Origin of the sequence: Streptomyces sp. CA-251387, assembly GCF_050936625.1 — a bacterium.
Taxonomy (GTDB): Bacteria; Actinomycetota; Actinomycetes; order Streptomycetales; family Streptomycetaceae; genus Streptomyces.
Genome location: NZ_JBNJMJ010000001.1, coordinates 2,053,314 through 2,109,424, shown reverse-complemented (window position 1 = coordinate 2,109,424; position 56,111 = coordinate 2,053,314). Strand labels below are relative to the sequence as shown.

56 protein-coding genes and 1 riboswitch (2 of these 57 cut by a window edge) are annotated in these 56,111 nt (G+C 71.4%); of the genes, 25 read left to right on the top strand and 31 right to left on the bottom strand.

Annotation, left to right across the window (positions count from 1 at the left end; all coding sequences use genetic code 11):
- The 12 genes from cbiE to ACQEV2_RS09270 all read right to left on the bottom strand — a co-directional run.
- Positions 1-662, bottom strand: partial view of a precorrin-6y C5,15-methyltransferase (decarboxylating) subunit CbiE gene (gene cbiE / locus ACQEV2_RS09325; RefSeq protein ID WP_433038508.1) — the 5' portion only. The gene continues 592 nt to the left of window position 1, outside the view; 662 of the gene's 1,254 nt are visible here — the first part of the coding sequence; its start codon is at positions 660-662; its stop codon lies beyond the left edge, outside the window.
- Positions 659-1,477, bottom strand: coding sequence for a precorrin-4 C(11)-methyltransferase (cobM, locus tag ACQEV2_RS09320; protein WP_433038506.1), 819 nt, complete (start codon positions 1,475-1,477; stop codon positions 659-661). Before cobM ends, cbiE begins: the two co-directional genes overlap by 4 nt.
- A gap of 95 nt (positions 1,478-1,572) precedes the next feature.
- Complete coding sequence (gene cobI, locus ACQEV2_RS09315; RefSeq protein ID WP_433038504.1) at positions 1,573-2,319, bottom strand: precorrin-2 C(20)-methyltransferase; 747 nt, start codon at positions 2,317-2,319, stop codon at positions 1,573-1,575.
- Entirely contained in the window at positions 2,304-3,767 is a 1,464-nt protein-coding gene (locus tag ACQEV2_RS09310; RefSeq protein WP_433038502.1) for a cobyrinate a,c-diamide synthase, read from the bottom strand. The genes cobI and ACQEV2_RS09310 overlap by 16 nt, the downstream gene beginning before the upstream one ends.
- Entirely contained in the window at positions 3,761-4,360 is a 600-nt protein-coding gene (gene cobO, locus ACQEV2_RS09305; protein WP_433038500.1) for a cob(I)yrinic acid a,c-diamide adenosyltransferase, read from the bottom strand. The genes ACQEV2_RS09310 and cobO overlap by 7 nt, the downstream gene beginning before the upstream one ends.
- Entirely contained in the window at positions 4,360-6,357 is a 1,998-nt protein-coding gene (locus ACQEV2_RS09300) for a putative cobaltochelatase (RefSeq protein ID WP_433038498.1), read from the bottom strand. Before ACQEV2_RS09300 ends, cobO begins: the two co-directional genes overlap by 1 nt.
- Positions 6,354-10,010, bottom strand: coding sequence for a cobaltochelatase subunit CobN (gene cobN, locus ACQEV2_RS09295; RefSeq protein WP_433038496.1), 3,657 nt, complete (start codon positions 10,008-10,010; stop codon positions 6,354-6,356). Before cobN ends, ACQEV2_RS09300 begins: the two co-directional genes overlap by 4 nt.
- Complete coding sequence (locus ACQEV2_RS09290; protein ID WP_433038494.1) at positions 10,007-11,518, bottom strand: cobyric acid synthase; 1,512 nt, start codon at positions 11,516-11,518, stop codon at positions 10,007-10,009. Before ACQEV2_RS09290 ends, cobN begins: the two co-directional genes overlap by 4 nt.
- Positions 11,515-12,474, bottom strand: coding sequence for a cobalamin biosynthesis protein (locus ACQEV2_RS09285; RefSeq protein WP_433038492.1), 960 nt, complete (start codon positions 12,472-12,474; stop codon positions 11,515-11,517). The genes ACQEV2_RS09290 and ACQEV2_RS09285 overlap by 4 nt, the downstream gene beginning before the upstream one ends.
- A 102-nt stretch (positions 12,475-12,576) precedes the next feature.
- Positions 12,577-12,716: riboswitch (cobalamin riboswitch) on the bottom strand.
- A gap of 143 nt (positions 12,717-12,859) precedes the next feature.
- Positions 12,860-13,081 carry a hypothetical protein gene (locus ACQEV2_RS09280; protein WP_062142391.1) on the bottom strand — a complete coding sequence of 74 codons (222 nt, stop codon included), beginning with the start codon at positions 13,079-13,081 and terminating at the stop codon, positions 12,860-12,862.
- Between the two features lie 34 nt (positions 13,082-13,115).
- Complete coding sequence (locus ACQEV2_RS09275; RefSeq protein ID WP_433038490.1) at positions 13,116-14,351, bottom strand: anion permease; 1,236 nt, start codon at positions 14,349-14,351, stop codon at positions 13,116-13,118.
- A gap of 163 nt (positions 14,352-14,514) precedes the next feature.
- A complete protein-coding gene (locus ACQEV2_RS09270) occupies positions 14,515-15,276 on the bottom strand; it encodes a lysozyme (RefSeq protein ID WP_433038488.1) in 762 nt (253 codons plus the stop codon).
- A 230-nt stretch (positions 15,277-15,506) separates the two neighbouring features.
- Here ACQEV2_RS09270 and ACQEV2_RS09265 point away from each other — a divergent pair, with 230 nt between their 5' ends.
- The 3 genes from ACQEV2_RS09265 to ACQEV2_RS09255 all read left to right on the top strand — a co-directional run bounded on the left by ACQEV2_RS09265 (position 15,507) and on the right by ACQEV2_RS09255 (position 19,530).
- On the top strand, positions 15,507-16,259 hold the full coding sequence (locus tag ACQEV2_RS09265) for a class II aldolase/adducin family protein (RefSeq protein ID WP_433054300.1): 753 nt from the start codon (positions 15,507-15,509) through the stop codon (positions 16,257-16,259).
- 446 nt (positions 16,260-16,705) lie between these two features.
- Positions 16,706-17,827 (top strand): alpha/beta hydrolase, encoded by a 1,122-nt coding sequence (locus ACQEV2_RS09260; RefSeq protein ID WP_433038486.1) that lies wholly within the window; start codon positions 16,706-16,708, stop codon positions 17,825-17,827.
- Between the two features lie 293 nt (positions 17,828-18,120).
- Entirely contained in the window at positions 18,121-19,530 is a 1,410-nt protein-coding gene (locus tag ACQEV2_RS09255) for a hypothetical protein (protein WP_433038484.1), read from the top strand.
- A 13-nt stretch (positions 19,531-19,543) separates the two neighbouring features.
- On the opposite strand, the gene ACQEV2_RS09250 is transcribed toward ACQEV2_RS09255, so the two are convergent.
- The gene (locus ACQEV2_RS09250) at positions 19,544-19,957 is read right to left on the bottom strand and encodes a VOC family protein (protein ID WP_433038482.1); all 414 of its coding nucleotides are present in this window, start codon (positions 19,955-19,957) and stop codon (positions 19,544-19,546) included.
- A 394-nt stretch (positions 19,958-20,351) separates the two neighbouring features.
- Here ACQEV2_RS09250 and ACQEV2_RS09245 point away from each other — a divergent pair, with 394 nt between their 5' ends.
- From ACQEV2_RS09245 to ACQEV2_RS09230, 4 genes are all read left to right on the top strand, one after another.
- On the top strand, positions 20,352-21,116 hold the full coding sequence (locus ACQEV2_RS09245) for a hypothetical protein (protein ID WP_433038480.1): 765 nt from the start codon (positions 20,352-20,354) through the stop codon (positions 21,114-21,116).
- A 125-nt stretch (positions 21,117-21,241) separates the two neighbouring features.
- Positions 21,242-22,840: an ABC-F family ATP-binding cassette domain-containing protein gene (locus ACQEV2_RS09240; protein ID WP_433038478.1), complete on the top strand. Its 1,599-nt coding sequence runs from the start codon at positions 21,242-21,244 to the stop codon at positions 22,838-22,840.
- A gap of 335 nt (positions 22,841-23,175) precedes the next feature.
- A complete protein-coding gene (locus ACQEV2_RS09235; RefSeq protein ID WP_004002281.1) occupies positions 23,176-23,397 on the top strand; it encodes a helix-turn-helix domain-containing protein in 222 nt (73 codons plus the stop codon).
- Between the two features lie 132 nt (positions 23,398-23,529).
- Positions 23,530-24,333 (top strand): enoyl-CoA hydratase/isomerase family protein, encoded by an 804-nt coding sequence (locus ACQEV2_RS09230; protein ID WP_433038474.1) that lies wholly within the window; start codon positions 23,530-23,532, stop codon positions 24,331-24,333.
- A gap of 57 nt (positions 24,334-24,390) precedes the next feature.
- Here ACQEV2_RS09230 and ACQEV2_RS09225 read toward each other — a convergent pair whose 3' ends face one another.
- On the bottom strand, positions 24,391-25,113 hold the full coding sequence (locus tag ACQEV2_RS09225) for a nucleopolyhedrovirus P10 family protein (protein WP_433038472.1): 723 nt from the start codon (positions 25,111-25,113) through the stop codon (positions 24,391-24,393).
- A gap of 87 nt (positions 25,114-25,200) precedes the next feature.
- On the opposite strand from ACQEV2_RS09225, the gene ACQEV2_RS09220 reads away from it, so the two are divergent.
- From ACQEV2_RS09220 to amaP, 5 genes are all read left to right on the top strand, one after another.
- Positions 25,201-25,677 carry an Asp23/Gls24 family envelope stress response protein gene (locus ACQEV2_RS09220; protein WP_433038470.1) on the top strand — a complete coding sequence of 159 codons (477 nt, stop codon included), beginning with the start codon at positions 25,201-25,203 and terminating at the stop codon, positions 25,675-25,677.
- A gap of 69 nt (positions 25,678-25,746) precedes the next feature.
- On the top strand, positions 25,747-25,932 hold the full coding sequence (locus ACQEV2_RS09215; RefSeq protein WP_062709653.1) for a hypothetical protein: 186 nt from the start codon (positions 25,747-25,749) through the stop codon (positions 25,930-25,932).
- Complete coding sequence (locus ACQEV2_RS09210; RefSeq protein WP_433038467.1) at positions 25,929-26,312, top strand: Asp23/Gls24 family envelope stress response protein; 384 nt, start codon at positions 25,929-25,931, stop codon at positions 26,310-26,312. The genes ACQEV2_RS09215 and ACQEV2_RS09210 overlap by 4 nt, the downstream gene beginning before the upstream one ends.
- A complete protein-coding gene (locus ACQEV2_RS09205) occupies positions 26,309-26,989 on the top strand; it encodes a DUF6286 domain-containing protein (RefSeq protein ID WP_433038465.1) in 681 nt (226 codons plus the stop codon). Before ACQEV2_RS09210 ends, ACQEV2_RS09205 begins: the two co-directional genes overlap by 4 nt.
- Positions 26,986-27,573: an alkaline shock response membrane anchor protein AmaP gene (amaP, locus tag ACQEV2_RS09200; RefSeq protein ID WP_433038463.1), complete on the top strand. Its 588-nt coding sequence runs from the start codon at positions 26,986-26,988 to the stop codon at positions 27,571-27,573. Before ACQEV2_RS09205 ends, amaP begins: the two co-directional genes overlap by 4 nt.
- 8 nt (positions 27,574-27,581) lie before the next feature.
- Here the strand turns inward: amaP and ACQEV2_RS09195 are convergent, their stop codons facing one another.
- Genes ACQEV2_RS09195 through ACQEV2_RS09175 form a run of 5 tightly spaced genes read right to left on the bottom strand, consistent with a single transcriptional unit; the run spans position 27,582 to position 32,589 of the window.
- Positions 27,582-28,337 (bottom strand): SDR family oxidoreductase, encoded by a 756-nt coding sequence (locus ACQEV2_RS09195; RefSeq protein WP_433038461.1) that lies wholly within the window; start codon positions 28,335-28,337, stop codon positions 27,582-27,584.
- A gap of 5 nt (positions 28,338-28,342) precedes the next feature.
- Positions 28,343-30,130 (bottom strand): glycoside hydrolase family 15 protein, encoded by a 1,788-nt coding sequence (locus ACQEV2_RS09190; protein ID WP_433038459.1) that lies wholly within the window; start codon positions 30,128-30,130, stop codon positions 28,343-28,345.
- A 34-nt stretch (positions 30,131-30,164) separates the two neighbouring features.
- A complete protein-coding gene (locus ACQEV2_RS09185; protein ID WP_433038457.1) occupies positions 30,165-30,476 on the bottom strand; it encodes a hypothetical protein in 312 nt (103 codons plus the stop codon).
- Positions 30,473-31,042: a sigma-70 family RNA polymerase sigma factor gene (locus ACQEV2_RS09180; RefSeq protein WP_433054297.1), complete on the bottom strand. Its 570-nt coding sequence runs from the start codon at positions 31,040-31,042 to the stop codon at positions 30,473-30,475. The genes ACQEV2_RS09185 and ACQEV2_RS09180 overlap by 4 nt, the downstream gene beginning before the upstream one ends.
- A gap of 8 nt (positions 31,043-31,050) precedes the next feature.
- Positions 31,051-32,589 carry a sodium:solute symporter family protein gene (locus tag ACQEV2_RS09175; RefSeq protein WP_433038455.1) on the bottom strand — a complete coding sequence of 513 codons (1,539 nt, stop codon included), beginning with the start codon at positions 32,587-32,589 and terminating at the stop codon, positions 31,051-31,053.
- Between the two features lie 168 nt (positions 32,590-32,757).
- Between ACQEV2_RS09175 and ACQEV2_RS09170 the strand changes: the two genes are divergently transcribed.
- From ACQEV2_RS09170 to ACQEV2_RS09155, 4 genes are all read left to right on the top strand, one after another.
- Positions 32,758-32,988, top strand: coding sequence for a DUF3311 domain-containing protein (locus ACQEV2_RS09170; protein WP_433038453.1), 231 nt, complete (start codon positions 32,758-32,760; stop codon positions 32,986-32,988).
- A gap of 76 nt (positions 32,989-33,064) precedes the next feature.
- The gene (locus ACQEV2_RS09165; RefSeq protein ID WP_433038451.1) at positions 33,065-35,218 is read left to right on the top strand and encodes a carbon starvation CstA family protein; all 2,154 of its coding nucleotides are present in this window, start codon (positions 33,065-33,067) and stop codon (positions 35,216-35,218) included.
- Positions 35,215-35,403, top strand: coding sequence for a YbdD/YjiX family protein (locus ACQEV2_RS09160; RefSeq protein WP_433038448.1), 189 nt, complete (start codon positions 35,215-35,217; stop codon positions 35,401-35,403). The genes ACQEV2_RS09165 and ACQEV2_RS09160 overlap by 4 nt, the downstream gene beginning before the upstream one ends.
- A 45-nt stretch (positions 35,404-35,448) precedes the next feature.
- The gene (locus tag ACQEV2_RS09155) at positions 35,449-35,856 is read left to right on the top strand and encodes a hypothetical protein (protein WP_433038446.1); all 408 of its coding nucleotides are present in this window, start codon (positions 35,449-35,451) and stop codon (positions 35,854-35,856) included.
- A gap of 2 nt (positions 35,857-35,858) precedes the next feature.
- Here the strand turns inward: ACQEV2_RS09155 and ACQEV2_RS09150 are convergent, their stop codons facing one another.
- The 3 genes from ACQEV2_RS09150 to ACQEV2_RS09140 form a co-directional block, all read right to left on the bottom strand.
- Positions 35,859-36,647 (bottom strand): SURF1 family cytochrome oxidase biogenesis protein, encoded by a 789-nt coding sequence (locus ACQEV2_RS09150; RefSeq protein WP_433038444.1) that lies wholly within the window; start codon positions 36,645-36,647, stop codon positions 35,859-35,861.
- Between the two features lie 49 nt (positions 36,648-36,696).
- A complete protein-coding gene (locus tag ACQEV2_RS09145; protein ID WP_433038441.1) occupies positions 36,697-36,930 on the bottom strand; it encodes a hypothetical protein in 234 nt (77 codons plus the stop codon).
- A gap of 79 nt (positions 36,931-37,009) precedes the next feature.
- On the bottom strand, positions 37,010-38,020 hold the full coding sequence (locus ACQEV2_RS09140) for a DEDDh family exonuclease (RefSeq protein ID WP_433038438.1): 1,011 nt from the start codon (positions 38,018-38,020) through the stop codon (positions 37,010-37,012).
- 196 nt (positions 38,021-38,216) lie between these two features.
- Between ACQEV2_RS09140 and ACQEV2_RS09135 the strand changes: the two genes are divergently transcribed.
- Positions 38,217-38,927 carry a VIT1/CCC1 transporter family protein gene (locus ACQEV2_RS09135; RefSeq protein ID WP_433038436.1) on the top strand — a complete coding sequence of 237 codons (711 nt, stop codon included), beginning with the start codon at positions 38,217-38,219 and terminating at the stop codon, positions 38,925-38,927.
- Between the two features lie 169 nt (positions 38,928-39,096).
- Positions 39,097-40,140, top strand: coding sequence for a zinc-dependent alcohol dehydrogenase family protein (locus ACQEV2_RS09130; protein WP_433038434.1), 1,044 nt, complete (start codon positions 39,097-39,099; stop codon positions 40,138-40,140).
- A 34-nt stretch (positions 40,141-40,174) separates the two neighbouring features.
- Here the strand turns inward: ACQEV2_RS09130 and ACQEV2_RS09125 are convergent, their stop codons facing one another.
- From ACQEV2_RS09125 to ACQEV2_RS09115, 3 genes are all read right to left on the bottom strand, one after another.
- Positions 40,175-41,203 carry a CopD family protein gene (locus ACQEV2_RS09125; RefSeq protein ID WP_433038432.1) on the bottom strand — a complete coding sequence of 343 codons (1,029 nt, stop codon included), beginning with the start codon at positions 41,201-41,203 and terminating at the stop codon, positions 40,175-40,177.
- A gap of 113 nt (positions 41,204-41,316) precedes the next feature.
- Positions 41,317-42,684, bottom strand: a complete 1,368-nt coding sequence (locus ACQEV2_RS09120) for a CoA transferase (protein ID WP_433038430.1) — start codon at positions 42,682-42,684, stop codon at positions 41,317-41,319.
- Between the two features lie 72 nt (positions 42,685-42,756).
- Positions 42,757-44,289, bottom strand: coding sequence for a S8 family peptidase (locus tag ACQEV2_RS09115; protein ID WP_433038428.1), 1,533 nt, complete (start codon positions 44,287-44,289; stop codon positions 42,757-42,759).
- Positions 44,290-44,677: 388 nt separating this feature from the next.
- Here ACQEV2_RS09115 and ACQEV2_RS09110 point away from each other — a divergent pair, with 388 nt between their 5' ends.
- The 3 genes from ACQEV2_RS09110 (at position 44,678) to moaA (ending at position 47,798) form a co-directional block, all read left to right on the top strand.
- Positions 44,678-45,034 (top strand): DUF485 domain-containing protein, encoded by a 357-nt coding sequence (locus ACQEV2_RS09110; RefSeq protein WP_433038426.1) that lies wholly within the window; start codon positions 44,678-44,680, stop codon positions 45,032-45,034.
- Entirely contained in the window at positions 45,031-46,659 is a 1,629-nt protein-coding gene (locus tag ACQEV2_RS09105) for a solute symporter family protein (RefSeq protein ID WP_433038424.1), read from the top strand. The genes ACQEV2_RS09110 and ACQEV2_RS09105 overlap by 4 nt, the downstream gene beginning before the upstream one ends.
- A gap of 149 nt (positions 46,660-46,808) precedes the next feature.
- Complete coding sequence (gene moaA, locus ACQEV2_RS09100; RefSeq protein WP_433054294.1) at positions 46,809-47,798, top strand: GTP 3',8-cyclase MoaA; 990 nt, start codon at positions 46,809-46,811, stop codon at positions 47,796-47,798.
- Here the strand turns inward: moaA and ACQEV2_RS09095 are convergent.
- The gene (locus ACQEV2_RS09095) at positions 47,781-48,026 is read right to left on the bottom strand and encodes a hypothetical protein (RefSeq protein WP_433038422.1); all 246 of its coding nucleotides are present in this window, start codon (positions 48,024-48,026) and stop codon (positions 47,781-47,783) included. The two genes, moaA and ACQEV2_RS09095, sit on opposite strands and share 18 nt — an antisense overlap.
- Positions 48,027-48,250: 224 nt before the next feature.
- The gene (locus ACQEV2_RS09090) at positions 48,251-48,646 is read right to left on the bottom strand and encodes a DUF3099 domain-containing protein (protein WP_433038420.1); all 396 of its coding nucleotides are present in this window, start codon (positions 48,644-48,646) and stop codon (positions 48,251-48,253) included.
- A 244-nt stretch (positions 48,647-48,890) separates the two neighbouring features.
- Here ACQEV2_RS09090 and ACQEV2_RS09085 point away from each other — a divergent pair, with 244 nt between their 5' ends.
- Complete coding sequence (locus ACQEV2_RS09085; RefSeq protein WP_433038418.1) at positions 48,891-49,166, top strand: GlsB/YeaQ/YmgE family stress response membrane protein; 276 nt, start codon at positions 48,891-48,893, stop codon at positions 49,164-49,166.
- A 60-nt stretch (positions 49,167-49,226) separates the two neighbouring features.
- Here ACQEV2_RS09085 and tyrS read toward each other — a convergent pair whose 3' ends face one another.
- From tyrS to ACQEV2_RS09070, 3 genes are read right to left on the bottom strand one after another with little or no spacing between them, the layout of a single operon-like run.
- On the bottom strand, positions 49,227-50,495 hold the full coding sequence (tyrS, locus tag ACQEV2_RS09080; protein WP_433038416.1) for a tyrosine--tRNA ligase: 1,269 nt from the start codon (positions 50,493-50,495) through the stop codon (positions 49,227-49,229).
- A gap of 55 nt (positions 50,496-50,550) precedes the next feature.
- On the bottom strand, positions 50,551-51,945 hold the full coding sequence (locus ACQEV2_RS09075; RefSeq protein WP_433038414.1) for a metallopeptidase TldD-related protein: 1,395 nt from the start codon (positions 51,943-51,945) through the stop codon (positions 50,551-50,553).
- Positions 51,942-53,465 (bottom strand): TldD/PmbA family protein, encoded by a 1,524-nt coding sequence (locus tag ACQEV2_RS09070; RefSeq protein WP_433038412.1) that lies wholly within the window; start codon positions 53,463-53,465, stop codon positions 51,942-51,944. The genes ACQEV2_RS09075 and ACQEV2_RS09070 overlap by 4 nt, the downstream gene beginning before the upstream one ends.
- Before the next feature lie 240 nt (positions 53,466-53,705).
- On the opposite strand from ACQEV2_RS09070, the gene fabG reads away from it, so the two are divergent.
- The 3 genes from fabG to ACQEV2_RS09055 all read left to right on the top strand — a co-directional run bounded on the left by fabG (position 53,706) and on the right by ACQEV2_RS09055 (position 55,699).
- Positions 53,706-54,410, top strand: a complete 705-nt coding sequence (gene fabG, locus ACQEV2_RS09065; RefSeq protein WP_433038410.1) for a 3-oxoacyl-[acyl-carrier-protein] reductase — start codon at positions 53,706-53,708, stop codon at positions 54,408-54,410.
- 5 nt (positions 54,411-54,415) lie between these two features.
- Positions 54,416-55,186, top strand: a complete 771-nt coding sequence (fabI, locus tag ACQEV2_RS09060; protein WP_433038408.1) for an enoyl-ACP reductase FabI — start codon at positions 54,416-54,418, stop codon at positions 55,184-55,186.
- 162 nt (positions 55,187-55,348) lie between these two features.
- Positions 55,349-55,699 carry a hypothetical protein gene (locus ACQEV2_RS09055; protein WP_433038406.1) on the top strand — a complete coding sequence of 117 codons (351 nt, stop codon included), beginning with the start codon at positions 55,349-55,351 and terminating at the stop codon, positions 55,697-55,699.
- Here the strand turns inward: ACQEV2_RS09055 and ACQEV2_RS09050 are convergent.
- Positions 55,677-56,111, bottom strand: partial view of a FadR/GntR family transcriptional regulator gene (locus tag ACQEV2_RS09050; RefSeq protein ID WP_433038404.1) — the 3' portion only. 258 nt of this gene lie beyond the right edge of the window; 435 of the gene's 693 nt are visible here — the last part of the coding sequence; its start codon lies beyond the right edge, outside the window; its stop codon occupies positions 55,677-55,679. The genes ACQEV2_RS09055 and ACQEV2_RS09050 overlap by 23 nt on opposite strands.

The following is a 56,111-nucleotide window of genomic DNA, read 5'->3' as shown; positions in this document are numbered from 1 at the left end:
CGTACGTCCGGCCCTGCGAGCGTTCGTACCGGACCGAGCACCCGCGTCTCGTCCAGGCAGAGCACGACACTCACCGCCGTACCCCAGTCACGGGCCGCCGCCTCGACCGGGGTCAACCGCTCCACGCGCTCCCGCTCCGGATCGCCGAGCGCGGAGGCCACGACCAGCACCCGCCCGGTGTCCCGCAGGGCCGCCCCCAGTTCGGCCGGCCCGGCACCCGGCCCGGTCAGCACGGCGACCTTGGGGTGCGCCCGGCAGACGTTGACGGCCGTCCGGGGCTCCCGCCCGTGCGCGCTGACGACGACCGCGTCGTCCCAGGTCAGCCCGAGCCGCGCGAAGGCGGTGGCGACGGACGACACCCCCGGCCGCACATCCAGCCGCTCCGGCCCGAACCGCTCGGCGAGCGCCCGCACGATCCCGAAGAACCCGGGGTCGCCGGAGGCCAGCACCATCACCGGCCGATCCTTCGCAACGTACTCCTCGACCGTGTCGAGGGCGGGCGCGAGCGCCCCGAGCACGACCCGCTCCACCCCGTCGGGCAGCCGTACGGCCTCCAGATGCCGCCGCCCGCCGACGACCAGCTCGGCAGCGGCGAGGACATCCTCGGGAGGTGGCGCTCCCGTCCCCGTACCGACGACCGTGATCGGCCGGCCGGGGATCACGAACTCGCCCCTCGCTCGCGCAGCGCCCGGCGGGCCTGAGGGTCGGCCTTGCGGTACCCGTGGAAGTGACCGGGGTGGTACAGGTGCGAACGTGTGCCGTGCGCGTCGAGGGCCGGGCCGACCAGGAACAGGGTGTGCTTCCAGAGCTTGTGCTCCTTGACGGTCTCCTCCAGCGTGCCGATGGTGCACCGCACGATCAGCTCCTCCGGCCAGGTCGCCTGGTAGGCGACGACGACCGGCGTGGACGTCGGATATCCGCCCTCCAGCAACTCCAGCACGAGCTGCCCGCTACGGGCCGCGGACAGGAAGATCGCCATGGTGGTGCCGTGCTTGGCGAACTCCCGGACCTCCTCCCCGGGCGGCATCGGCGTCTTGCCACCGCCGAGCCGGGTGAGGACGACGGACTGGGCGACCTCGGGAATGGTCAGCTCGCGCTGCGCGAGCGCGGCGACCGCGGAGAAGGCGGACACCCCGGGCACGACCTCGGTCTCGATGCCGATCCCGGCACACCGGTCGAGCTGTTCCTGCGTACCGCCCCAGAGAGCGGGGTCACCGGAATGAATACGGGCGACCTTGAGTCCCTCGTCCCGGGCCCGCTCGTACACGGCGACGACGTCCTCCAGGGACATGGTCGCCGAGTCGAGGATCTCGGCGTCCTCGCGCGCATGCTGCAGGACCTCCGCCTGGACCAGGCTGGCCGCCCAGATCACGACGTCGGCCTCGGCGATGGCACGCGCGGCACGGAACGTCAGCAGATCGGCGGCGCCGGGGCCGGCACCGACGAAGGTCACCTTGCCGGTGGGGGCATCGGCCATGGGGAATCGGTCCTCTCCTACAGGGGGGCGGGGTCAGGGGGTTCAGGGGCCAGGGGGATGGGCGTCCGGGCGTTACTCAGGACCTCGTACAGGCGTCAGAGCTTGCCGCCCCGCCCGCCGTCGCGGCGCGCGGGGGCGATGAGCGTCGACAGATAGGGAAGGGGCGTGCCGTCGAGCTCGGCGGCCGGCCGGATCGACTCCTCCTCCAGCCCGAGCGCCGACCCCCACACCGCGTCCTTGAGCCGCCCGGTCTCCCGCAGCGCCTCGGCGACCTCCTGCGCCTGCCGGCCGAACTTGTAGGCGACGACGGTCCCGGGCCCGGCGAGAGCCTCCTTGAGCACGGTCGCCCCCGCGGTGACGGGCACGAGCGTGAGCGGCTCGGTCCCCTCGGTCAGCACGGCACCCGACCGTGCGGCGAGGTCCTGCATGGCGGTGATGCCGGGGACGGTCTCGACGACAGTGTCCGGCACCAATTCGCCGATGGTCTGCGCGAGATAGGTGAAGGTGGAGTACACATTGGGATCACCGATGGTCGCGAAGGCCACGGCGGCATGCCCGCGCAGCAGCTCGGCCACGCGCTCGCCCGCCGCGTCCCAGGCGGCCTCGCGCCGCCCCCGGTCGGTCCGCTCATTGAGGGCGAACACGACGCGTACGACCTTCTCCTCGGGCACGTAGTGCAGCACGGTGGCCTCGGCGCGCCCACGCTCACCCGTGTCCATCACGGGCACGACGACGACATCGGCGGCGCGCAGAGCGTTGACGCCCTTGACGGTCACCAGCTCCGGATCCCCGGGTCCGACCCCGACTCCGATCAACCTGCTGCTGCTCATGACGTCCGGCACCTCTCCACGAACCGACGGGCGACACCGGGCTGTGCGGCCCAGTGCGTGTGCAGATAACTCGCGTGCACGCCCTGCTGTACGAAACCTTCGACCCGCCGCCGCGGGCTGCGCATCCCCCAGGCCGGAGCGTCCCCCGAGCCCGGCTCGACGACCGTCCGATGAAACTCGTGCCCCCGCATCCGCGTCCCGGCCGCCGCGAGGGAACTGTCGCCGACGGCGACGGCGTCCCGATACCCGAGGGTGAGCCGCTCGCTCATCCGGGCGGTGGCATCGAGCACACCGCACATCGGCTGCCCGTCGAGCTCACGGCAGAGGTAGAGCAGCCCGGCGCACTCGGCGGCCACGGGAGCGCCACTCTCCGCGAGGGCGGCGACAGACTTGCGCAGAGGCTCATTGGCGGACAGCTCGGCGGCGTACACCTCGGGAAACCCGCCACCGATGACCAAGCCGCGTGTGCCGTCGGGGAGTTGTGCGTCCCGCAGCGGGTCGAAGGGGACGACTTCGGCACCGGCGGCGGTGAGCAGCTCGGCGTGCTCGGCGTAGGAGAAGGTGAAGGCAGGACCACCGGCGACGGCAACTCTCACACGCCGGTCGGCATTCTCAGCCCGCCCGGCGTTTGAGGACGAGGCCCCTTCAGGGCCGAAGCGGGGGTCTGGGGGCGCAGCCCCCAGGGTCGGGACGGGAAGGGGCGGCGGGGGCGAGGAAGCCACGACCTCAGCCGCATCCCAAGCCGCACAAGACAACGCACCCGCACTCCGCGCCAGCCCCAGCAACGCCTCCAGATCGCACCCGTCGGAGACCTGCGCGGCCATCGCCGCAACCGCATCCAACGCGGCAGCCCGCCGCTCGGCGACCGGCACCAAACCCAGGTGCCGCGACGGCGTATCGACCTGAGCCACTCGCCGCAACACCCCCAGCACAGGCACCCCGGCCGAGTCCAACGCCTCCCGCAGCAACTCCTCATGCCGATCCGACGCGACCTTGTTCAGAATCACGCCCCCGACCCGCACCTCCGGATCCCAGGACGCGAACCCGTGCACCAGCGCCGCAACAGACCGCGACTGCGACGACGCGTCGACGACCAGCACGACCGGCGCCCGCAGCACCTTCGCGACATGCGCGGTGGACGCCAGTTCACCCTCCCCCGCGGCCCCGTCGTACAGCCCCATGACCCCCTCGACGACGGCGATGTCACACCCCCGCGCCCCATGCAGGAACAACGGCCCGATCAACTCCGGCCCGCACAGGTACGCGTCGAGATTCCGCCCCACCCGCCCGGTGGCGAGCGAGTGATACCCGGGATCGATGTAGTCCGGCCCCACCTTGTGCGGAGACACGGCAAGCCCCCGCGCGGCGAACGCGGCCATCAACCCCGTGGCAACGGTGGTCTTGCCGCTGCCCGAGGAGGGCGCGGCAATGACCAGCCGAGGGACGGAAGAAGTCACCACTCGATGCCCCTCTGGCCCTTCTGGCCCACGTCCATCGGATGCTTCACCTTGGACATGTCGGTCACGAGGTCGGCGAAGTCGACGAGCTTCTCGGGCGCGTTTCGCCCGGTGATCACCACATGCTGGGTCCCCGGCCGGTTCCGCAGCACGTCGATCACCTCATTGGTGTCGACCCACCCCCAGTGCATCGGGTACGCGAACTCGTCGAGCACGTACAGCTTGTACGTCTCGGCGGCCAGGTCCCGCTTGACCTGCTCCCAGCCCTCCCGGGCCTTCTCCTCGTTGTCCATCTGCTGGTCGCGCTGCACCCAGGACCAGCCCTCACCCATCTTGTGCCAGTCGACGGGCCCGCCCTCCCCGGACGCCCCCAGCACCCGCAGCGCGTTCTCCTCGCCGACCTTCCACTTGGCCGACTTGACGAACTGGAACACCCCGATGGGCCACCCCTGGTTCCAGGCCCGCAGCGCAAGCCCGAACGCGGCGGTCGACTTGCCCTTGCCGATGCCCGTGTGCACCACGACCAGCGGCCGATTACGCCGCTGCCGGGTCGTCAGCCCGTCGTCCGGCACCACACTCGGCTGTCCCTGAGGCATTACGCGGCCCTCCTCTGTACGTCCTTCACCAGTCCGGCGATGGAGTCCGCCCGCAGCTCGTCGAGCGTCACCGCCGTACCGCCGAGCTCACCCGCGAGCTGCCCGGCGAGCCCCAGCCGCACCGGCCCCGACTCGCAGTCGACGACCACCGACGCGACCCCCTCGGCCGCGAACAGCCGCGCAGCCCGCCCCGCAAGAGCGACGGGCTCGGGCCCACCGGTGGCCCGCCCATCCGTCACCACGACCACCAGCGCCCGCCGCGCCGGATCCCGCAGCCGCTCCACCCGCAGCACGTCATGCGCCTTCAGCAACCCGGCGGCCAACGGCGTCCGCCCACCGGTCGGCAGCGACTCCAGCCGGGCCGCCGCCGCGTCCACCGAAGAGGTCGGCGGCAGCGCGACATCCGCGGCCGAGCCCCGGAACGTCACCAGCCCCACCTTGTCCCGCCGCTGATACGCATCCAGCAGCAGCGACAGCACAGCCCCCTTCACCGCACTCATCCGCTGCCGAGCCGCCATCGACCCCGAGGCGTCCACGACGAACAGCACGAGATTCCCCTCGCGCCCCTCCCGCGTCGCCTGCCGCAGATCGTCCCGGCGCACCACCAGCCCAGGCCCGGACCGCCCCCGCGCCCGCTGATGCGGCGCCGCGGCCTGCACGGTCGCCGCCAGATGCAGCTTCGTCAGCGCACCCTGGGGACGCCGGGCCCCGGTGGTGCGCCCGTGCTCGGTCCGGGCGCGCGAACGCCGACCGGCGGCACCCTCGCCGATGCCCGGCACGCTCAGCACCTTCGCACGGAAGGGCTCGGCGGCCCGCACGGCCTGCTGCTCACCCGACCCGGCCCCCGAAGGCTGCGGCTCGCCGCCCTCCCCGGCCTCGGGACGCGCGGCGGTGTCACCACCCTGCGGCCCGCCGTCGGACTCGGAAGGCGGCTGCCCGCCCCCACCCCCACCGGGCCCGTCCGGATCGGGGTCCTCGTCGCCCTCCCCGGAGAACTCCTCCAGCGTCTCGTCGAGCTTGTCCTCGTCGAGCCCCGGCGCATCGAAGGGATTACGCCGCCTGCGGTGCGGCAACGCGAGCAGCGCGGCCTGCCGCACATCCTCCGCGAGGACATCCGTCCGTCCGGCCCACGCGGCCAGCGCGGTGGCCGTCCGCGCCATCACGATGTCGGCCCGCATGCCGTCCACCTCGAAGGCGGCACAGGTCGCCGCGATCTGCCGCAGCGCCCCGTCACCCAGCCGCACCGACGGCAACAACTGCCGTGCCGCGATGATCCGTTGACGTACGGCAGCCTCCTCGTCGGCCCAGCGCGCGGCGAAGCCGGCCGGGTCGTCGTCGTAGGCGAGCCGCCGCCGGACGACCTCCACCCGCTGCTCCGGCTCCCGCGAGGCGGCCACCTCGACGGTCAGCCCGAACCGGTCGAGCAGCTGCGGCCGCAGCTCGCCCTCCTCGGGGTTCATGGTGCCGACGAGCAGAAATCGCGCCGCATGCCGGACCGAGACGCCCTCGCGCTCCACATACGACGCGCCCATCGCGGCCGCGTCGAGCAGCAGGTCGACCAGGTGGTCGTGGAGGAGGTTGACCTCGTCGACGTAGAGAATCCCGCGGTGGGCGTCGGCGAGCAGGCCGGGCTCGAAGGCCTTCACGCCCTCCGCCAGCGCCCGCTCGATGTCCAGGGCGCCCACCAGCCGGTCCTCGGAGGCACCGACGGGCAGCTCGACCATACGGGCGGGGCGTTCGACGCCGCCTCCGCTCTCGTGCGGCCCGTCCGGGCAGGACGGGTCCGGTGCGGCGGGGTCACAGGAGAAACGGCATCCGGGGACGACCGCGACCTGCGGCAGCAGCGCCGAAAGGGCGCGCACGGCCGTCGACTTCGCGGTGCCCTTCTCGCCGCGCACCAGCACACCGCCGACCGCCGGCGACACGGCGTTCAGCAGCAGCGCGAGCCGCAGGTCGTCCTGGCCGACAACGGCCGTAAAGGGGAAGGGGGTGGTCACTTGTCGTCGCCCTCCAAGTCGCCTTCCAGCTCCAGGTAGGTGGCGCGCAGCCGCTCCAGCGTGTCGGCGTCCGGCTCGGCCCACAGCCCGCGGTCGGCGGCCTCCAGGAGCCGCTCGGTGATGCCGCGCAGCGCCCACGGGTTGGACTTCTTCATGAAGTCCCGGTTCTCCGGGTCGAAGACGTACTCGGCGCTGAGCTTCTCGTACATCCAGTCGTCGACCACGCCCGCCGTGGCGTCGTAGCCGAACAGGTAGTCCACGGTCGCCGCCATCTCGAAGGCGCCCTTGTAGCCGTGCCGCCGCATGGCCGCCATCCAGCGCGGGTTGACCACGCGGGCGCGGAACACCCGGTGGGTCTCCTCGCCCAGCGTGCGCGTCTTCACCTGGTCGGGGGTGGCGCTGTCACCCACATACGCCTCGGGGTTGGCGCCCGTCAGGTGCCGCACCATGGCGACCATGCCGCCGTGGTACTGGAAGTAGTCGTCGGCGTCGACGAGGTCGTGCTCACGCGTGTCGACGTTCTTCGCGGCGACCGCGATCCGCTTGAACGCCGTCTCCATGTCCCCGCGCGCCGCCCGCCCTTCGAGCCCGCGCCCGTAGGCGTAGCCGCCCCAGACGGCGTACACCTCGGCCAGGTCGGCATCGCTTCGCCAGTTGCGGGCGTCGATCAGCGGCAGCAGACCGGCACCGTACGCGCCCGGCTTGGAGCCGAAGATACGGGCCGTGGCGCGGCGCCGGTCGCCGTGCTCGGCGGTGTCCTCGTCGGCGTGCGCCTTCACGAAGTTCCGGTCGGCGGGCTCGTCCAGCTCGGCGACCTTGCGGACGGCGTCGTCGATCAGGCCGACCACGTGCGGGAAGGCGTCCCGGAAGAAACCGGAGATGCGGACCGTGACGTCGATGCGCGGCCGTCCGAGCTCCTCCAGGCCGATGACCTCGAAGCCGGTCACCCGGCGCGAGGCGTCGTCCCACACCGGGCGGCAGCCGAGCAGCGCGAGGATCTCGGCGATGTCGTCGCCCTGGGTGCGCATCGCGGACGTGCCCCAGACCGTCAGGCCGACGGACTTCGGGTACTCGCCGGTGTCCTGGAGATACCGCTGCACCAGGGAGCCCGCGAGGGATTGCCCGACCTCCCAGCTCAGCCTGGACGGAATGGCCTTGGGGTCGACGGAGTAGAAGTTCCGGCCGGTCGGCAGGACGTTCACCAGGCCTCGGGTCGGTGAACCCGACGGTCCCGCCGGGACGTAGCCGCCGTCCAGCGCCCGCAGGATGTGCCCGATCTCGTCGGTGGTCCTGGCCAGGCGCGGCACGACCTCGTTGCAGGCGAACTCCAGCACGGCCACCGCGTCCGGGAGCTCGATGCCGAGGACGTCACGGACGAGGGCGGGCACCTGGGACGTCGCCCAGCCGCTCGCTTCCATGCCCTCCGCGATCCGCCGGCAGAGCTGCTCCAGCAGGTCGATGGCGTCGGCGGCCGTACGGGACGGGCCGTCGACGAGATCCGTCAGCTCGACCGGCACCTTCACCGGGGCACCCGGCTCCGCGAGCAGCTCCTTCTCGACCAGCCCGAAGTGGGCCGCGAGGCAGGCCCTGAGCCCCGGCAGCGCGTTCGCCTGTCCGCCCCACACCTGCGAGGCGCGCAGCACGGCGAGGACGAGGTTCACGCGCGGCTCGCCGACCGGGCCGCCGCCGAGGATGTGCAGGCCGTCGCGGATCTGCACGTCCTTGATCTCGCACAGATAGCCGTCGATGTGCATGACGAACTCGTCGAACTCTTCGTCGTCCGGCTGCTCGTCGACATGCAGGTCGTGGTGCAGCTCGGCCGCCTTGACCAGCGTCCAGATCTGGGCCCTGACCGCCGGCGCCTTCGTCGGGTCCAGGTCGGAGACCAGCGCGTACTCGTCGAGCAGCTGCTCCAGCTTGGCCAGGTCGCCGTAGGTGTCGGCGCGGGCCATCGGCGGCACCAGGTGGTCGACGACGGTGGCGTGGCCGCGGCGCTTGGCCTGAGTGCCCTCGCCGGGGTCGTTGACGATGAACGGGTAGATCAGCGGCAGGTCGCCGAGCACGGCGTCCGGAGCGCAGCCCCCGCTGAGCCCCAGTCCCTTGCCCGGCAGCCACTCCATGGTGCCGTGCTTGCCCATGTGGACGACGGCGTCCGCGCCGAACGAGTTCTCCAGCCACCTGTAGGCCGCCATGTAGTGGTGCGACGGCGGCATGTCCGGGTCGTGGTAGATCGCGATCGGGTTCTCACCGAAGCCGCGCGGCGGCTGGATCATGACGACGACGTTCCCGAACTGGAGCGACGCGAGGACGATGTCGTCCCCGTCGACGTACAGGGAGCCCGGCGGCTCGCCCCACGCCTCGGTCATCGCGTCCTTGAGCTCCGGGTCGAGCTTGTCGAACCAGGCCTGGTAGTCGGCCAGCGGCACGCGCGCGGGTGCCGAGGCCAGCTGCTCCTCGGTCAGCCACTCCACGTCGTGCCCGCCGGCCTCGATGAGCCGGTGGATCAACTCGTCGCCGTTGTCCGGGTATTCGGTGAGCGAGTATCCGGCGTCCCGGAGCGCGTCCAGCACCCGCACCGCCGACGCGGGCGTGTCCAGGCCGACCGCGTTGCCGACCCGCGAGTGCTTGGTCGGGTAGGCGGTGAAGACGAGGGCGAGCCTCTTGTCCGCGTTCGGCTTGTGCTTCAGCCGTGCGTGCCGTACGGCGATACCGGCGACGCGCGCGGCACGCTCGGGGTCGGCCACGTACACGGGAACGTCGTCCGGGCCCTGCTCCTTGAAGGAGAAGGGGACGGTGATGAGGCGGCCGTCGAACTCGGGGATCGCGACCTGCATCGCCGCGTCCATGGGGGAGAGGGCGGCGTCGGACTCGTCCCAGGCGGCTCGGGACGAGGTGAGGCAAAGGCCTTGCAGCACGGGGACATTGAGCTCGGCGAGGGCGCCGATGTCCCAGGCCTCCTCGTCGCCGCCCGCCGACGCCTGCGAGGCGTGCGTGCCGCCCGCCGCGAGGACGGTGGCGACGAGGGCGTCGGCCTTGCCGAGGACCTCGTACAGTCCCGCGTCCGCCCCGCGCAGCGAACCGCAGTACACGGGAAGGGCGTTGGCGCCGTGCGCCTCGATGGCGTCGCACAGGGTGTCCACGAAGGCGGTGTTGCCGCTCAGCTCATGGGCCCGGTAGAAGAGCACCCCGACGGTCGGCCGGCCGCTCACGAGCGGACGCTCGCCGTGGACGCCGTACTCGGGCATCTTCTGCGGCTCGACGAACCCCTCGCCCGTCAGCAGCACGGTGTCCGAGAGGAACCGCGCGAGTTCGGTGAGGTTGGCGGGCCCGCCCTCGACGAGGTACTTCAGCGCCTCGGCCACGACACCGGCCGGGACGGACGACTCGGCCATCAACTCGGCGTCGGGGACGGCCTCGCCGCCCAGCAGCACGGTCGGGACACCGGACGCCTTCAGCTTGGCGAGCCCGTCCTCCCAGGCCCGCTTGCCGCCCAGCAGCCGTACGACGGCGATGTCCGCGCCGTCGAGCAGCGCGGGCAGCTCGCCGTCGACGTCCACGCGCGTCGGGTTGCCGATCCGGTAGTCGGCACCGGAGGCGGCCCGGGCCGCCAGCAGATCCGTGTCGGCGGTCGACAACAACAACACAGTGCTCATGCGGGCGCTCCCGGTGGAATGAAAGGCAGTCCTTGCGGCGCGCCCGACTCGATGAGCCGCCAGAGCGCGTCGGTGTCCGCGTGCTGTTCGATCAGATCGCCGAGCCGGTCGAGCTGCTCCTCGCGCAGCGCGGCGAACGAGGTGTCGGCGGCCGGCACGAAGCGGCGGCCCGCGGCGGCCGCCACCTCCCGCAGAAAGGCCCGCCGGAAACCGTCCGACTCCAGCGAGCCGTGCCAGTGCGTGCCCCAGGTCTGGCCGACCCGGCAGCCGTCCAAGAAGGGCTCGCCGCCCGACATCTCGGCGACCCCGTGATGGATCTCGTACCCCTCGACCCGCTCGCCGAGAGCTTCCCCGGTCGGCCGGGTCAAGGTCTTCTCGCGGGCGAACCGCACCCGGAGGGGCAGGACCCCGAGGCCGTCGACATGTCCGCGCCGGCTCTCGACGTCGTCCTCGATGTGCTCGCCGAGCACCTGGAAGCCACCGCAGATACCGAGGACGGGCCGCTGCTCGGCGGCCCGGCGCACGAGGGCCTCGGCGAGCCCCCGCTCCCGCAGCCACTCCAGGGCGCGGACGGTTCCGCGGGTGCCGGGGATCACCACCAGGTCCGCGTCGGCGAGTTCCTCCGGCCGGTCCACGAACCGCACGACGACACCCGGCTCGGCGGCCAGGGCGTCGACGTCGGTGAAGTTGGACATCAGGGGGATCGCACAGACGGCGACCCGGAGTACGTCCTCCCCGACGGGCGGGGCGGTGTTCGACTCCCGGACCGTCCCCCGCAGCGAGACCCGCAGCCCGTCCTCCTCGTCGATACCGAGCCCGTGCCGGAAGGGCAGGACACCGTACGTCCGCCGCCCGGTGAGCCCGTGCAGCATGTCCAGCCCCGGCTCCAGAAGGCTGACATCCCCCCGGAACTTGTTGACGAGGAACCCGGCGACGAGCGCCTGGTCCTCGAGACTCAGGAGCGCGACGGTCCCGAAGAACGAGGCGAAGACGCCACCGCGGTCGATGTCACCGACGACCAGCACAGGCAACCCGGCATTCCGGGCGATCCCCATGTTCACGATGTCGGTGCGCCTGAGGTTGATCTCGGCGGGACTCCCCGCCCCCTCACAGATCACCGCGTCATACGTGCCCCGCAACTCGGCGAGACAGTCCAGCACGGTCCCCAGCAGCGCCTGCTGCCGCCCGCCGTGGTACCCGCGTGCGCTCAGCTCACCCACCGGCTTGCCGAGCAGCACGACTTGGCTGCTCTGCTCGCCACCGGGCTTGAGCAGCACGGGATTCATCAGCGCGGTCGGCTCGACGCGACAGGCCTGTGCCTGCATGGCCTGCGCCCGCCCGATCTCGGCGCCCTCGCGCGTGACGAACGAATTGAGGGACATGTTCTGCGCCTTGAAGGGCGCGACCTTGACGCCCTGCCGCACCAGCCACCGGCAGATCCCGGCGGTGACGACGCTCTTCCCGGCGTCGGAGGTGGTACCGGCGACGAGAAGCCCACCACCCGTCATGACGTACGTCCTCTCTTGGTGCGGCCTCGTTTCAGGAGCCGCGCGCCGGCGCACACGCCCAGCGCGAGCCAGCTCACGCGCTGCGAGAGCCGTACGGCACGCTCGATGTCCGTGACCCGAACGGGCCGCCCGGCGCCGCCGTTGAGCACGGGCCGGTGCTCGACCCGCCCGCCGTACGACAGCGTCCCGCCCAGCCGCACCCCGAGGGCCCCGGCGAACGAGGCCTCGACGGGCCCGGCGTTGGGGCTCGGGTGCTTCGCGGCATCGGCACGCCAGGCCCGTACGGCCGCCCGCGGGTCACCGCCCGCGACGGCGGCCAGCACGGCGGTCAGCCGCGCGCCCGGCCAGCCCGCCATGTCGTCGAGCCGGGCCGAGGCCCACCCGTAGCGCCGATAACGAGGCGACTTGTGCCCGACCATGGCGTCGAGGGTGTTCACGGCCCGGAACCCGACAAGGCCCGGCACACCGCCGACGGCCCCCCACACCAGTGCCCCCACCACCGCGTCGGAGGTGTTCTCGGCGACGGACTCGACGACGGCCCGGGCGATCCCGTCCGCATCCAGCGCCTGCGGATCCCGCCCGCACAGATGCGGCAGCCGCTCCCGGGCCCCCTCGACGTCCCCCGCCTCAAGGGCACGCCCGATGACCCGCGCCTCACGCGCGAGCGAGGTCCCGCCGACAACGACCCAGGTGGCGGCGGCAGTCAGCGCGACGGAGGCGGTACGGGACCGGCGTACGACGTGCTGCGCCGCGGCGCCGAGCGCCACCGCACTGCCCGCACACACGGCGGTGTGCAGCACGCCCCATCCGCGGTGATCCCGCCACAACACCTGCTCCACGGCCCCGGCGGCCCGCCCGAACGCGGCGACCGGATGCCCCCGGCGCGGGTCGCCGAGCAGCAGATCACCGAGAAGTCCGGCGGCGGCGCCGTACGCGAAGACGCGATCGGCACGCATCGGGGTCAGCCGACCGTCGGCTCAGACGAGGGTCCGACACTGCATCTCGATCGGCAGGCGAGCATCGCGTTATGTCCTCACTCAGGGTGTCCACGCCCTGGTTCGACGAGACCGGCGGTGAGAGTTCCTGGCTCCCGGGGCTATCTACCCCGGTGACAGTGGCGGGACCGCGCCGGATTCACACCGGCTTCCTCTCCTGCCGCCGTACATGGCTCCGGCAGTCCACCACGGGGCCCGAAGGGGCGTCAACTTGCTGTTGACCTGCGAAGGGAGAGTGTGCGAAGGCCCACACAGGCGTGAGGTGCGGGACGGTGTTCCGTCCCGCACCTCGAGTGCTCCGGCGCGCTCCCGCGCGCTGTGTGTCAGGCCACGACGGCCGTGTGTGTCAGGCCACGATCAGATAAATCCCGTACCCCACGGCCGCCGCACACGCCGCGAAGCACGCGTATGCGCCGGTGACCGCGAGCGCGGCCGAGCCGCCCTGGGCCGAGGCCTTCTCCTGGCGGGACAGGCCCGCGATGCCGAGGGTGAACAGGCCCACGAGGGCCACGGTGACCACGAGGCTGACGCCGAAGACGGAGCCGAGAGCCGCCCAGTCGATCTTCATACTGCTGTTTCCTTCGTTACCGGGTGGGCGGGGCTCAGACCGTGGTGGCCGACGAGGTCGCCGGTTCGGTCGCCGGGGCCGGGATCGTGGCCGTGAGGTCCTCGGTCACCGTGCCCGCCGGCGGCGGCGTCACGGCGGCCATGGCCGTGGTCACCACGCCGGCCGGCTCGTCGGTCTCGTTGACGTTCGTGTGGTCGACGACCTCACGGCGGGAGATCTTCCAGATCGCGGCGCTGGAGGTGACGAGGAAGATCGCGACGAGGGCCGTGCCCCAGGCACCGAAGCCCGTCACGTACTCGGCGAGCGCGCCGACCAGGGCGGCGGCCGGGAGCGTGAGGCCCCAGGCGACGAACATGCGGGTGGCCGTCGACCAGCGGACCACGCCGCCCTTGCGGCCGAGGCCCGCGCCCATCACCGAGCCGGAGACGGAGTGCGTGGTGGAGAGGGAGAAGCCGAGGTGGGAGGAGGCCAGGATGACCGTCGCGGCGCTGGTCTGGGCGGCGAAGCCCTGCTGCGGCTGGAGGTCGGTCAGGCCCTTGCCCATGGTGCGGATGATGCGCCAGCCGCCGAGGTAGGTGCCGAGCGCGATGGCGACGCCCGCAGAGAGGATGACCCACATGGGCGGGTCGGAGTCGGGGGCGAGGGTGCCGCCGGCGACCAGGGCGAGGGTGATGATGCCCATCGTCTTCTGCGCGTCGTTCGTACCGTGGGCCAGCGAGACCAGGCCGGCGGAGGCTATCTGGCCGGCGCGGTAGCCCTTCGCCGAGGCCTGGCCGTCGGCCTTCTTGCCGAGGGAGTACGTCAGGCGGGTTGCCAGCATCGCGGCGATGCCCGCGACCAGCGGGGCCGCGATCGCCGGGATGAGGACCTTGGTGACCAGCACGTCACCGTGGACCGCGCCCACGCCCGCCGAGGCGATGGTGGCGCCGATCAGACCGCCCATGAGGGCGTGCGAGGAGCTGGAGGGCAGGCCCACCAGCCAGGTCAGCAGATTCCAGAGGATCGCGCCGACCAACGCGGCGAAGATGACCTCGGGCCGGATGCCGGTCTCGTCGACGAGACCCTTGGAGATCGTGTTGGCGACCTCCACGGAGAGGAAGGCGCCTACAAGGTTCAGCACGGCGGACATGGCCACCGCGACCTTGGGCTTGAGCGCACCGGTCGAGATGGTCGTGGCCATCGCGTTGGCGGTGTCGTGGAAACCGTTCGTGAAATCGAACGCGAGTGCGGTTACCACCACAATCGCGAGGATCAGCGAGAAGTTTTCCATTTACCCAGGCAATCGTTCGAGGTCATTGGCTGGACGAACGTAGGTAACCCGAGTGAACGGAAGGTGAACTGGGGCAGGCCGCACGGTGTCCGGCAGGGAGGGTTTCTCCTATGAGCGGAGGCTCCGGTTCCGTCGGGCAGCGCGCGGCCCAGGCGCCGCACGGTCAGTAGCCGCGGGCGAACTTCCTCAGCTGACTCATGGACCCGTTGAAGAGATTCTGGTCACCCGGCAGGCTCCCGCCGCCGTTGTCGTACTGCCAGAAGGTCCAGAACTGCCATCCGGCCGGCAGCGTGCCCGCGCTCGATGAGTTGTAGCGGGCTGCCCACAGCGCGTGATTCGAGGCGAAGGCGCGGCTGGCGCCGGTGCAGGTGTTCCACCAGTGCGTGGTGGTGTAGATCACCGGGCGGCGACCGGTGAGCCGCTTCACCTCGTTGCTGAAGGACTGGATCCAGTTGACCATCTTGGCCTTGCTCAGCCCGTAGCACTTGTGCTTGCTGTACGGGTTGTACTCGATGTCGAGCGCGGGCGGCAGCGTCCAGCCGTCCGGCGTCCAGCCGCCGCCGTTGCGCACGAAGTGCTGCGCCTGCGTCCTGCCCGACGACTTGTTCGGCAGCGCGAAGTGGTACGCGCCGCGGACGAGGCCCGCGTTGCGGGAGCCGTTGTACTGCTGGCCGAAGTACGGGTTGCGGTAGGTGTGGGACTCGGTCGCCTTGACGTAGACGAACGTGGCGCCCTTCGCCTTCGCGCTCTGCCAGTTGACGTTCTTCTGGTGGGAAGAGACGTCGTGGCCCTTGGGCTTGCCTGCCGCCGCCGCCGGAATCTCGGCGAGTGCGGTTCCCCCGAAGGTGAGCGCCGCCACGGATGCCGCTATGAGGTGGGAGCGGTGGCGGGAGCGGTGATGGGACGGTTTGCGATCACGAGCCATATTTCCCCCGGAATGGCGACGTGCACGACAAATCCCCCAGAGATTACTGGAAGGCCACTGCATGCCGGTCGATCTCAGGCCAAGCACGGGAAGAGGGGGATGTATCCGGATATGCGTACTTCCGGACGCCGGTCTTCCGGCCTAAAGTGCCCCGGCTCATGGGCGACTTGAGGCCGTGTCGCGGTGGTGCCTGGCAGTATCGCCGCATGGCGGAGGACATGGTGGAGGACATGGCTGAGGAGCGGCGGGACCAGCGGGGTGTTCGGGGTGTGGGGGATGCGCGGGAGGGCGCACAGGAAGCGGGGGAGCCGTGGGGCAGGCGCGTGCGTCCCGAGGAGGCGGATGCCTGGGAGGCCCTTGTTGCGACGGCCCGCCGCACCGTCACCGACGGGCTGGTCGTCGGCACGTCCGGGAACGTCTCGGTGCGCGTCGGTGACACGGTGCTGGTCACGCCGTCGGGAGTGCCGTACGACCGCCTGACGCCGGAGGACGTGACGGGGGTCGGCCTCGACGGCCGGCAGGTGCTGGGCGTCCTGGTGCCGACGAGCGAGCTGCCGATGCACCTCGCCGTCTACCGCGCCACGGACGCCGGCGCCGTGGTCCACACCCACGCCGTCCATGCGACGGCGGTCTCGACCGTGGTCCCCGAGCTCCCGCTGATCCACTACATGGCCGCCGCCCTCGGCGGACCGGTCCGGGTTGCCCCGTATGCGACGTACGGCACCCGGGAGTTGGCCGAGAACATGCTCCAGGCCCTCACCGACCGCACCGCCTGCCTCCTCCAGAACCACGGCACGATCGCCTACGGCACGACCCTGGACCAGGCGTACGACCGCACGGCCCAGCTGGAGTGGATGTGCCGCCTGTGGCTGACGGCTTCGTCGGTACCAGGGCTCGCGCCGACGCTGCTGTCGGAGGGGCAGGTGGCGGAGGTGGGGGAGCGGTTGCGGGGGTATGGGCAGCGGGGTGCGTCCGGCGGTTGAGGCGGGTGCCGGCGGCGGTCTGTGCGGTTGAGGCGGGTGCCGGCGGCGGCCTGGTGCGGGTGGGGGTGCCGGCGGCGGCCTGCGGGTGGGGTGGGTTCTGGCGGCGGCCTGGTGAGGGTGGGGTGGGTTCTGGCGGCGGTCTGTACTGGTGGGGTGGGGTGCTGACGGCGGCCTGTGCGGGTGGGTGGGGTGCGCGGGGCGCCTGTGGGTGGGTTGCGGGTCGGGGCCGTGCCTCACTTTCGACGCCGGTCCGCATCATTCAGCCCGTCCGGCGTTTGAGGACGAGGCCCGTTCAGGGCCGAAGCGGGGTTCTGGGGGCCGCAGGCCCCCAGGGACGGGGTCGAGGGGCAGCGCCCCTGGAGGATGGGACGGGTAGGGGCGGCGGGGGCGAGACGCCCTGCGTCCTTCCACTGGCCGCTCCCCGCCCACGCCCGGACACTGGACCCGTGCGCACTGTCAAAGCGACGGCCGCTGCCGTCACCGTGGCTCTCGCCGCCGGCGCCGCGAGCGTCGCCGCCGGCCGCATCGCCAGTGGCGCCGCGCTGACGGCGCCCCCCGGCCGGCCCCTGCCCACCGAACCCCGGCTCACCGTGCACGCCACGGCCGCCGGCCAGATCGCGCTCACCCGCGACCTCGCCTCCCTGCGCCCCGGCACCTACGGCCTCGCCGGCGACGCCTCGCACGCGGTCGTCGGCCCCGTCCTCGCCACGGCGAACCACTCCGCCGACACCGTCGTACGCCGCCTGGAGCGCGTCACCCACGGCACCCTCCGGCCCGGCGACAGCGTCTGGCTCACCCCGAACGTGTACGTCGGCAACCCGAGCGCCGCCCTCGGCCTCGACCACGCCGACGTCGACATCCCCGGCGAACTCGGCGCCCTGCCCGCCTGGTTCGTCCCCGGCAGCCGGGACACCTGGGTCATCGCGGTGCACGGCCTCGGCACCACCCGCGAACACGCCATGAACGTCATGCGGTTCCTCAACGGCCGCCACTTCCCGGCCCTCGCCCTCGCCTACCGCGGCGACCTCGGCGCACCCCGCCCGCCGGACGGCCTGAACCACCTCGGCGAGACCGAGTGGCGCGACCTGGACGCCGCCATGCGCTACGCCGTGCGGTACGGAGCCAAGCAGTTCGTGCTGCTCGGCTGGTCCACCGGCGCGACGATGGCGCTACGTGCCGCCGCGCACTCCGGTCTGCGCGACCGTGTCTCCGGGCTCGTCCTGGACTCCCCGGTCCTCAGCTGGGAAACCACGCTGCGGGCCCTCGCCAGGGCCCGCCACACGCCGAGCGCGCTGCTGCCGCTCGCGGTCCGCGCGGCACAGGGCCGCACAGGCCTGGAGGCCGAACGCGGCAACGGAGCCCCCGACCGCCTCACGGTGCCGACCCTCATCTTCCACGGCCCCGACGACAGGGTGGCCCCCTGGACCCTCTCCCGCCGCCTGGCCGAGGCCCACCCCAACCTGGTGGCCCTCCACACGGTCCGGAACGCCCCCCACGCCGCCATGTGGAACGCCGACCCCGAGGCCTACGAGGAAGCCCTCCGCCGCTTCATGACACCCCTCATGTGACACCCGCTCCCGCCCGCACGCCGACCTCTCCCACGGCCCTCTCCGCACCTTCTCAGCGGCTCGTCCTCAGCGGCTCGTCACTGTCAGTCGCTCCGGACGCTCTCCTTACGCGCCGTTCCCCCGCCCTCGGCCCCCTCCCCTCCCGTACCGGTCCCACAGATTCCGTTTAACCCCGTACCACTGGCCTGTTATCGGTCCTTCGCCGCCCGCAGGACCCCGTGCGTTGGCCATCCCCGTAGCCCCTCGTGACATTCCGTTTGGGTTTTCGGACCGTCAACCGGAAGACTGCACCCGTGACGTCCCGTATCCCGCGCGACTCCAGGCTTCGACTCGTCCGCCCGCGACCCCTGGCCGCCGCCCCCCGAGCCGTGAACCAGCGGCGCCCCCGCCGCCCCGCACCGCGCCCCCCGGAGGGCACACCGGCGCAGGCCGAGCTGGCCAGAATGGCTCGCTCCGGTCTGGCCGCCGCGGCCCGCGTCGCCCACTGGGCCGACACCGCTCTGGGCCCCGGCCGTGACGGTGCCGGCTCCGACGGCAAGGGCACCCTCTCCGACGCGACCGCCGAACGCGCGGCCCAGGATCTCGGCCTGACCGTGGCTCAGGTCCGTGCCGACTGGGACACCGCCCGCCTCGCCGGCCTCGTCGAGGTGCACGGCGACAGCGCCCGCCCCGGCTGGCGGCTGCGCGCCTGGGACCGTGACGACAGCGCCGTCCTGCGCGGCTGGGTCGCCCTCTTCGACGCCTGGTCTCTCGCCCACCCGGAACCCGAGCAGCACGAGCACGCCGCCGCCGTGGCCGACGTCGTCTCGGCCATGCCCCAGGTGCTCTCCTTCCTGCAGCTGTCCGCCGGTCCGGTCCCCGTGGAGCAGCTCCTGGACCTGCTGGAGCAGCGGGTCACCGAACTGCGCACCGAGCGCTGCGAGATCCCCTATGGCCCGCGGCCCGAGCCGGTCGCCGACGCCGCACCGCCCGCGGACGACACGCCTCTCGCCCCCCTCCTCGACTGGGCCCTGCGCGCCCTCGCCTCCGTCGGCGCCCTCACCTACGGCGACGGACAGGCCACGCTCACCCCTCTCGGCAACTGGGCGGTCTGGGTCAAGCTGGAGCAGATCTGCGTCGCCGCCCAGAGCCCCGCCGGCAACATCGAGCAGGCGGCCGAGGACATGCTCCGCGGCTGCGCCCAGCTCCGGCCGAACGCCGCCCGCGACGAATACCGCGCCTGGCTCGCCGCCCGCCCCGTCGGCAGCGCCGTTACCGAACTCCTCGCCGCCGCGCGTGGTGAGGACGCCCTGCTGCGCGGCCTCGCCTTCGAGGCGCTGCGTGTCGTCGGCGCCCCCGCCGAGCCCGACGTCCGCGCCGTCGTCGACGAGCCGACGCTACGGCCGTACGCCCTGCTGTGGCTCGCCGAGCACGACGGCATCGACCCCGAGGACGCCCACGAGGTGCTCACCCGGGAAGAGGCCACCTGGCTGTGGGTCGACACCGCCGCCGCCGTCGCCGACCACGGCGAGGCCCCGATGCTCGTACGGCACCTGGAGTCCGCGCTCCAGCCGACCGTCCCCGCGCTCCTCGACGAAGTGCGCGCCGTCGGTCACCCCCGCACCGTGCAGGTCCTGGTCGCGCTCGCCGCCGCGCACCCCGACCCCGCCCTCGCCAAGGCCGTACGCCGCGCCGCCTTCCAGGTGCACACCGGGGGCAGCTGAGCCGGACCGGCGCTCAGCCCTGTATCGCGGGGGCGTAGGTGCCGAAGCTCCACACATTGCCCTCGACGTCCCGGGCCATGTAGTCCCGTGAGCCGTAGTCCTGGTCCGTCGGGGGCATCAGGATCTCGGCGCCGTGCTCCACGGCCCGCCGGTGGTGTGCGTCGACGTCGTCCACGACGACGTACACCCCGGTCGTGCCCGCGTCCTTCATCGCCGTGTCGAAGACGCCGCCGCGGCCCTTCGAACCGAGCATCACCGCGCCGTTGCCCTGCACGAGCTCGGCGTGCAGCACCGAGCCGTCCTCGCCTTCGAACACCGACAGCTCGGTGAACCCGAAGGCCTCCGTGAGCTGTTTGATCGCCGCCTTCGCGTCCACGTACAGCAGCGTCGGGTAGATACTCGGACGCCCACCGCTCGTGCCTGCCATGCCGATCACCCCTTCGTGATCCATCGCTGTCACTGCCGTCACATGCCGGAACATGCCGGAACACGCCTGGTTCCGACCCGCTGCCCAGTCTTGCAGCGACCACTGACAACGGCCCGCGAGCCGGGTGCCCGGCCGCCCGGCCGCAGAGCCGAACGGGGGAGAGGCCTCCGCCGACTCGCCGTGTCCCCACGCCATACCCCGCCACCCGCGCCGGGCATGGCTACGCTCTGCGCCTGATCCGCCGGAAGCAGTCGTCGGGAGAAGGCCGAGAGGGCTCCCCGAAGGTTCCCGAGGGGGCGTGGGTGGTTGTTCTGCCGGTCGAGGCGACGAAGCGATGACCCTCGAATCGGGCAGTCGCACGAGCACCGAACCGGGCAGTCGCACGAGCACGGCCGTGCCTTCCCGACCGGAGCACCTCCCGGAACCCGCCCCGGGCACCACCCCACGCCGCTTCCTCCACGTCCCCCGCCCCCTCCGCGCAGCCGCCCTGGTCCTCCTCCTCGCGGCCCCGCTCCTCACCGCCGCCCACCACGCCCGCCCCACGCCCTACGGCGACCACCTCACCGTCCACGCGCGCGTGCGGCACACCACCGCACAGCAGCCGACGACGACCCGGTTGCGCACGCGCGGAACGGCCGTCGAGGCCTATGCCCCCCGCACGGGGACGACCCGTTGGCGCTACACCCGGGAAGGCCGGCGCCCGCTGACCTCTCTCCGGCTCGCCCCGCTCCACGCGCGCGTGGAGGCGATCACGCTCTGGGACGACGGCATGGTCACCGACACCGACGGCCGTACCGTCCGCTGGCACCGCGCCCTGCCCGCGGCCCGCGACTGGCTTCCGGCCCACGGCGGCACCGGCGTCCTGCGCCCCCTCGGCCGCGGCATCCTCGCGGTCGTGACGCCCCGCCGCGTCTTGGCGTACCGAATCGCCGACGGCGACCTGCGCTGGGTGCTGCCGGCCCGTGAGGGCTGCGCCTTCGAGCCCGCACGTGCCGTACATCACGGCAGGGAGCTCCTCGTCGCCCAGCCCTGCCCCCGCGCGGCCTGGACCGCGCAGCTCATCGCCGTGGACGACCTGGGACGGATCGCCCCGCACCGCAGACCGCTCGGCAATGAGGTCCGCAAGGGGACGGCGGCGAGCCGGGGTCCGAACACGTGAACCCAGAAAAAGTGGTTGCACGGCCCCGTTAGACTGGCTTCCATGGCCATTCTCCTCGCGCATTAGACGGCGGGAACGTCCTCAGCCGCCCATCCCGCCACCTACCCCCGCCCTGGAGTCTGTCCGTGATCTCCGCCTCCGGTATCGAGCTGCGCGCCGGTGCGCGCGTCCTCATCGAGTCCGCGACCTTCCGCGTCGCCAAGGGTGACCGCATCGGCCTCGTCGGCCGCAACGGCGCCGGCAAGACGACCCTCACCAAGTGCCTCGCCGGCCAGGGCATCCCCGCCGCCGGCACCATCACCCGCTCCGGCGAGGTCGGCTACCTCCCGCAGGACCCCCGCACCGGCGACCTCGACGTCCTCGCCCGCGACCGCATCCTCTCCGCGCGCGGCCTGGACGTACTGATCCGCAAGATGCGCGAGAACGAACAGCGCATCGCCACCGGCAAGGGCGCCACCCGCGACAAGGCGATGAAGCAGTACGAGCGCCAGGAGACGGAGTTCCTCACCAAGGGCGGATACTCCGCCGAGGCCGAGGCCGCCACCATCGCCGCCGCGCTGAACCTGCCCGACCGTGTGCTGGGCCAGCCCCTGCACACGCTCTCCGGCGGTCAGCGCCGCCGTATCGAGCTCGCCCGCATCCTGTTCTCGGACGCGGACACCCTGCTGCTCGACGAGCCGACCAACCACCTCGACGCCGACTCGATCATCTGGCTGCGGGACTACCTGAAGACGTACCGCGGTGGGTTCATCGTGATCTCCCACGACGTCGACCTGGTCGACACGGTCGTCAACAAGGTGTTCTACCTGGACGCCAACCGCGCCGCGATCGACATCTACAACATGGGCTGGAAGCTCTACCAGCAGCAGCGCGAGGCCGACGAGAAGCGCCGCAAGCGCGAGCGGCAGAACGCCGAGAAGAAGGCCGCCGCGCTCAACGCGCAGGCCGACAAGATGCGCGCCAAGGCCACCAAGACCGTCGCCGCGCAGAACATGGCCCGGCGTGCCGAGCGACTGCTGTCGGGCCTCGAAGAGGTGCGCCAGTCCGACAAGGTCGCCAAGCTCCGCTTCCCGGAGCCGGCGCCCTGCGGCAAGACCCCGCTGACCGCCGAGGGCCTGTCGAAGTCGTACGGCTCCCTGGAGATCTTCACCGACGTCGACCTGGCCATCGACAAGGGGTCGAGGGTGGTCATCCTCGGGCTCAACGGCGCCGGAAAGACGACCCTGTTGAGGCTCCTCGCGGGCGTCGAGCAGCCGGACACGGGAGCGGTCATCCCCGGCCACGGGCTCAAGATCGGCTACTACGCCCAGGAGCACGAGACCCTGGACCCCGATCGGACGGTCCTGGAGAACATGCGCTCCGCGGCCCCCGACATGGACCTCGTCGAGGTCCGCAAGGTGCTCGGCTCGTTCCTGTTCTCCGGCGACGACGTCGACAAGCCGGCCGGCGTCCTCTCCGGCGGCGAGAAGACCCGCCTCGCGCTCGCCACCCTCGTAGTGTCGTCGGCGAACGTGCTGCTCCTCGACGAGCCCACCAACAACCTGGACCCGGCCAGCCGCGAGGAGATCCTCGGCGCGCTGCGCACCTACAAGGGCGCGGTCGTGCTCGTCACCCACGACGAGGGCGCCGTCGAGGCGCTGCAGCCGGAGCGGATCATTCTGCTGCCGGACGGTGTCGAGGACCTGTGGGGCTCCGACTACGCGGATCTCGTCGCCCTGGCGTGATCGAATGCGTGATCACCGGCGTATGGATCATTCGGCCCATTGGTGATCCATCATCTGTGTGAGATCTCCTCGTACCGAGGTGTGTACTACATCGATTTCGCGGCCGAGTCCTTTATCGACAAGGGCTCGGCCGTCGCGCGTCCCTGACCTGGCACTTCGCGAAAGAACCCGTTCGGCCGTACGGACGCCACCCGCCGGAATTACAGATTCCGCATGTGGGGATGCGCTCCTGTCGTCAAAACCTTGTCTCACGGACCTTGCCGAATGGGTGGCCATGAAGCTCCGGAGGGGTGATCATGAGGAGACCAGAGCGCACTTCCCATGAGGAGGCACGGGTGGCCGAGACTCTGAAGAAGGGCAGCCGGGTAACCGGCGCCGCGCGCGACAAGCTCGCGGCAGACCTGAAGAAGAAGTACGACTCCGGTGCGAGCATTCGGGCACTGGCCGAGGAAACCGGCCGCTCGTATGGTTTCGTACACCGGATGCTCAGCGAATCGGGCGTCACGCTTCGAGGGCGTGGCGGGGCGACGCGGGGCAAGAAGGCCGCATCGTCCTGAACCCGGGCGGCCCATCGGCTTCGATGGTGGCCACCCGGTCGGTCGGCTGACTGGCCGGGTGGTTACTGTGCAGTCACTTAGGGGGTGCCCTTCCGGGCATCCCATGATGACCGCACTCATCGGAGGCACCCCATGGCTTCGCCCGACCAGGAACTGGCTCCCCTGCTCGACAAGAACGGCGTACGGCTCACCGTCGACGGCGCGATCGCCACGGTGACGCTGAACAACCCGGCCAAGCGCAATGCACAGAGCCCCGCCATGTGGCGGACGCTCGCAGAGGCCGGGCGGGTCCTGCCGGGCAATGTGCGGGTGGTCGTGCTGCGCGGAGAGGGCAAGTCCTTCTCCGCCGGACTCGACCGGCAGATGTTCACGCCCGACGGGATCGAGGGCGAGCCCTCGTTCATCGAGCTCGCGCGCAGCAGCGACGGTGAACTCGACGCTGCCATCGCCGAGTTCCAGGAGGGTTTCACCTGGTGGCGGCGCAACGACATCGTGTCCATCGCCGCCGTACAGGGGCATGCCATCGGGGCGGGTTTCCAGCTCGCGCTCGCCTGTGACGTGCGCGTCGTCGCGGACGACGTGCAGTTCGCCATGCGTGAGACCAGCCTCGGGCTGGTGCCGGACCTGACGGGTACGCACCCGCTGGTCGGGCTGGTCGGATACGGCCGTGCGCTGGAGATCTGCGTGACGGGGCGGTTCGTGTCGGCCGAGGAGGCCGTCAGCAGCGGGCTGGCCAACCTCGCCGTGCCCGCCGAGCAACTTGACGACGCCGTACGGGATCTGGCGGGGGCGATCGTGTCCGCGCCACGGGACGCCGTGATCGAGACCAAGGCGCTGCTTCGTGGTGCCGTGGACCGTACGTACGACGAGCAGCGCGGCGCCGAGCGAGCCGCGCAGGCGCGGCGTCTGCGGGACCTGGCCGGCCTCGGCGAATGAGCCCTGCGCTGACGAGCCGTGTGCTGATGAGCCCTGCGCTGACGAGACAGGCGCCGATCAGCCGACGGCCGTGACCAGCACCGCCACCGTCGGGTGATCCGGCAGCGCCGCTCCCGCCTTCCTGCGGACCTCCCGGGCCACCTCCACGGCCCGGTGGTCCGCGCTCACCGCGATCTCCACGCGCGCGTGCCGATGCGGCAGAGCGGCCTCGTCCTGCCGTTCCTCGATGTGCACCGCCCGGGCCAACCCGCCCAGGGCGCCCGTCAGCCGGGTCACCCCCGGGACCGCCTGTGCCGCGGCGCAGACGCGCTCCTCGTCGGGGTTCCCGGGTGCCGCGGCCTGCGCCGGTTCCGGCTGCCGTACGGGGGCGGGTTCCACGTCGTCGTCGAGCAGGGCCGTCACCCGTAGGTCGACCTCGGTCACCGTCAGGCCGAGGCGTTCCGTCGCCGCGGCGGCCAGCAGTTCGCGCAGCCGGTCCGCCGTCGCCGGCAACGGCTCGGTCGCCGTCGCCGCGAAATCCGCCGTCACCCGCAGGGGGCCCGGCGGCAGGGCGCTGGGCGGCGGCGGTACGGCGGCCTCCTGCGCGTCCTCCGGATCGGTGAGGGCGATCCGGAGCGTGCCCAGCCGTACCCCGCGCATGTCCTCGGCCGCGCGCTTCAGAACCGCCTCGGCCGCCTTCTCGGAGATCCACGCGCCGTCGCGCGCGCCGCCCAGGGGCAGCAGTCTGCCGAGCCCGAGCTGATTTCGGACTGCTTGTGTCCACCGATCCGCCGTAGTCATTCCTCCAGCCTGCCGCATCCCTGGCGCGCGATCGCGTAACCGTGCTTACGGTGGTCGAAGGACGACAACCGCAAAGGATGTACGGCCATGACCGAGACGACGGATCAGAACCGGGGGACGGAGGGCGAGGCCCTCAGCACACGAAAGGCTCAGACGACCAGGCGCGGCGGGGGAGACCCCGGCGCCCGGGGGCGGACGACCATCGCGGACGGCGTCGTGGAGAAGATCGCCGGGATGGCCGCACGCGATGTGGACGGCGTGCACGCCATGGGCAGCGGACTGGCGCGGACCTTCGGGGCCGTGCGCGACCGGGTGCCGGGCGGCGCGAAGTCGGTGACGCGCGGGGTGAAGGCCGAGGTCGGCGAGGTGCAGGCCGCGCTCGACCTGGAGATCGTCGTCGAGTACGGCGTGTCGATCGCCGATGTGGCCCGGGACGTGCGCGAGAACGTGATCACCGCCGTCGAGCGGATGACAGGCCTCGAAGTGGTCGAGGTCAACATCGCGGTGAGTGATGTGAAGCTTCCGGAGGAAGAGGAAGAGGAACCGGAGCGCCGGATCCAGTGAGGCGCCGGCGACCGAACGACGCGAACGACGCAAAGGCCGGGGAGCTGTTGAGAAACTGAGGAGCGCACCATGAGCATGGCCGTGGTCGGCATGATCGCCGGCATGGCATTGGGCTTCGCCGGGTATTTCGGCGGATTCGGCGCCTTCCTGCTGGTGGCGGCCCTGGGCGCCGTCGGTTTCGTCGTCGGGCGGTTCCTGGAGGGGGAGTACGAGCTCGGTGACTTCTTCCGGCGCCGTGACGAACGGCGGCGGTGACGCCGGTGAGCACGGGGGCCGGTGAACTCGGCAGACCCCTACCGGTCGTCCCGCCGGGCGAGCGCGGGGCGACCCGGATCGCCGACCGGGTCGTCGCGAAGGTCGCCTCACAGGCCGCGCGCGAGGCGGTGGGCGAGCGGGCCGAGGACGCCGCCCGCCCGTACGCCAATGTCGTCGTCGCCCACGGCACCGCCCGGATCCGGGTCCACCTCGAACTCGAGTACCCCACCGACATCGGCGCCCGCTGCGCGACCGTGCGTCGGCATGTCGCCGAGCGGGTAGGCGCGTTGGTGGGCATGGCGGTGCCGGAGGTCGCCGTGCACGTGGAGCGGCTGCACCCGGCGCCCGGGCAGGGCGCGGCACAGGGGAGGACGCGATGAGCGAGTCCCAGGGTCCCGAGGGCACCACACAACGACTGCCGGTCATCGAGAAGGAGACCGGCCCCGACACCCTCGACCAGTCGGCGTCGGCGGCGGACTACGAGCCCCCGCCCGCACTCGACGCCGAGGACGGCGCGAACCGTCGCTTCTGGTCGGCACGCCGCATCCCGGCCGCGATCATGGCGCTCCTGCTCTTCGTCATCGCCGGCTTCTTCCTGTACGACATCGCCTCCGTGCGCGCCGACCGGCCCGCCATGCGCTGGCGCCGGGAACTGGCCCGCGGACTCGCCGAACGCCCCCTCGACGACACCTGGGTGCTCGTCGGCGCGGGTGTCGCCGCCGTCCTCGGGCTCTGGCTGCTGGTCCTGGCCACCACGCCCGGCCTGCGGTCGGTCCTGCCGATGCGGCGCACCCACCCCGACGTACGCGCCGGACTCCACCGCGAGCTGGCCGCCCTCGTCCTGCGTGACCGGGCCATGGAGGTCTCCGGCGTCCAGTCGGTCCGGGTACGGATGCGCCGGAAACGGGCCGACGTTCGCGCCGTCTCCCACTTCCGCGAACTGGACGACGTACGCGCCGACCTTGACGCCACGCTCGCCGGCGCGATCAAGGGCCTGGGCCTGACCCGCCCGCCCGCGCTGTCGGTGCGGGTACGACGGCCCGGACGGAAGGGGTGAGCGCCGTGCTCAGGGTGGTCAACCGGGTACTGATCGGGCTCGTCGGGCTGGTACTGCTCGTGATCGGCGGTTCCGTACTGGCCGTGGGCCTCGGCCTGGACCCCCCGTCCTGGTGGATCCACGACAGCCGGCACGACGTCCTGCTCAGCGACGCCGAGCGGACGCGCTGGCGGGACGACGGCTGGTGGTGGCCGACGGTCATCGCCGTACTCGCCGTCCTCGTCCTGCTCGCCCTGTGGTGGCTGACCGCGAATCTGCGCCGCCACCGCCTCACCGAGGTCCTCGTCGACACCGGCGACGGCGAGGGCGCACTGCTGCGGGGCCGGGCCCTGGAGACCGTCCTGGCGAACGAGGCGGCGACCCTGGAGGGCGTCCACCGCGCCCACGTCCACCTGCGGGGCAGGCGCAGCGCACCCGAGACCCGGGTACGGCTGCTGCTGGAGCCGCACGTGGATCCCGGGACAGCCCTGAACGACCTCACCGCACAGGCCCTCACCCACGCCCGCAATTCAGCGGGGTTGGCGGAATTGCCGACAGAGGTCCGCATGAAGGGCGTCAAGCACCGTGCGGAAAGGGTGACTTGACCGTCCTCTCAGAACCCGTGCCGCATCCCGCCGTCGACAGGCAACATGATTCCCGTCAAATAGGAAGCAGCCGGGGACAGGAGAAACACCGCCGCACGCCCGAACTCCTCCGGAGTCCCGTACCGCCGCAGCGGAATACGGGCCTCGTTCGCCGCCCGTGTCGCCTCCGGGTCGGCAGACATGCCGTCCAGCTCCCGCACCCGATCCGTGTCGATACGGGACGGAAGCAGCCCCACGACGCGAATCCCCCGCGGCCCCAGTTCATCCGCAAGGGACTTCGCGAACCCGGCGAGCCCGGGCCGCAAGCCATTGGAAATCGTCAGCCCGGGGATCGGCTCATGCACCGACCCCGACAGCACGAACCCGATGACCCCGCCCTCGTCGAGCTCCGTCGCTGCCGCCCGCGCGAGCCGGACCGCGCCCAGAAACACCGACTCGAACGCGGCCTGCCACTGCTCGTCCGTGTTGTCCGCGACGAACCCGGCAGGCGGCCCACCGACACTGACGAGAATGCCGTCGAACCGGCCGAACCGCTCACGGGCGATGGCGATCAGCCGCGCCGCCGCCTCCGGATCGGCGTTGTCGACGGCCACACCCACGGCATTCGACCCCAGCTCGGCCGCCGCGGCGACAGCCCGCTCGGTGTCCCTCCCGGTCAGGACGACCTTCGCCCCGTCGGCCACCAGCTCACGCGCCGCCGCGTTGCCCAGTCCGCGGGTCGCCCCCGTGACGACGTACACCCGGTCCTTCAGTCCAAGATCCATGGCCCCTATCCTGCCCCGTCGCCCCCGAACAGGGCGAGGGCGGTGTTCACCAGGCCGATGTGGCTGAAGGCCTGCGGGAAGTTGCCGAGCTGGCGGTCGGCCACCGGGTCGTACTCCTCGGACAGCAGACCCACGTCGTTGGCGAGACCCACCAGCCGGTCGAACAGCTCACGTGCCTCCTTGGTGCGCCCCGTCATGTGCAGCGCCTCCGCGAGCCAGAACGAGCAGGCCAGGAACGTGCCCTCGCCGCCCGGCAGTCCGTCGACGGTTGTCTCGTCGGTGCTGTAGCGGCGCAGGAAGCCGTCATGGCTGAGCTCGGCGCGGATCGCGTCGATGGTGCCGAGGACGCGCGGGTCGTCGTGCGGCAGGAAGCCCACACGCGGGATGAGCAGCAGCGCGGCGTCGAGTTCACGGGAGCCGTAGGACTGCGTGAAGGTGTTCCGCTCGGCGTCGTAGCCCTTCTCGCACACCTCGCGGTGCACCTCGTCGCGCAACTCCCGCCAGCCGTCGAGGTCGCCCTTCAGCTTCGGGTTCTTCTCCAGCGTGCGCACCGCCCGGTCCGCGGCCACCCACACCATCACCTTCGAGTGCACGAAATGACGGCGGCCGCCGCGCACCTCCCACAGCCCCTCGTCCGGCCGGCGCCACTGCGAGCGCAGCCACTCCATGAGGGAGGACTGGATCGCCCACATGTGCGGCTTGAGGGGCAGGCCCGCGTCCCGGGCCAGTGCCAGCGTGTCCATGACCTCCCCGTACACGTCCAACTGCAGCTGTTTCACGGCCTCGTTGCCGATGCGTACGGGAACGGAGCCGGCGAAGCCGGACAGCCACGGCACCTCGAACTCGGGCAGCCGCCGCTCGCCCGCCAGGCCGTACATGATCTGCAGGTCGGCCGGGTCACCCGCGACCGCGCGCACCAGCCAGTCGCGCCAGGCCTCGGCCTCCTCCCGGTAGCCCGCCGAGAGGCCCACGTTCAGCAGGAGGGTGGAGTCGCGCAGCCAGCAGTAGCGGTAGTCCCAGTTGCGGACACCGCCCAGTTCCTCGGGGAGCGAGGTGGTGGGGGCGGCGACGATGCCGCCGGTCGGCCGGTAGGTGAGGGCCTTGAGGGTGATCAGGGAGCGGACGACGGCGTCGCGGTGCGGGCCGTCGTAGTGGCAGCGTCCCGCCCACTTCCGCCAGTCGCGGACGCTGGTGCGCAGCGCCTTGTGCGGGTCGACGAGCGGTGGGCGCGGCTCGTGCGAGGGGTGCCAGGTGAGGACGAAGGCGACCTTCTCGCCCTTGTCGACCGTGAACTCCGAGTGCGTACCGAAGTCCTTGCCCCAGGTGTGCACTTCGGGTTCGCTGCGCAGCCAGGCCGAGTCCGGGCCGGCGACGGCCACCCGGTGCCCGTCGGTCCTGCGCACCCAGGGGACGACCGAGCCGTAGTCGAAGCGGAGCCGCAGGGTGCTGCGCACGGTGACCCGGCCGCGCAGGCCCTCCACGATGCGCACGAGGTCGGGGGCGCGGTCGCGTTGGGGCATCAGGTCGGTGACCCGGATCGCGCCCTCGTCGGTCTCCCACTCGGTGTCCAGCACCAGGGTGTCGCGGCGGTAGGCGCGGCGGGTGCAGGGGCCTTTCGCGTGCTTGGGGGCGATGCGCCAGTGGCCGTTGTCCTCGTCGCCGAGGAGCCTCGCGAAGCAGGCTCCCGAGTCGAAGCGGGGCAGGCACAGCCAGTCGACGGAGCCGTCCCTGCCGATCAGGGCGGCCGTCTGCTCGTCGCCGATGAGGGCGTAGTCCTCGATGCGGGGGTGCACGCGAGTGCGGGTTCCCCCAGGGCCGGTAGGCCAATCAGGGGTGGGGCCGGGGGAGTGACGCGCCCGCCGCGGACCCCGTGCCGGAGAAGATCACCCCGGGATCCGTCGGAGCCTGGTTGAGGACCCACAGGCCGATCAGCGTGGCCAGAGCGAACACGACCATGACGAGGACGGCGAGGACGAGCCGGCGCCGGCGTTCCCGGCGCAGCCATTCGCCGCGCGCCGTGCGATAGGCGTCGGGCGCCGCCTGCACCCCGTCGGCGAGCGCGGAGAGCGCCTCGCGCAGCTCCCGCTCCGTGCGGTCCGGACCGGTGCCACGCGACCCAGTCGCGTCTCGATGCGTCATCGCCGGGCCTCCATCGCCTGGGTCAGGGCGGCGAGGCCGCGCGCCGTATGGGTCTTGACGGATCCGCAGGAGATCCCCATCGCCGCGGCGATCTCGCCCTCCTTCAGTCCGAGCCAGTGCCGCAGCACCAGCGCCTCGCGCTGCCGGGCGGGCAGCTGCTGGAGCGCGTCGATCAGGACGCGCTGGTCGTCGCGGAGCAGGGCGGTGCTCTCGGCGGAGGCGACGAGCTCCTCCGCGGGCTTCTCCACGTGCTTACGGGCCACTTGGAGATGCCGTATCCGCATCCGCGTCAGATTGCAGACGGTGGAGCGCAGATACGCCTCCGCCGCCTCGGTGTCCCTCAGCCGCCGCCACTTCCGGTAGATCTGGTAGTAGGCCTCCGCGACGACGTTCTCCGGGTCGTCGGCACCCAGCAGGACGGCGAGGCGCAGCATCGAGGAGTAGTGCAGCTCGAACAGGCGGGCCAGTCCGGCCTCACGCTCCAGATCCGCCGGGTCGCTCACGGCGGGGGCGAGGGGCACGGCCGGTACGGGAGTCTCCGCTTGAGTCTCCGTTTCGCGTCTCAGGTGCTGTCTCACGGGTTGTTCGCTCCCGTCTCGTGGCGCCGCCTGACGCTCAGGCGTGACGGCAGGTCGGTGAGGTCGGCGCCGCGCGGGACGCCGAGGCGTTCGAGCACCGCGGTCCCGGCCACGGCGACGGTCAGGTTGAGGAGCAGAGCGGCGAGCCCGGCGTAGATCTCCGGCCCGGAGCCGAAGGACACGACCGACGAGAACCCCTCCCGTACGACCATGTAGGTCCCCGCCACCATGCCCACGCCCCAACCGGCGAGCAGCGCCCGCGGATGCAGCCGCCCGGTGAACAGCCCGACCGCGACGGCCGGGAAGATCTGCAGGATCCAGACCCCGCCGAGGAGCTGGAGGTTGATGGCGTCCTGGTCGCGCAGCCCGAACACGAACGCCACCGCGCCGACCTTCGCGGTGAGCGACACCGCCTTGGCGATGCGCACCTGCCGTTTGGGCGTGGCCGTCGGATGGACGTACTCGACGTACACATTGCGTACGAAGCTGGTGGCCGCCGCGATCGACATCACCGCCGCCGGCACCAGCGCCCCCACGGTGATCGCGCCGAACACCAGCCCGGCCAGCGGGCCCGGCATCAGCCGGTCGACCAGCATCGGTACGGCGGCCTCGGCGCCGCCCGCCGGGGCGCGCACGCCCGTCGCCAGGGCCGCGATGCCCAGGAAGCCGAAGAGGGCGAGCAGCCCGGTCCAGGCGGGCAGCGCCACGGACACCTTGCGCAGCGTCTGCGGTCCGTCGGCGGCGAAACCGGCGGTGAGGACGTGCGGGTACATCAGCAGCGCGAGCGCCGAGCCTAGGGCGAGGGTGGCGTAGGCGGGCTGCTGCTCGGGGGTGAGGAGCAGCGCCGGGCCGCCGAGGCGCTCGGCCGCACCGTCGAAGACCGCACCCGGGCCGCCGAGCCGCTCGAGCACCAGCCAGGTCACCGCGGTCAGCGAGACGAAGACGGCCACGGCCTTGAGTGCCGAGATGACGGTGGGGGCGCGCAGCCCGTGCCGGTAGGTGGCGACGGCAAGCCCCGCGAACAGCGCCACCATCACCAGATCACCGGCCGCACCCCGCGGATACACGCCCCCCGCCGCCAGCACCGCCCGTATGCCGAGCAGTTGCAGCGCGAGATACGGCATCGTCGCGAGGATCCCGGTCAGCGCGACCACCAGCGCCAGCGGCGGCGAGCCGTACCGGCCGCGCACGAAGTCGGCCGCCGTGACATAGCCGTGCGCGCGGGCCACCGTCCACAGGCGGCTCAGCAGCACGAAGGCGAGGGGGCAGACGATCACGGTGTACGGCACCGCGAAGAAGGCGGGGGCGCCGTTGCCGTAGGCCAGGCCCGGTATGGCGGCGAAGGTGTACGCGGTGAAGATCGTGCCGCCGAGCAGCAGCCAGGTCCACACCGGGCCGAGGCTGCGGTCGGCGAGCGCCCAGCCCTCCAGGGACGGCAGCCGGTCGGTCGGGCGCAGGCGCCGCGCGGTGACGGCCAGCAGCGACGCTCCGCCGATCACGGCGAGAAACGTCGCGGTCATGGCGCCATCGGCCATGGGTCACCGTCCTTGGTGTGCCTGTGCCCTCGCGGGAGAGTTGCGCGAGCGGCCGGGATGGAGGACAGAAAACCGGCGGGAAATTTCCTGGAAATTCGCTGTCAACCGGTCTCGGGGGGTGGGCAACTCTTGCACAGACCGACAGCGAGCGGGAGAGGAGCGCAGGTCATGGCACGGACCGGTCATCACCGGCTACGGCGCGTCGCGATCGCCGTACTGCTTCTCGCGCCCGCCGCAGGCCTGCTGTGGGTCCCCTGGTACGCCGGTGCCGAACCGCGGCTGGCCGGGACGCCGTTCTTCTACTGGTACCAGCTCGCCTGGGTGCCGGGGTGCGGCCTCTGCCTGCTCGCCGCGTACGCGCTGACGGACCGACATCGAGGTCGACATCGCGATCGCTGAGCCGTACTTCCCTTTCTGCTTCACCCCTGTTCTGCGTCACCCCTACTGTGCCCACCCGTTGAGGTCAGGAGCCGCCATGCCCACATCAGCCATGCCCGAATCCGGCCATGAGGCGCCGGAAACATCACGAATGTCGCCGAAGTCGGTCGCGATCTGGAGTGCCGTCGCCCTCGCCGGCGCCCTGGGCTGGGCCGTGCTCGCCCTGTCCCGGGGGGAGGAGATCTCGGCGGTCTGGCTGGTCGTCGCGGCCCTCGGTTCGTATGCGATCGCCTACCGCTTCTACTCGCGGTTCATCGCCCGTCGGGTCCTCCAGGTCGACGACACCCGCGCCACTCCGGCGGAACGGCTGGAGGACGGCGTCGACTACCACCCCACCGACAAGCGGGTGCTGTTCGGCCACCACTTCGCGGCGATCGCCGGCGCCGGCCCGCTGGTCGGTCCGGTGCTGGCCGCGCAGATGGGCTATCTGCCGGGCACGATCTGGATCATCGCGGGCGTGATCTTCGCCGGCGCGGTACAGGACATGATCGTCCTGTTCCTCTCCATGCGCCGGGACGGCAAGAGCCTGGGCCAGATGGCCCGCGACGAGATCGGCAAGGTGGGCGGTGCCGCAGCGCTGATCGGCGTCTTCGCCATCATGATCATCCTGCTGGCGGTCCTCGCGATGGTCGTCGTCAACGCGCTGGCGGAGTCCGCGTGGGGCACGTTCTCGGTCTCCATGACCATCCCCATCGCCCTCTTCATGGGCTTCTACCTGCGCTATCTGCGGCCCGGCCGGGTCGTGGAGACCAGCTTCATCGGGGTGGCCCTGCTGCTGCTCGCCATCCTCGGCGGCGGCTGGATCCAGGACTCCTCGCTCGCCGGGTACTTCGTCTGGAGCCCCGAGACCCTGGTCTTCTGCCTGGTCGGCTACGGCTTCTTCGCCTCCGTGCTGCCGGTATGGATGCTCCTCGCACCCCGTGACTACCTCTCGACCTTCATGAAGGTCGGCACCATCGCCCTGATGGCCGTCGGCGTGGTGATCGCCGCCCCGAATCTCAAGGCCGAGTCGGTGACCGACTTCGCCTCCACCGGCGCCGGACCGGTGTTCGCCGGCTCCCTCTTCCCCTTCCTCTTCATCACCATCGCCTGCGGCGCGCTGTCCGGCTTCCACGCCCTGGTCTCCTCCGGCACCACGCCCAAGCTGATCCAGAAGGAGTCCCAGGTCCGCCTCATCGGCTACGGCTCCATGCTCACGGAGTCCTTCGTCGCCGTCATGGCCCTGATCGCCGCGTGCGTCCTCGAACCCGGCCTGTTCTACGCCATGAACTCCCCGGCCGCGCTGCTCGGCCCGACCGTGGACACCGCCTCCGAAGCGGTGAAGAACCTCGGCTTCACCATCACCCCGGACCAGCTGACGGCCGCCGCCAAGGCGGTCGAGGAAGAGACGCTGGTGGGCCGCTCCGGCGGTGCGCCCACCCTCGCCGTGGGCATGTCGGAGATCTTCGCCGGGGTGTTCGGTGGCGCCGGGATGAAGGCCTTCTGGTACCACTTCGCGATCATGTTCGAGGCGCTGTTCATCCTCACCACGGTGGACGCCGGCACCCGCGTCGGCCGCTTCATGCTCCAGGACATGCTCGGCAACGTCTGGAAGCCGATCGGCCGCGTCACCTGGAAGCCGGGCATCTGGATCACCAGCGCCCTGGTCGTGGGCGCCTGGGGATACTTCCTCTACGCCGGTGTCACCGACCCCCTCGGCGGCATCAAGCAGCTGTTCCCGCTGTTCGGCATCGCCAACCAACTGCTCGCCGCCGTCGCCCTCGCCGTCACCACCACCGTGCTGATCAAGTCCGGCAAACTGCGCTGGGCATGGGTCACCGGCATCCCGCTGGCCTGGGACGTGGCGGTCACCTTCACGGCCGGCTGGCAGAAGATCTTCTCGGACAACCCGGCGATCGGCTTCTTCGCCCTGCGCGACAAGTACGCGCAGGCCATCGAGGACGGTCAGCTCCTCCCGGGCGCCACGAACATGGACGACATGCACACCATCGTGCTCAACAACACGGTCGACGGCGTGATCATGGCCGTCTTCCTCCTGCTGGTCCTCACGGTCCTGGTCAACTGCGCCGTGGTCTGCGTCCGCGCCGTCCGCGCCCCTCAGCCGCTGCCCACGACCGAGGCGCCGTACGTCGAGTCCCGCATCGACGTGCCGGAGCAGGCTGGTGAGCCGCTGGTGGGTGTCCGGTCGTGAACGTCCGACGGTGGGCCGGGGCGGTGCGCTGGTATCTGCGGGAAGTGACCGGAGAAGCGGAGTACGACCGCTACTGCGAGCGCCACCGACGTCACCACCCGCACGCCCCGCTCCCGACCCGGCGGGAGTACGAGGTACTGCGGACCCCGCACCGCGAGGAGCATCCGCAGAGCCGCTGCTGCTGACGCGGTCGACGTTCCGCCCAGAGGGCGGCTGCGGGTGGTTCGTGGTTGCTCGCGCAGTTCCCCGCGCACCTTGGGTACGCCCGTTGCACGTACCGATGGGGCGCGGGGGAACTGCGCGACCAGCCCCCGACCGCCCGCAGCCGCCCCCAAACAGAACCCCTACGGCGAGACCACAGGGACGCAGACGCCCTGGTCCTGCGCGCCTTCGTCCAGTCGGCCCGCGCCCCGGCCGAGGGGCACTCCGCGGTCCGCCGGGCCGAGCAGACGTGTCTGCGTGCCGCCGCGTCCTGCTCACCCTGGCATCGGGCGGCCTACCACCTGATGCTGCCGTACCTGTCGCCGCGCGGGCACGGCGCGGTCCCCGACATGATGGACTTCGCCTGGCAGGCCGCCTGCCAGACACCGCACGGATCCCCGATCGCCCTGCGGAAGAGCGGGGGCGGTAGCCCGTGACGCTACACCGCGGCCGGCGTCGTCTCCGTCTCCTCCGGTGCCGCCGCCCGGCCTCGTTCCCGGGCCTCGCGGCGGGCCAGGACGAACCAGCCGATCGGGACGCCCGCCGCGAACAGCCACCACTGGATGGCGTACGCGTAGTTCAGCGGAGCGTTCTCGTTGCCGGGCTTGCCGATCAGTTCCGGCGTGTCGCCCTTGGGCTCGGGGGCCGTCTGCACGATGTAACCGCCGAGCACCCGGGCATCGAGGCGCTGTGCCTCCTGCTCGCTGTCGATCAGCATGACCTGCCGGTCGGGGAGGCCCTTGAGGTCCTTGATGCCGCTCGCCTCTGTCGTCTCGTCCGGCATCAGCCGCCCGCTGACGGTGATCAGGCCGTTCGGCGGCGCGGGAACCTTGGGGAACGCCGACTGGGTGGGTCCGCCGGGAATCCAGCCGCGGTTGACCAGCAGCACCTTGCCGTCCGTCAGGACGAAGGGGGTCAGGACGTGGAAGCCGACTTCCTCGTCGTCGTTGACGCGCCGCCTCACGACGACTTCCCGGTCGGTGTCGAAGCGGCCCTCGGCGGTCACCGTGCGGTACCGCTCCTTGGAGGTGACCGTGTGTCCCGGGGCGGTCAGCTTCTCCACGGGCACCGACTTCGCGCCCAGCGCGTCGGCGACCAGCTGGTTGCGTGCGGAGCGCTCCTCGTAGCGGTGCATCTGCCAGATGCCCAGCCGGATCATCGTGGGGATGAGGAGGAGGGCGACCAGCGTGAGGATCACCCACTGCCGGGACAACAGGAAGCGGTACACCCCACGACCGTACAACTCGGTCGTGGGGTGATCTCAGGCGGGTACCGGCTCACACCTTGTCGACGATCCCCACCTTTCCCTCCTCGCGGGCGCAGTGGGCGCCGCAGAACCAGTGGCCCTCGACCTCGACGCCCTGCCCGATGATCTGGACGCGGCAGTGCTCGCAGATCGGTGCCATGCGGTGGATCGCACAGGAGAAGCAGTCGAAGACGTGCACCGCGCCCTGCGCGTGCACCTCGAAGCTCATGCCGTAGTCATTTCCGCATACTTCACATTTCGCCATGCGCCACAGGGTGAGCCGTCACCGCGGCCCGGGCGAGACGGCTCCGGGCGAGTCGCGCGGCAATCACCCGTCCGTACGGTCACGGCCCCGACGCGGGTTCCACGTCCCTGAGGAGTTGCCCGAACGCCGCCTCGTCCACCACCGGCGTCCCGTACTGCCGGGCCTTGACCACCTTCGAGGTGCCCGCGTCCGGGTCGTTCGTGACGAGCAGGCTGGTCAGCCGGGACAGGCTCGTCGACACATGCAGCCCGGCCTCGATCGCACGGTCCTCCAGCAGCTCGCGCTCGATCGACGTGTCTCCGGAGAAGGCGACCCGCATGCCTTGTTTGAGCCTTTTGCCATCTTCGTAGCGTCCGGGGTTGGGATAGGGGCACGCGGGCCTCTTCCGGGACGGGCGCCAACTGGTCGGCCGGTAGCTGCTGTAGCCGCCGTAGCCCCCGTTTCCGCCCGCCTGCTGTCCGATCCGGGGCGCGGCGCTGTCCCGCCACTCGGTCAGCGGCCGGCACTCCTGCAGCGGCAGCCGCACGCTGCCCGCGGCGGCGGCCCGCAGACTCGGCCGGAACGCCTCCGCCAGCACCCGCGCGTCGTCCAGCGCGTGGTGCGCGCGCTGCTGTACGACGCCGAAGTGCGCGGCCAGTGACTCCAGCTTGTGGTTGGGCAGCGGCAGGCCCAGCTCCTTGGACAGCGCGATGGTGCACAGCCGCTGCCGCACCGGGGCCTCGCGCTCCGCGCGCGCGTACTCCCGCGCGATCATCTGCCAGTCGAAGACGGCGTTGTGCGCGACGAGCACCCGGCCGTCCAGCCGGGCCGAGAACTCCTCGGCGACGTCCTGGAAGAGGGGGGCGCCCTCCAGTGCCTCGCTCGTCAGACCGTGGATCCAGACCGGTCCCGGGTCACGCTCCGGGTTGACCAGCGTGTACCAGTGGTCCTCGACCTCGCCGCGCGCGTCCAGCCGGTAGACGGCCGCGGAGATTATCCGGTCGTCCCTGGCCAGGCCGGTGGTCTCCACGTCAACGACCGCGTAGCCCTGCGGATACGCGGCCGGCCACGCCGTGGGGGAGGACGCTCCCGTCGTGAGGTCTTCGAGCATGGTCACTGAGGATACGGGCCGGGACTGACAGTCCTGACCGTCAGGTGCCTTGCTCCGTCCGCCCGTTCGGGCGCTCCGAACGCAAGGACGTCAACCGGTCGGCGTGCACGCGGGGTTGCTGTGCCCAGGTGAGCCGGATGCCTGACCGGGAGCGTCGGTACGTCCCTGATGTCCCCCGCGGTGCAATTCTCCGCATGTGACCGAAGCAACGCATGACGAGGCCCACGGCGGCGCCCTGGGCGAGCGGCTGAACTGGCTGCGGGCGGCCGTCCTCGGAGCGAACGACGGCATCGTGTCGACCGCGGGACTCGTCGTCGGCGTGGCCGGCGCCACGGACGATCGCGCGGCTCTGCTCACGGCCGGACTGGCCGGGCTGCTCGCCGGGTCGATGTCGATGGCGGCCGGGGAGTACGTCTCGGTGTCCACGCAGCGCGACTCGGAGAAGGCCGCGTTGGCCGTGGAGAAACGGGAGTTGCGGGAGCGGCCGGAGGAGGAGCTCGCGGAGCTGGCGGAGTTGCTGGAGCGACGCGGGCTGTCCCGGGACGTGGCCCTGGAGGCGGCGGCCCAGCTGACGGAACGGGACGCGTTGAAGGCGCACGCGCGCGTGGAGCTCGGTATCGACCCGGACGAGCTGACCAAACCGTGGCACGCGGCGTGGGCGAGCTTCCTGGCGTTCACGGCCGGTGCGCTGCTGCCGCTGCTCGCGATGGTGCTGCCCCCGGCGGACTGGCGGCTGGCGGTCACCGTCGCCTCCGTGCTGGCCGCCCTCGCCCTGACCGGCTGGAGCAGCGCCCGCCTGGGCGCCGCCGCCCCGGCTCGCGCGGTGCTGCGCAACGTCGCGGGCGGCGCGCTGGCCATGGGGATCACCTACGCGGCCGGGTCGCTGCTGGACGCGGCGGGGGTGTAGCGGCGGCCACCCGAGGGTGGGGGCCGATATTGCCGCGCGGTTCCCGCAGGTCACTGGCACACTCGGAGCCCTCGAAGCGCGCCGGGCGCCGACGGCGACGTACGGTGGGACGCGCGCTCGACCCACCCCCCGAGCGCACGTACGACCAAAGACGAGAAGGACCCTCGCCATGCGCGCCACCACCATCCACGCCCCCTTCGACATGCGCGTGGAGGACGTGCCCGATCCGGTGGTGCGGCAGCCCACCGACGCCGTGGTGCGGGTGCTGCGTGCCTGTATCTGCGGCAGCGACCTGTGGGCGTACCGCGGCGAGGCGGCCCGGCAGCCGGGTCAGCGCATCGGCCATGAGTTCCTCGGCGTGGTCGAGGAGACCGGATCCGAGGTGACCGGCGTGCGGCGGGGCGACCTCGTCGTCGCGCCCTTCATGTGGTCCGACGGTGTCTGCGACTACTGCCGCGAAGGCCTCACCACCTCCTGCGAGCACGGCGGCTTCTGGGGCTCCGTCGGCTCCGACGGCGGCCAGGGCGAGGCAGTGCGCGTCCCCTACGCCGACGGCACCCTCGTGCAGCTCCCCAAGGACGCCGCCTCCGACGACCACCTGCTGTCCGCCCTGCTGACCCTGTCCGACGTCATGGGCACCGGCCACCACGCCGCCCTCGGCGCGGGAGCACGCCCGGGCGCCACGGTCGCCGTCGTCGGGGACGGTGCCGTCGGGCTGTGCGCGGTGCTCGCCGCCAAGCGCCTCGGCGCCGAGCGCATCATCGCGCTGGGCCGCCACCAGGTCCGTACGGACATCGCGCGCCGCTTCGGCGCCACCGAGGTCGTCGCCGAGCGCGGGGACGCGGCCGTGGAGGCCGTGCGCGAACTCACGCGCGGACAGGGCGCACACGCCGTCGTCGAGGCCGTCGGCACCGAACAGTCCATGCGTACGGCGGTCGAGATCACCCGCGACGGCGGCACCATCGGCTGGGTCGGGGTACCGCACGGCAGCGGTACGGGACTCGACCTGAGCGTCATGTTCGACCGCAACATCGCGCTGCGCGGAGGAGTCGCACCGGTCCGCGCGTACATCCCCGAGCTGCTGCCCGACGTCCTCGACGGCACGATCGACCCGTCCCCCGTCTTCGACCTGACCGTCGGACTGAAGGACGTCCCCGCCGGCTACAAGGCGATGGACGAGCGCACCGCGCTCAAGGTCCTGGTCGCCGACTGAGGCCGTACGGAAGCCGGCTGCGGACGTAACGGGCTCACCAGCGGATCGGCACCGGCAGCGCCGTCAGCAGCCCCGACAGCGCGACCACCACTCCCAGGGCGACGACCTCCGCCCGCGCGGGGGAGCAGGCGGTCAGCGGGTCGGGTGCCCGGCGCAGCCGGATCCGCGCCCACAGGGCGAGCGCGGCCACGGCCGCCACCAGGATCACCTTGGCCAGCAGGGCGCGCCCGTACGCCGTCCCGGTCAGCTGCTCCAGGACCGTGTCCGACGGCATCCGGCGCAGTGAACTCCACACGCCCGTCGCGGTGATGGCGCCGAGGAGAACGGCCGCCACGCGCGCGTAGAGCCCCAGAAGGGCCGCGCCGGCCTCCCTGACGCCCCAGCCGCGCAGGGTCCGCAAGGCATACAGCAGTCCGCCGGCCCAGAGCGACGCGCAGGTCAGGTGAATCAGCGTCAACCCGGAGCCCAGCAGCGCACTGTGCTCGGTCGTCGGGTGCGCCCGCAGCGCCTCGGCGACCACGACCGCCGCCAGCGGCCAGACCTGGGTGGCGGGGCGGCGCGAGAGGGCGCACAGCCCGGCCACGGCGAAGGCGTTGACCTCCAGCAGCGCGAGCTTGCCGTCGCGCGAGTCGTAGAGGCCGCCGATGTCGAGGTCGGAGGGGCTGTGCGGCACGAGGTTGCCCGTGGACACGACCGAGGCGAGGCCGAGGGCCGCGACGAAACCGACGGCGGCCGCGTACGGTGCCCAACTGCGGGGGCCGGCCGGGGGAGCGCCGGGCACGGAACGGGCCAGCCGCTTCACGAACAGCTCGCCCGACGGGACGCACAGCGCCGCGAACAGCACCGCACGCAGCAGCGCGATCCCACCGGTGCCGGGCGCGGCGGCCTCCCCGGTGCCGTGCAGCGCGGCCGACGGCCCGAGCAGCGGGATCAGCGCCGCCAGCCCCACCAGGACGAGAACGGCGACGGCCCGGCCCACGCCGGGGCGGGGTCTGGGCCCACTCCCGTCGGACAGGGCAGGGGAGGGTTTCGTCAACGTCACCTCGTGATCTTCACAAAACATCTCAGAGCCGGGCAAGTACCGGAAAACAAGTGGGGTACGGCATTCCGCCCAGGGGTACGGCTCCGGTGGCGCCGGCGCTCAGGGGCACCGCGCGGAGTGCCGGCCTCCGCCGCTCAGACCCACCGCGCCGCATCCGCGCCCCAAACCCCCGGCGGCCGCGCCCAGTCGACGGGGCCGCCCGCGAAGGACACCGGCGACAGGGCGTACCGCAGTCGCCCCAGCGGGCTGTCCCGCTCGGTGAGCCAGGCGTCGGGTGCGTCGTAGACCAGGTTGCCTTCCGGGCCCGGCTCGATCCCGTTCAGCAGCCACTCGGCCGTGCGCGCCAGCGACAGCTGTACGCACCGGCCGTACCGCTGCTCCCGCTGCTCGGTCAGCGCCCGCAGCACGGCCGCCGCCAGCAGATACCCCGTCCCGTGGTCGAGGGCCTGCGCGGGCAGCGCCCCGGGCCGCTCCGGCGACCCCTCGATCGCGGCGATTCCGGTGGCGGCCTGCACGAGGCTGTCGAACCCGCGCCGCTCGCCCCACGGCCCGTACGAGCCCCACGCCGACAGCTGCGCCACGATCAGCCCGGGCCGCCGCTCGGCCAGCTCCTGCGCCGACAGCCCGAGCCGGTCCAGGGCGCCCGGCCGGTATCCGGTGACGACGACGTCCGCCGCCGCGAGCAGGTCCTCGAAGGTGTGTCGGTCGGCCACCAGGTCCAGCGTCGTCGACCGCTTCCCGAAGCCCGTGTCGGCGTGCTGGTCGGCCAGTTCCGGCAGCTGTGGCGCGTCCACGCGCAGGACGTCCGCGCCGAGCAGCGAGAGCGTGCGCGTGGCCACCGGTCCCGCGATGACCCGCGTCAGGTCCAGTACGCGTACTCCGGCGGCGGGCAGCAGGGGAGAACCGTCGAGAGGCGGGAGCGCACGCGCGCGTGCCGCGTCCAGCCGTTCGTGCTCGACGAGCGGCCGCCGGGCCACCTCGGCCGCCTGCTGGTCCGCCGCCCACTCCTCGGGCGTGCGCAGTGCCACGGCCAGCCCGCCGGCCGCGTACACGGCCTCCTCCACGTCGCGCGCGGACCGTTCGGCCAGGGCCGCCCCCACGGCGTCCGGATCCTCCTGCGCCCCACCCAGTGCGGCCAGCAGCCGGGCGCGGTGATGCGGATAGTTGGCATGCGTCCGCACCCAGCCGTCCGCCGTCCGCCAGAACCGCGACAGCGGCGCGAAGGTGACCGGTACGCGCCCGTCGACCAGCAGATGTCGTTCACTCACGAACGCCGTGGCGATCGCCCCGTCGTCCAGGCGTACCTCGGGCACCTGGGGGAGCCCGGCCCGCCGCGCCCCGAGCTCGGCGGCGGCCAGCGCGCACGCGCCCACGCACGCGCGTGCCAACTCCCGTACGGGAAGGCGCGCATGAAGCGCGCCCTCCCGCATCACGGTCGACACACGCGGAAGAAGGGCGGGATCGCCGCCCACCGCGGACCAGGCGGAGCTGATTCCAGTCATGACTGCACTATGCAGTGTTGACCGAGTCAACATCTTGACCGGAGTGTGCCCGCCGTCCATCCGGCCTGCCGGTCAGTCAACGGCATCCAGCGCGTCGACGATCCCGAACCCGTAGAAACCGTTGTACCGCTTGCCGCCCTCGCACACCGCGTCCTGCGTGCCGTCGCCGTCCTGGTCGTACGACTCGGGGCAGCCCGGGTTGTCCGCCTGTGCCTTCAGCAGCGCCTGCAGCTGGGCCGGAGACGCATACGGGTACTTCGACTTCAGCAGCGCGGCGACGCCGGCGGCGTGCGGGGAGGCCATCGAGGTGCCCTGCAGCCAGCCGTACTCGCCGTTCGGCATGGTGGACAGGATGCGGCCGTTCGCCGACGGGGTGTCCGTCGGGATCTGGAACTTCCGGTCGCCGCCCGGGGCCGCGACGTCGGCGACGCCGTAACCGTAGGACGAGTAGTACGACTTGACGTTCTTGACGCCCGTCGCGGTCACCGTCACCACGCCCGGCAGCTGGGTCGGCACGTCGAAGCACGTGTGCGGGTCGATCGTGCGGGGGACCGGCGTGGAGTCGTCGGGGCTGGTGTCGTCCACGATGGAGTCGGCGTCCATGTCGTGGTTGGAGTTGCCCGCCGAGGCCAGGTGCAGCGTGCCCTTCTTCTGGGCGTAGAGCTGGGCCCGGTTGACCGCGTCGACGATGGCCTTCTGGTCGGGGTCGTCCATGCAGTTGTACAGCCACGGGTCGACGTAGTAGCTGTTGTTCGTGATCTCCACGCCGTGGTCGGCGGCGAACACGAAGGCGCAGACGACGCTCTCGGGGTAGAAGAGGCCGTTGTTGGGGTCGCTCACCTTGATGCCGGCGACCTTCACACCGGGCGCGACACCCGCGACGCCGATGCCGTTGCGGGCCGCGGCTATCTCACCGGCGACGTGCGTGCCGTGGTAGTCCTCCGCGGTGTACGGCCGCCAGGCGCCCTCGCTGGTGTCCGCGACACCGCCGACGCAGTTCGCCGACTGGGACGCGGAGAAGTTCGGGGCCAGGTCCGGGTGGGTGTCGTCGACGCCGGTGTCGATGACGGCGACGGTGACCTTCGAGCTGCCCGGGTTGATCTTGGCGGCCTTGTCGGCGCCGATCACCCGCAGGTCCCACTGGTCGGCCTCGAGCGGCTCGCTGCCCTCGGTCGCGGCGGACGCCTTCGCGAGCTTCGTGCTCTGTGCGTGCGACAGCTTCTGCGCCGGGCCCTCGTCCGTCGTCCCGGCGGCGCTCAAGGGAGCCGTACGGGTGGCGCCCGCCGACTCGACACCGCGCACCGCGCGTATCTGAGCGCCGAAGGACGGGTTCGCCGAGTGGACGACGATCACGCCGATCTTCGCGTACGTGGCGACGACGGTGCCGCCGGCCGCGGCGGTCGCCTTCTTCACCGACTCGATCGTGCGGCGGTCCGTCTTGGTGTTGACGACATAGGCGAGGCTGGGAGCGTCCGCGGCCTGCGCGGCGGGCTCCGCGAGCGGTGCGGCCGAGGCCGCCGCAGGCAGGAAGCCGAGCGAGGCGGTCAGCGACAGAACGAGGGGTACGGCGACGCCGAGTCGGCGTCTGGACCGCAGATGAACCATGGGTTCTCCACATCATCCGGAACGGGAAACTGCCCGAGGCGTGGATGGGACGCGGGCAGGTACATGCCAGTGGTGCAGGAGCGAAGCTATCCCCGATCTTCCTGGCCAGCAATCACTGATCCGAGCGACTTCGGAAAGAAGCCCCCGGAGTTGAACCGGTCCTCGCGTGGCGCCGTGACCTTGGGAAGGAGGCGCGAGCAGGATCGAGCCCCCTGTCGGATCACGCGCAGTGGCCCTAACATCGCCACCCGGTCACGTGATCCACGTCACCGCGAGGAACAGAGCCGCCATGCCCGTACCCGATTCGTCCCCACTCCCTGATTCGTCCCCAACCCCCCATCCATCCCCGTCCACTGTCGCAACAGCGCCCGCAACGCGAGGAGACTCCGTGGCTACCGACGCACCGCCCCCCTCGAAAGAGCAACACAAACTCCCCTCTCCTGAGGAGTTCACCGAGGTGCAGCAGAGTGCGGAGTTCGGTGAACTGCGCCGCTCCTACCGCTCCTTCGCCTTTCCGCTGACCGTCGCCTTCATCGTCTGGTACCTGCTGTACGTCCTGCTCTCCAATTACGCGGGCGACTTCATGGGCACCAAGCTGTTCGGCAACATCAACGTCGCGTTCGTCTTCGGTATCGCCCAGTTCGTCACCACGTTCCTCATCGCCTGGTGGTACGCGCGGCACGCAGGCGCCAAGCTCGACCCCAAGGCCGAGGCCATCAAGACCCGTATGGAGGGCGGCGCATGAGCCCCGCGACGATCCAGGTCCAGCTCGCCGCCAATGAGGCCAGCGAGCACCGGCCGCTGATCATCACCCTGTTCGCGCTCTTCGTGGTCGCGACCCTTTTCATCACCGTCTGGGCGGGCCGGCAGACCAAGGACGCCGCCGACTTCTACGCGGGTGGCCGGTCGTTCAGCGCCTTCCAGAACGGCCTCGCCGTCTCCGGCGACTACATGTCCGCCGCGTCCTTCCTCGGCATCGCGGGCGCCATCGCCCTCTTCGGTTACGACGGTTTCCTGTACTCCATCGGCTTCCTGGTCGCCTGGCTGGTCGCCCTGCTCCTGGTGGCCGAGCCGCTCAGGAACTCCGGTCGCTACACGATGGGTGACGTCCTCGCGTACCGCATGCGCCAGCGCCCCGTGCGCACAGCGGCCGGCACCTCCACGATCGTCGTGTCGATCTTCTACCTGCTGGCCCAGATGGCCGGTGCCGGCGTCCTGGTCTCGCTGCTGCTCGGCATCACCTCCGACGCGGGCAAGATCCTCATCGTCGCCCTCGTCGGCGTCCTGATGATCGTGTACGTCTCCATCGGCGGCATGAAGGGCACCACCTGGGTCCAGATGGTCAAGGCCGTGCTGCTCATCGGCGGCACCATCCTGATCACCTTCCTGGTGCTGCTGAAGTTCAACTTCAACATCTCCGACCTGCTCGGCAAGGCCGCCGAGAACAGCGGCAAGGGCGCCGCCTTCCTGGAGCCCGGCCTCCAGTACGGCGCGACCGGCACCTCCAAGCTGGACTTCATCTCCCTCGGCATCGCCCTGGTCCTCGGCACCGCCGGCCTGCCGCACATCCTGATCCGCTTCTACACGGTGCCCAACGCCAAGGCCGCCCGTAAGTCCGTGAACTGGGCGATCGGCATCATCGGCGGCTTCTACCTGATGACCATCGCGCTCGGCTTCGGCGCCGCGGCGCTGATCTCCCAGGACGAGATCATCGCGTCCAACCCGTCCGGCAACACGGCGGCCCCGCTGCTCGCCCTGCACCTGGGCGGCGTCGACTCGGCCTGGGGCGCGATCCTGCTCGCGACCATCTCGGCGGTGGCCTTCGCGACGATCCTCGCGGTCGTGGCCGGCCTGACCCTGGCCTCGTCCTCGTCGTTCGCCCACGACATCTACGCGAACGTCATCAAGAAGGGCCAGGCCACGGAGAAGGAGGAGGTCAGGGCGGCCCGCCTCGCCACGATCGGCATCGGCGCCGTCTCCATCCTCCTCGGCGCCCTCGCCCGCGACCTCAACGTCGCCGGCCTGGTCGCCCTGGCCTTCGCGGTCGCGGCCTCCGCCAACCTGCCGACGATCCTCTACAGCCTGTTCTGGAAGCGGTTCACCACCCAGGGCGCGCTGTGGTCGATCTACGGCGGTCTCATCGTCGCCGTCGGCCTGGTGCTGTTCTCGCCCGTCGTCTCCGGCGACCCCAAGGCGATGTTCCCCGACGTCGACTTCGCCTGGTTCCCGCTGAAGAACCCGGGCATCATCTCCATCCCGTTCGGCTTCCTCATGGGCTGGCTCGGCACGGTCCTGTCCAAGGAGGAGCCCGACGCCGCCAAGTACGCGGAGCTGGAGGTCCGGTCCCTGACCGGCACCGGCGCCCACTGAGCACGCCCCCTGAGCGGCCGCGTCGTAGGTCTCTACGACGCGGCCGCGTCTTACGTCGTGGGATCGGGCTGGTGTCGCTGTCAGTGCCGTCACGTAGGCTCACAGGTGACGGAAGAAGATTCTGGTCCGTGACGAGGGAGGGGGCCCACGTGCTCATCGACACCTACGGCCGGGTGGCCACCGACCTGAGGGTCTCGCTGACCGACCGCTGCAACCTGCGGTGTACGTACTGCATGCCCGAGGAGGGCCTGCAGTGGCTGGCCAAGCCCGATCTGCTCACGGACGACGAGATCGTCCGCCTGATCGACATCGCCGTCACCTCCCTCGGCATCGAGGAGGTCCGCTTCACCGGCGGCGAGCCCCTGCTGCGCCCCGGCCTGGTCGGCATCGTCGAGCGCGTCGCCGCTCTCGACCCCCGCCCCCAGATGTCCCTGACGACGAACGGCATCGGCCTCAAGCGCACGGCGGCCGCCCTGAAGGCCGCGGGCCTGGACCGGGTCAACGTCTCCCTGGACACCCTCCGCCCGGACGTCTTCAAGACCCTCACCCGCCGCGACCGCCACAAGGACGTCATCGAGGGCCTGCACGCCGCCCGCGGCGCCGGCCTGACACCGGTCAAGGTCAACTCGGTCCTGATGCCGGGCCTCAACGACGACGAGGCCCCGGACCTGCTCGCCTGGGCGGTGGAGCACGACTACGAGCTGCGCTTCATCGAGCAGATGCCCTTGGACGCCCAGCACGGCTGGAAGCGCGACGGAATGATCACCGCCGGAGACATCCTGACCTCCCTGCGCACCCGCTTCGAGCTGACCGAGGAGGGCGCGGAGAAGCGCGGCTCGGCCCCCGCCGAGCGCTGGCTGGTCGACGGCGGCCCGCACGTGGTCGGTGTCATCGCCTCCGTCACCCGCCCGTTCTGCGCGGCCTGCGACCGCACCCGCCTGACGGCCGACGGCCAGGTCCGCACCTGCCTGTTCGCCACGGAGGAGACGGACCTGCGCGCGGCCCTGCGCTCGGGCGCCCCCGACGAGGAGATAGCCCGCATCTGGAAGCTGGCGATGTGGGGCAAGAAGGCGGGGGCGGGCCTCGACGACCCGTCGTTCGTGCAGCCGGACAGGCCGATGTCAGCGATCGGTGGCTGACGAGGGGTCTTCCCCTGAAGTGAGGTCTTCCCACTCCTTCAGCAGGACCACGTCCTTCAGAAACCCCCGCACCCCGAGGAACTGGGACAGATGCTCCCGGTGCTCCTCGCAGGCGAGCCACGTCTTACGCCGCTCCGGCGTATGAATCTTCGGGTTGTTCCACGCCAGCACCCACACGGCGTCGGCACGGCAGCCCTTGGCGGAGCAGATCGGCGTCTCGTCACTCACAGCTTCGTCTCACCAGTTCGCGCACAAAAAGGCGACGCCGAGCAGCCACGGGGGGAGCTGCCCGGCGTCGGTCCATCGCTCCGACGGGGGATGCGGAGCGTCCACGAAGTATGTCACGGGTAACCCGTCCCCCGGCACCGGAACAACACTATTGATCTGAGCTTTTCCTGAGCTTGGCGTGGACTCGACTTCCGGGGACTTCCGGAGGAAACCGCTCCGGAGGATCACACCCCGTCGCCCGGTTTGCTTTGTGCGCCCGGCGCGGAGTCACCCGCCACATCTTCCGGGACAGGTTCCGCGAAACCGTCGTTCGTCCGCGGCGGCGCGATCATCGGCCGCATCGGCGCCATCACGAACGTCGACGGCAGGGACGGCGCATTCTCCCGCCCCGCGTTGGCGATCACCACCGCGATGTACGGGAGGACCGCCCCGAGCACCAACGCCACGATCGCGACGTGCCGTTCGACGTTCCACAGCGAGGCCGCGAGGATCACCGACACCGTACGGACCGACATCGAGATGACGTACCGGCGCTGCCGGGCGCGCACATCGTCCTGGAGACCCGCCCGGGCCCCGGTGATCCGGAAGACCTCGGTGTGGCCCGCGTGCAGCTTCCGCATCACATTCCACCATCCGCCCGCATCGGACTCTCCCCCTGCCCGTACCCGTCCGCCCCCGTCGGGAGCCCGGGCCAGGACACCTCCCACGGTACGCCTCGCCTGCGCCGCCTACGAGACCGGGGCCCCTACCACCTGGGGGAACGCTCTCAGCCGTAACGCGTACAGCCATACCCGGCATGCGGCGTAAGGCGCCTGGACCGACACTGGCCTTAGTGCTCACGTCGAGCCGTACGAGGAGGCCACCATGGGCTGGTTGTGGGCGATCATCGTGGGACTCGTGCTCGGCCTGATCGCCAAGGCCGTCATCCCGGGGAAGCAGCACATCCCTCTGTGGCTGACCACCATTCTGGGCATGATCGGAGCCATCGGGGGCAATGCGATCGCGCGGGCGGCCGGTGTCGACGCGACTGCGGGGATCGACTGGTGGCGCCACGCCTTCCAGCTCGTGGCCGCGGTCATCCTCGTCGGCCTCGGCGACAGGGCATACACGGCGGCCCGGGGCGGCAGACGCAGAGCCTGACGGCGCAGACGGCGAACGGGACGGCCTCCGGCACCGGAGCCGCCCCGTTCACAGGTCCGCTCAGCCGCCGGTCACCTCGACCGCCGCCAGGTTCTTCTTGCCCCGGCGCAGCACCAGCCACCGCCCGTGCAGCAGCTCCTCCTTCGCGGGCACCGCGTCCTCGGAGGCGACCTTCACGTTGTTCACGTAGGCGCCGCCCTCCTTCACGGTGCGCCGCGCGGCGGACTTGCTGGCCACCAGGCCGACCTCCGCGAAGAGGTCGACGACCGGGCCGAGCCGGTCGACCTGGATGTGCGGCACCTCGGAGAGGGCCGCCGCCAGCGTCCTGTCGTCCAGGTCCGTCAGCTCACCCTGGCCGAAGAGGGCCTTGGACGCGGCGATCACGGCGGCCGTCTGCTCGGCCCCGTGCACCAGCGTCGTCAGCTCCTCGGCGAGCGCGCGCTGCGCGGCACGAGCCTGGGGGCGCTCCTCGGTCTGCTTCTCCAGCTCCTCCAGCTCCGCACGGGACTTGAAGGAGAGGATGCGCATGTAGGTGGAGATGTCCCGGTCGTCCGCGTTCAGCCAGAACTGGTAGAAGGCGTACGGCGTCGTCATCTCCGGGTCGAGCCAGATGGCGCCGCCCTCGGTCTTGCCGAACTTGGTGCCGTCGGCCTTGGTCATCAGCGGTGTCGCCAGAGCGTGCACGTTGGCGTGCGGCTCCAGCTTGTGGATCAGGTCCAGACCCGCCGTGAGGTTGCCCCACTGGTCGCTGCCGCCCTGCTGGAGGGTGCAGCCGTGCCGCCGGTAGAGCTCCAGGAAGTCCATGCCCTGCAGCAGCTGGTAGCTGAACTCCGTGTAGCTGATGCCCTCTTCGGACTGCAGCCGACGGGCGACCGAGTCCTTCGTCAGCATCTTGTTGACGCGGAAGTGCTTGCCGATGTCCCGCAGGAACTCGATGGCCGACATGCCGGCCGTCCAGTCCAGGTTGTTCACCATCACCGCGGCGTTCTCGCCCTCGAAGGACAGGAACGGCTCGATCTGCGCGCGCAGCCGCGTCACCCAGTTCGCGACCGTCTCCGGGTCGTTCAGCGTGCGCTCGGCCGTCGGGCGCGGGTCGCCGATCTGGCCCGTGGCGCCGCCCACCAGCGCCAGCGGGCGCAGGCCGGCCTGCTGCAGGCGGCGCATGGTGAGGACCTGGACCAGGTGGCCGACGTGCAGGCTGGCCGCGGTCGGGTCGAAACCGCAATAGAACGTGACGGGACCGTCCGCGAGCGCCTTGCGCAATGCGTCCTCGTCAGTGGACAGGGCGATCACGCCGCGCCACTTCAGCTCGTCGACGATGTCCGTCACGGTTCTCGTGTCTCCTCGAGGTCTTCGGGCAGTCGGGTGACAGCCGACTACGAGGTTATACGCCCTGACTGACAGAGCTCATGTTGAAATCGGGGACGCGCAGGGTGGGCATCGCCGCCCTGGTGAACCAGTCGCTCCACTCCCTGGGCAGTGTCTTCTCCGTACGCCCCGCCTCCGTGGCCCGCCCCAGCAGGCCGACCGGCGACTCGTTGAACCGGAAGTTGTTGACCTCGCCGGTCACCTCACCGTTCTCGACGAGGTACACCCCGTCCCGGGTCAGGCCCGTCAGCAGCAGCGTCGCCGGGTCGACCTCGCGGATGTACCAGAGGCACGTCAGCAGCAGTCCGCGCTCGGTGTTCGCGACCATCTCCTCGATCGACCGGTCCTGACCGCCGTCCAGGATCAGGTTGTCGATCCCCGGCGCCACGGGCAGGCCGGTCAGCCCCGCGCTGTGCCGACTGGTCATGAGGTGCTTCAGCTCGCCCTCGCGCATCCACTCCGTGGCCGCGAGCGGCAGACCGTTGTCGAACACCGACTGGTCGCCCCCGGAGGAGTGCGCGATCACGAACGGCGCGGACTCCAGGCCCGGCTCGTTCGGGTCGCTGCGCAACGTCAGCGGCAGCTCGCTCAGCTTCTCGCCGACGCGCGTCTTGCCGCCGGGCTTGGAGAACACCGTCCGGCCCTCGACGGCGTCCCGCCCCGACGCCGACCACATCTGGTAGATCAGCAGGTCGGCCACGGCGGTCGGCGGCAGCAGCGTCTCGTACCGCCCCGCCGGCAGCTCGAGGCGCCGCTCGGCCCAGCCGAGGCGTACGGCCAGCTCCGCGTCGAGCGCCGTCGGGTCCACGTCCTTGAAGTCCCGCGTGGAGCGCCCCGCCCACGCCGAGCGCGTACGGTCCGGCGACTTGGCGTTCAGCTCCAGCGTCCCGTTGGGCTGGTCGTGCCGCAGCCGCAGTCCCGTGGACGTGCCCACGTACGTCGACACCAGCTCGTGGTTGGCGAAGCCGTACAGCTCCCGTCCGCCCGCACGCGCGCGTGCGAACGCCTCACCGAGCGCCGGAGCGAAGTCGGCGAACACGGCGGACGACGTCTCGGCCGGGGCGTCCATGAAGTCCGGCGACGCCGGTACGTCCGTCACCAGCGGCTGCGCGTCCTCGGCGGGCCCTGCCCCGCGCGCGGCGGCCTCGGCGGCCCGCACCAAGGGCTCCAGCTCGTCCCCGGTCACAGCCGACCGCGACACCACCCCGGAAGCCGTGCCCTCCTTGCCGTCGACGGTCGCGACGACGGTGAGCGTCCGCCCGCGCGTGACGCCGTTCGTGGTCAGCGCGTTGCCGGCCCAGCGCAGATTGGCGGTCGACTGCTCGTCGGCGATGACGATACACCCGTCCGCCCGCGACAGTTCCAGGGCCCGCTCGACGATCTCGTGCGGCTTGCTCGTTCGGGCGCTCATCGACCGGCCTCCTGGGTGGTGTTAAGGATGTTGACGCCCTTGAAGAGGGCCGACGGGCAGCCGTGCGAGACCGCGGCGACCTGCCCGGGCTGGGCCTTGCCGCAGTTGAAGGCGCCGCCCAGGACGTACGTCTGCGGGCCGCCCACCGCGGCCATCGAGCCCCAGAAGTCCGTGGTCGTCGCCTGATAGGCCACGTCCCGCAGCTGGCCGGTGATCCGGCCGTTCTCGATCTTGAAGAACCGCTGTCCGGTGAACTGGAAGTTGTAGCGCTGCATGTCGATCGACCAGGACCGGTCGCCGACGACGTAGATGCCGCGGTCCACGCTCCCGATCAGATCCTCGGTCGACATCCCGGCCGGATCCGGCTGCAGCGAAACGTTGGCCATGCGCTGCACCGGCACATGGCCGGGGGAGTCGGCGAAGGCGCAGCCGTTGGAGCGCTCGAAGCCGGTCAGCTTCGCGATCCGCCGGTCCAGCTGGTAGCCGACGAGGGTGCCGTTCTTCACCAGGTCCCAGGACTGGCCCTCGACGCCCTCGTCGTCGTACCCGATGGTCGCGAGGCCGTGCTCGACGGTGCGGTCACCGGTGACGTTCATCAGCTCGGAGCCGTACCTGAGCTTGCCGAGCTGGTCGAAGGTGGCGAAGGACGTACCGGCGTAGGCGGCCTCGTAGCCGAGGGCGCGGTCCAGCTCGGTGGCGTGGCCGATGGACTCGTGGATGGTCAGCCACAGGTTGGAGGGGTCGACGACGAGGTCGTACGGCCCCGGCTCGACGCTCGGCGCCCGCATCTTCTCGGCGAGCAGCTCCGGGATCCGCGCCAGCTCGTCGTCCCAGTCCCAGCCGGTGCCCGTCAGGTACTCCCAGCCGCGTCCCACGGGCGGCGCGATGGTGCGCATGGAGTCGAACTCGCCGCTCGACTCGTCGACCGACACGGCGGTCAGCTGCGGGTGCAGCCGTACCCGCTGCTGGGTGGTCACCGTCCCGGCGGTGTCGGCATAGAACTTGTTCTCATGGACGGTGAGCAGCGAGGCGTCGACATGGTTGACCCCGTCCGCCGCCAGCAGCCGCGCGCTCCACTCCGCCAGCAGCCCCGACTTCTCCTCGTCGGGCACGGTGAACGGATCGATCTCGTACGACGAGATCCACGTCTTCTCCGCGTGCACCGGCTCGTCGGCGAGCTCCACCCGCTCGTCCGACCCGGCGGCCTTGATCACCTGGGCGGAGAGCTTCGCCATCGCCACCGCCTGCGACGCGACCTTGGCGGCGGCGTCCAGCGTCAGATCCACACCGGACGCGAACCCCCAGGTCCCGCCGTGCACCACGCGCACCGCGTACCCGAGGTCGGTGGTGTCCGACGACCCGGCGAGCCTGGCGTCCCGCAGGCGCCAGGACGCGCTGCGCACCCGCTCGAACCGGAAGTCCGCGTGCTCGGCGCCAAGCGCACGCGCGCGTGCCAGCGCGGCGTCGGCCAGGGCGCGTAGCGGAAGCGCCGTAAAGGCTTCGTCGATCGTATGAGGCACGGAGGTCTCCCTGCTGTCGTGGCCTGTCGGCTCCGATCATGTCGCGCGGGCGGGGCCGTGGACCACACGTTTCCGGCGGGAGTCCGCATCTTTCTGTAGGGATCCGACAGTGACACCCCTACGCCACTGTCGGTGCCCGAATGTCCGCGGCCGGGACCGGCCCGATAGGTTTTCGGGGAAGCCGCCTGCCATCCACGTGTTCGGGCGGGTGTGTCAGACCCCTATCGAAAGGGTGATCCGTTGAGCCGCTCGGTTCTCGTCACCGGAGGCAACCGGGGCATCGGCCTCGCCATCGCCCGTGCTTTCGCCGACGCCGGCGACAAGGTCGCCATCACCTACCGCTCGGGTGAGCCGCCGGCCGGCTTCCTCGCGGTGAAGTGCGACATCACCGACCCCGAGCAGGTGGAGCAGGCCTACAAGGAGATCGAGGCCGAGCACGGCCCGGTCGAGGTCCTGATCGCCAACGCCGGCGTCACCAAGGACCAGCTCCTGATGCGTATGTCCGAGGAGGACTTCACCTCGGTCATCGACACCAACCTCACCGGTACCTTCCGCGTCGTCAAGCGCGCCAACCGCGGGATGCTGCGCGCCAAGAAGGGCCGCGTCGTCCTCATCTCGTCCGTCGTGGGCCTGTACGGCTCCCCGGGCCAGGCGAACTACGCCGCCTCCAAGGCCGGCCTGGTCGGCTTCGCGCGCTCCCTCGCCCGTGAGCTGGGCTCGCGCAACATCACCTTCAACGTCGTCGCGCCCGGCTTCGTCGACACCGACATGACCAAGGTGCTCACCGACGAGCAGCGCGCGGGCATCGTGTCGCAGGTGCCGCTCGGCCGGTACGCGCAGCCGGAGGAGATCGCCGCGACGGTGCGGTTCCTCGCCTCGGACGACGCCTCGTACATCACTGGAGCCGTCATCCCTGTTGACGGCGGACTGGGAATGGGTCACTGATCACCATGAGCGGAATTCTCGAGGGCAAGCGCATCCTGATCACCGGTGTGCTGATGGAGTCCTCCATCGCTTTCCACGCCGCCAAGCTGGCCCAGGAGCAGGGCGCGGAGATCATCCTGACCGCCTGGCCCCGGCCCACGCTGACCGAGCGCATCGCCAAGAAGCTGCCCAAGCCGGTCAAGGTCCTGGAGCTCGACGTTTCCAACGACGAGCACCTCGCCCGCCTGGAGAGTCAGGTCCGCGAGCACCTGGGCGACCGGCTCGACGGCATCGTGCACTCCATCGGCTTCGCGCCGCAGGACGCGCTCGGCGGCAACTTCCTCAACACGCCGTTCGAGTCCGTGGCCACCGCCATGCACGTCTCCGCCTTCTCCCTGAAGTCGCTGACGATGGCGCTGCTGCCGCTGATGACCGAGGGCGGCTCCGTCGTCGGCCTCACCTTCGACGCGCAGTTCGCCTGGCCGCAGTACGACTGGATGGGCCCGACCAAGGCCGCCCTGGAGGCCACGAACCGCTACATGGCGCGTGACCTGGGCAAGCACGACATCCGCTGCAACCTGGTCTCGGCGGGCCCGCTCGGCTCCATGGCCGCGAAATCCATCCCCGGCTTCGCCGAGCTGGCGTCCGTGTGGGACAGCCGCTCCCCGCTGGAGTGGAAGCTGGAGGACCCGGAGCCGGCGGGCAAGGCCATCGTCGCCCTGCTGTCGGAGTGGTTCCCGAAGACCACCGGCGAGATCATCCACGTGGACGGCGGCCTGCACGCCATCGGCGCCTGATCCTCCGGTACGCCGTCGACCCCCCGTTTCCCGCACCGCGCGGGGAGCGGGGCGTCACCCGTTCGGCCTACCCGGCCGGGCGGGGGAGACCCACAACTGCGCACTCTGGATTACGCGTTCACTACGCGAGCCCCTCCCCAGCACGGCCGAGGAGGTCCCCTTGTGCGCTTGTCCCACAGCCTGGCCTCAACGACCGTCGCCGTCGCTCTCCTGCTGCTCGTCTCGTACGAGGCGATGCCCCACGCGCGCGTGCATGCCGCGGAAGTGGAGTCCGAGGAGCCGTTCGGCGCCGCGTGCCGAATCCGCGTAACCGGCTCCCGCGTGACGGCGTACTGCCACAACCCCTATCCCGGCACCGACCGGGTGACTCTGCACGTCGAGTGCGCCCGCTGGTGGGACCTCGACAGTGACAGCTCTCCGGTGGAGGCCGGGCCCGCGCAGACCGTGCGGCTGACCGGGCGCTGCTGGAAAGAGGTCGGCTCGGTGTGGATCAGCCACCAGCGGGAGCGCTGAAACGCCCCGGGCGGCACAGGAACGGATAGCTGGCCGCCTCCGCCGCGGCCGCCGCCGCGTCGCCCGCGCGGATCGCGTCGACCAGCCGCCCGTGGTCCATGTGCGTCTCCGGCGTCAGCTCCTCGCCGACGTCCTCGCGCAGCCAGTCCCGCAGCACCTCGCCCAGGTCGGCGTACATCGCGGTCATGACGTCGTTGTGGGAGGCCGCCACGACCGCCAGATGGAAGGTCGCGTCGGCCGCTACGAACGCCTCCGCGTCACCCGACTCCCAGGCCTCCTCGCGCCGCACCAGCAGCGCGTCCAGCTGCTTGAGGTCCTTCTCCGTGCGCCGCTCCGCGGCCAGCTTCGCGGCGGCCGACTCCAGCGTGGAGCGCAGCTCGGCGATGTGCCGGGGGTCGGCGTCGGCGAAGCG

Bases quoted from the DNA above. Each gene is read 5' to 3' on its own strand.
- cobM (WP_433038506.1), bottom strand. From the start codon at position 1,477: ATGGCCGATGCCCCCACCGGCAAGGTGACCTTCGTCGGTGCCGGCCCC.
- cobO (WP_433038500.1), bottom strand. From the start codon at position 4,360: ATGCCTCAGGGACAGCCGAGTGTGGTGCCGGACGACGGGCTGACGACC.
- cobN (WP_433038496.1), bottom strand. From the start codon at position 10,010: ATGAGCACTGTGTTGTTGTTGTCGACCGCCGACACGGATCTGCTGGCG.
- ACQEV2_RS09290 (WP_433038494.1), bottom strand. From the start codon at position 11,518: ATGACGGGTGGTGGGCTTCTCGTCGCCGGTACCACCTCCGACGCCGGG.
- ACQEV2_RS09285 (WP_433038492.1), bottom strand. From the start codon at position 12,474: ATGCGTGCCGATCGCGTCTTCGCGTACGGCGCCGCCGCCGGACTTCTC.
- ACQEV2_RS09280 (WP_062142391.1), bottom strand. From the start codon at position 13,081: ATGAAGATCGACTGGGCGGCTCTCGGCTCCGTCTTCGGCGTCAGCCTC.
- ACQEV2_RS09275 (WP_433038490.1), bottom strand. From the start codon at position 14,351: ATGGAAAACTTCTCGCTGATCCTCGCGATTGTGGTGGTAACCGCACTC.
- ACQEV2_RS09270 (WP_433038488.1), bottom strand. From the start codon at position 15,276: ATGGCTCGTGATCGCAAACCGTCCCATCACCGCTCCCGCCACCGCTCC.
- ACQEV2_RS09265 (WP_433054300.1), top strand. From the start codon at position 15,507: ATGGCTGAGGAGCGGCGGGACCAGCGGGGTGTTCGGGGTGTGGGGGAT.
- ACQEV2_RS09250 (WP_433038482.1), bottom strand. From the start codon at position 19,957: ATGGCAGGCACGAGCGGTGGGCGTCCGAGTATCTACCCGACGCTGCTG.
- ACQEV2_RS09230 (WP_433038474.1), top strand. From the start codon at position 23,530: ATGGCTTCGCCCGACCAGGAACTGGCTCCCCTGCTCGACAAGAACGGC.
- ACQEV2_RS09225 (WP_433038472.1), bottom strand. From the start codon at position 25,113: ATGACTACGGCGGATCGGTGGACACAAGCAGTCCGAAATCAGCTCGGG.
- ACQEV2_RS09220 (WP_433038470.1), top strand. From the start codon at position 25,201: ATGACCGAGACGACGGATCAGAACCGGGGGACGGAGGGCGAGGCCCTC.
- ACQEV2_RS09215 (WP_062709653.1), top strand. From the start codon at position 25,747: ATGAGCATGGCCGTGGTCGGCATGATCGCCGGCATGGCATTGGGCTTC.
- ACQEV2_RS09205 (WP_433038465.1), top strand. From the start codon at position 26,309: ATGAGCGAGTCCCAGGGTCCCGAGGGCACCACACAACGACTGCCGGTC.
- ACQEV2_RS09195 (WP_433038461.1), bottom strand. From the start codon at position 28,337: ATGGATCTTGGACTGAAGGACCGGGTGTACGTCGTCACGGGGGCGACC.
- ACQEV2_RS09185 (WP_433038457.1), bottom strand. From the start codon at position 30,476: ATGACGCATCGAGACGCGACTGGGTCGCGTGGCACCGGTCCGGACCGC.
- ACQEV2_RS09175 (WP_433038455.1), bottom strand. From the start codon at position 32,589: ATGGCCGATGGCGCCATGACCGCGACGTTTCTCGCCGTGATCGGCGGA.
- ACQEV2_RS09170 (WP_433038453.1), top strand. From the start codon at position 32,758: ATGGCACGGACCGGTCATCACCGGCTACGGCGCGTCGCGATCGCCGTA.
- ACQEV2_RS09165 (WP_433038451.1), top strand. From the start codon at position 33,065: ATGCCCACATCAGCCATGCCCGAATCCGGCCATGAGGCGCCGGAAACA.
- ACQEV2_RS09145 (WP_433038441.1), bottom strand. From the start codon at position 36,930: ATGGCGAAATGTGAAGTATGCGGAAATGACTACGGCATGAGCTTCGAG.
- ACQEV2_RS09140 (WP_433038438.1), bottom strand. From the start codon at position 38,020: ATGCTCGAAGACCTCACGACGGGAGCGTCCTCCCCCACGGCGTGGCCG.
- ACQEV2_RS09130 (WP_433038434.1), top strand. From the start codon at position 39,097: ATGCGCGCCACCACCATCCACGCCCCCTTCGACATGCGCGTGGAGGAC.
- ACQEV2_RS09125 (WP_433038432.1), bottom strand. From the start codon at position 41,203: ATGTTTTGTGAAGATCACGAGGTGACGTTGACGAAACCCTCCCCTGCC.
- ACQEV2_RS09120 (WP_433038430.1), bottom strand. From the start codon at position 42,684: ATGACTGGAATCAGCTCCGCCTGGTCCGCGGTGGGCGGCGATCCCGCC.
- ACQEV2_RS09115 (WP_433038428.1), bottom strand. From the start codon at position 44,289: ATGGTTCATCTGCGGTCCAGACGCCGACTCGGCGTCGCCGTACCCCTC.
- ACQEV2_RS09105 (WP_433038424.1), top strand. From the start codon at position 45,031: ATGAGCCCCGCGACGATCCAGGTCCAGCTCGCCGCCAATGAGGCCAGC.
- ACQEV2_RS09090 (WP_433038420.1), bottom strand. From the start codon at position 48,646: ATGCGGAAGCTGCACGCGGGCCACACCGAGGTCTTCCGGATCACCGGG.
- ACQEV2_RS09085 (WP_433038418.1), top strand. From the start codon at position 48,891: ATGGGCTGGTTGTGGGCGATCATCGTGGGACTCGTGCTCGGCCTGATC.
- ACQEV2_RS09075 (WP_433038414.1), bottom strand. From the start codon at position 51,945: ATGAGCGCCCGAACGAGCAAGCCGCACGAGATCGTCGAGCGGGCCCTG.
- fabI (WP_433038408.1), top strand. From the start codon at position 54,416: ATGAGCGGAATTCTCGAGGGCAAGCGCATCCTGATCACCGGTGTGCTG.